The sequence below is a fragment of the Jannaschia rubra genome, assembly GCF_001403735.1.
Taxonomy (GTDB): Bacteria; Pseudomonadota; Alphaproteobacteria; order Rhodobacterales; family Rhodobacteraceae; genus Jannaschia; species Jannaschia rubra.
On sequence record NZ_CXPG01000021.1, the window covers coordinates 1 to 54,756 of the forward strand.

Sequence of the window (54,756 nt, forward strand, 5' to 3'; positions counted from 1 at the left end):
GGGGGGCCGCGCCCGCCGCACCCTGCCGCCCGTGCGGACCGGGTTCAAGACCGCCCCGAACGCCGGCGGTTCAGCGTGTCGTTTCGGTCAGCCTGCGGGCGACGTAATCGCGGACGCTCCCGATCATCGGATCCATGTAGGGGTCTTCGAAGAAGTGGCCCGCGCCCTCCATCTCCTCGTGGGTGATGGTGATGCCCTTCTGCTCGTGCAGCTTGCCGACCAGCGCGCGCGTGTCGGCAGGCGGGGCCACGCGATCGTTCGCGCCGTTGATGATGAGGCCCGAGGACGGACAGGGGGCGAGGAAGCTGAAATCATAGCGGTCAGCGGGCGGCGAGACCGAGATGAAGCCCGTGATCTCGGGACGGCGCATCAGAAGCTGCATCCCGATCCACGCGCCGAAGGAGAATCCGGCGACCCAGCAGTGCTTGGCGTTCGGGTTCAGCGCCTGAAGATAGTCCAGCGCCGATGCCGCGTCCGAAAGTTCACCGATGCCCTGGTCGTATTCGCCCTGACTGCGGCCCACGCCGCGGAAGTTGAAGCGCAGGACGGTGAACCCCAGCTCCAGAAAGACGTAGTGGAGGTTGTAGACGACCCGATTGTTCATCGTGCCGCCGAACTGCGGATGGGGATGCAGGACAATGGCGATCGGCGCATCCTTGTGCTTCTGCGGGTGATAGCGGCCTTCGAGGCGGCCTTCGGGGCCGGGGAAGATCACTTCGGGCATGGGCGTTCCTTACATTCGGGGCCGTCGCGTGTGCGGGCGCGGTCGGTGTTGACGCTGGCGGGGGGCAGGGGGATAACCCCCGGAGAGCCGCCGTTCCCGCACGTCTAGGCAGGTAAGCGCAACGGCCGTGGGCGTCAATCGGAGGGGCCATGAAGCTGAGCACCAAGGGACGTTACGCGATGGTCGCGCTCGCCGATTTGGCGCAGCAGGCCGATGGGGCGACGACCTCGCTCGCCGAAGTGTCGAAGCGACAGAGCATCTCTCTGCCCTATCTCGAACAGCTTTTTGTCAAGTTGCGCCGCGCGGGCCTGGTCGAGTCCGTACGCGGGCCGGGGGGCGGATACCGGCTGGCCCGTTCGGCCTCCGACATCCGCGTGTCGGACATCCTTGAGGCGGTGGACGAGACGGTATCGGCCATGCACACCGGCGCGGGCGCCTCGGGCGGGTCGTCGGGATCTCGCGCGCAGAGCATGACGAACCGCCTGTGGGAATCGCTGTCGGCGCATGTCTACGTCTTCCTGCACCAGACGCGGTTATCGGACGTGGTGGACAATGCGCTGGTGCCCTGTCCGGCCGTGCCCTCGCTGTTCGAGGTGGTGGACGAATAGGGCCGTTGCGGACACGGCGGGCCGAACTCTGACGAAGGAAACGCCATGACCGGCCGGGTCTATCTGGACTGGAACGCGACGGCGCCGCTGCGCCCGGAGGCGCGGGCGGCGATGGCCGCCGCGATGGATGTCGTGGGCAACCCGTCGTCGGTGCATGCCGAAGGCCGCGCGGCGAAGGCCCTGGTGGAGCGGGCACGGGCGCAGGTCGCCACGGCCTTCGGGGCGTCGTCCGCAGATGTGGTCTTCGTGTCAGGTGCGACCGAGGCGGCGGCGCTGGCGATGGCCAGGCGCACCCTCGCCACCGCGCCGGTGGAGCATGAGGCCGTCGCCGCCTGGGGAGACGGGACGCTGCCCGTCGACGAACGCGGCGGGGTCACCGTAATCGACCCTGCGGCGACAGCCCTGCAACTCGCGAATTCCGAGACCGGCATCCTGCAGGACCTGCCGCCCGGAATCGCGGTCAGCGACATGACGCAGGCCTTCGGCAAGGTGCCGCTGGCCTTCGACTGGACCGGGGCCGACATGGCCTTGATTTCCGCGCACAAGCTGGGCGGGCCGAAAGGCATCGGTGCCTTGGTCATCCGGCGCGGCCTGGACGTGGCCGCGCAGATCCGCGGAGGCGGGCAGGAGATGGGGCGCCGGTCGGGCACCGAGAACATCACCGGCATCGCCGGTTTCGGCGCCGCGGCGGAGGCAGCAGCCCGCGATCTGGAGCGCGGGGAATGGGACCGGGTTGCCGAACTTAGAACTTTTCTAGAAACAAGACTTGAGGACTCCGGCAATCTGACTATTTTAGTCGGGAAGGAATCGAAACGTCTGCCCAACACGACCTGTATCATCACGCCCGGATGGCGCGGCGAGACGCAGGTGATGGCGCTGGATCTGGCCGGCTTCGCGATATCCGCGGGATCGGCCTGCAGCAGCGGCAAGGTCCGCAGCAGCGCCGTCCTCGGCGCCATGGGATACGGCCCGGGCGAAGCGGACTGCGCGATCCGCGTGTCGCTGGGACCGGACGTGACGCAGGAACAGATGGCCCGGTTCGTCGAGACGTTCCGCCGGCTGCAGGACAGGAGACGGAGATGACCGCTTTGGACGATATTCGGGTGAAGGAGGGCGTGGACGCCGAAACCGTCGATGCGGTCAAGGCGCTGTCGGGCACCTACAAGCACGGCTGGAACACCGAGATCGAGATGGAATACGCCCCCAAGGGGCTGTCCGAGGATATCGTTCGCCTGATCTCCGCCAAGAACGAGGAGCCGGAGTGGATGACCGACTGGCGGCTGGAGGCCTATCGCCGCTGGCTGACCTTGAAGGAGCCCAAGTGGGCGATGGTCGAATACCCCGCGATCGACTTTCAGGACCAGTATTACTACGCTCGCCCCGCCAGCATGGCCGTCAAGCCCAAGTCGCTGGACGAGGTCGACCCGAAGCTTCTGGAAACCTACAAGAAGCTGGGCATTCCGCTCAAGGAGCAGGCGATTCTGGCCGGTGTGGAGCCGGGACCGGAAGACCGTAAGGTCGCCGTCGATGCGGTGTTCGATTCCGTCTCCGTCGGCACGACCTTCCGCAAGGAACTGGCGAAGGCCGGCGTGATCTTCTGCTCCATCTCGGAAGCTATCCGCGAGCATCCAGAACTGGTACGCAAGTATCTCGGCACGGTCGTGCCGCAGTCCGATAACTACTATGCGACTCTCAACTCCGCGGTCTTTTCCGACGGCAGCTTCGTCTACATCCCCAAGGGCGTCCGCTGCCCCATGGAGCTGTCGACCTATTTCCGCATCAACGCCGAGAACACCGGCCAGTTCGAGCGGACCCTCATCATCGCCGAGGAGGGCAGTCACGTCAGCTATCTCGAAGGCTGCACAGCGCCCCAGCGCGACATCGCGCAGCTTCACGCCGCCGTGGTCGAAATCGTCATTCTCGACGATGCAGAGGTGAAATATTCCACCGTCCAGAACTGGTATCCGGGCGACGAGAACGGCAAGGGCGGCATCTACAACTTCGTCACCAAGCGCGCCGACTGCCGGGGTGCGCGGTCCAAGGTGATGTGGACGCAGGTGGAAACCGGCTCCGCGGTGACGTGGAAATACCCGTCCTGCATCCTGCGCGGCGATGACAGCCAGGGCGAGTTCTATTCCATCGCAATCGCCAACAACATGCAGCAGGCCGACACCGGCACAAAGATGATCCACCTGGGCAAGAATACCCGAAGCCGGATCGTGTCCAAGGGCATCAGCGCCGGTCGTGCGCAGAACACCTATCGAGGACTGGTGTCGATGCATCCCAAGGCCAAGAACTCGCGCAACTACACCCAATGCGACAGCCTTCTGATCGGCTCGCACTGCGGCGCGCATACCGTTCCCTACATCGAGGTGCGCAACAACAGCAGCCGCGTAGAACACGAAGCGACGACGTCCAAGGTGGATGACGACCAGCTGTTCTACTGCCGCTCGCGCGGGATGGACGAGGAGGAGGCCGTGGCGCTGGTCGTCAACGGCTTCTGCAAGGAGGTCCTGCAAGCCCTGCCCATGGAATTCGCCATGGAGGCGCAGCAGCTTGTGGCCATCTCGCTGGAGGGGTCGGTCGGCTGAACGTCGCCTCGCAACCTGTTGAAACATTGAATCCCGAAGTGGGGGAACGCCGTCATGCTGAAAATCGAGAACCTGCACGTCAAGCTGGAGGAGGAGGACAAGCAGATCCTCAAGGGCGTCGACCTGACGGTCGAGGCGGGCAAGGTGCACGCCATCATGGGGCCGAATGGCTCCGGCAAGTCCACGCTGTCCTACGTCCTGTCGGGGCGCGGCGGTTATGAAGTCACCGAAGGCTCCGCCACGCTCGACGGTATCGACCTGCTGGGGATGGAGCCTGAGGAGCGCGCTGCCGCCGGCCTGTTCCTTGCCTTCCAGTATCCTGTCGAAATCCCCGGCGTCGGCAACATGACCTTTCTGCGGACTGCCGTGAACGCCCAGCGCAAGGCGCGGGGAGAGGAGGAGCTGTCGTCGACCGATTTCCTCAAGACCATCCGCGCCAAGGCCAAGGATCTGAACATCGACGCCGACATGCTCAAGCGTCCGGTCAACGTGGGCTTTTCGGGTGGTGAGAAGAAGCGCAACGAGATCCTGCAGATGGCCATGCTGGAGCCGCGCATGTGCATTCTGGACGAGACCGATTCCGGCCTCGACGTCGATGCGATGCGGCTCGTGTCCGATGGCGTCAACGCGCTGCGCGACGCCGGGCGCGGATTCCTTGTGATCACGCACTACCAGCGACTGCTGGACCACATCCGGCCGGACGTCGTTCACATCATGGCCGACGGCCGCATCGTCAAATCGGGTGGTCCCGAACTGGCGCTGGAAGTCGAACGCAACGGCTATGCCGACATCCTCGAAGGGGCGGCGTGATGGTAGCCGATCCCCGCACGACCGCCACCGACGAACGGCTCGACGCGCTGACCCTGCCGGCTGGCAACGGCTGGCTTCATGCCGCGCGCAAGGACGCTCTGGGCCGCCTGCGCGCCGTTGGCCTGCCGGTGCGGCGCGACGAATACTGGCGCTTCACCAATCCCGCCCCGCTGGTTCGTGTCGCGCCCGCGCCCGACGCGCCTACGCAGACCGACGATCCGTTCGACGGCGTCGACGCCTATGTGATCACGATCGACGGCGACCGGCTCGACCTGCCCGACGGCGCGCCGGACGGGCTTGAGATCACGACCCTGTCCAAGGTGGCGGAGGCCGACATTCACTGGGTCCGCGACCTCTATGGCAAGTTGGAGGCCGCGGGCTCCCGCCCCGTGTCGCGGCCCTTCGCAATGCTCAACACCGCCTTCGCAACTGGCGGACTGGCGATCCGCGTGATGGCGAAGGTGTCGCGGCCGATTCACATCCGCACCATCGGCGGCACCGACCCGATCCTGCACCATGTGGTGAAGGTGGATGCGGATGCCGCGGTCACGATCCTGGAATCCGGTACTGCCGGCGCGCGGTCCAACATCGTGACCGAGGTGGACGTGGCCGACCGCGCCGCCTTCGACCACATCCGCGTTCAGGGCCCTGACCACGCGCGCCACGTCAACACGCACCTTTTCGCCCGGCTGGGCACCGGAAGCGCGTTCAAGTCCTTCACCCTCTCGGCGAACGGCCAGTTTACCCGCAACGAAGCGGTGATCGAGTTGACCGGCGACGACGCCACAGCGCATGTCGCGGGCGCGGCCTTCGGGCGGGACGACCTGCATCATGACGACACGGTCTTCGTAATCCACGATGCCTGCGATTGCGAAAGTCGTCAGGTGTTCAAGAAGGTGCTGCGTGATGGAGCTACCGGCGTGTTCCAAGGCAAGATTCTTGTGAAGGAAGGCGCGCAAAAGACCGACGGCTATCAGATCAGCCAGGCACTTCTGCTAGACGACGACAGCGTCTTTCTCGCCAAGCCGGAGCTGGAGATCTACGCCGACGATGTCGCTTGCTCCCATGGCTCCACCACCGGCGCCATCGACGAGACGGCGCTGTTCTACCTGCGGTCGCGCGGGGTGTCGAAGCGAGTCGCAACCGACCTTCTGGTGCTCAGCTTCCTGACCGAAGCGGTGGATGAGATCGCGGACGACGGGCTGCGCGATCACGTCGGGGGGCTGATGGCCGACTGGCTGTCGCGCGACTGACGTGTCGGTCACGCGCGACATTCCGCGGGCGTGGGCGCGGCCCCGTCGCGTCATGGCGGAGCGACTGTCGCATGGCCCAGACGACAAGGTCGCCTTCGTCTATCTCGCGGCCGCGTCCCTTCTCGGGTTCGTCGCGCAACTGCCCGGCCTCGTCCAGCGTGCCCGAACGCCGGACCCCGTATTCGAGGGGCTGATCGTCTCGGAAAGCGCCCGCGTCGGCACCGAGGTGCCCGCCAACATCGTCGACGCGAAGTTCGAGGCTCTGTTTTCGGGCGCGCTGATGGCCTGGATCTTCATCGTTCCGCTCGTGCTCTACGTCTTCGCCGCGCTCTCGCATTTGATCGCGCGCGCAATGGGCGGACGGGGCAGCGGCCTGCGCGCCCGTGTCGCCTTGTTCTGGTCTTTCCTCTGCGTCACGCCTGCGCTGTTGCTGCTGGGTCTCACGACCGGCTTCGTCGGTCCCGGCCCGGCACAGGCGCTGGTCGGCGTGATCACGCTCTGCGCCTTCATCTGGATCTGGCTCAATTCCCTCTATGTCGCGGAGACACCTCATGTTTGACGTCGAAGAGATCCGCGCCCAGTTCCCGATCCTGCAGCGGAAGATCAACGGCAATCCGCTCGTCTATCTCGACAACGGCGCATCGGCGCAGAAGCCGCAGGTCGTACTCGACACGATCCAGCGGGCCTATGGTCAGGATTACGCGAACGTTCACCGGGGTTTACATACGCTTTCCACCATCTCGACCGACAATTTCGAGGCTGTGCGCGGCAAGATGGCCCGCTTCCTCGGCGCGCCGTCGGAGGATCATATCGTCTTCACCACCGGCACGACTGAGGCGATAAACCTGATCTCCTATGCTTGGGCCGCGCCCCGGATGCAGCCAGGGGATGAGATCGTCCTGTCGATCATGGAGCACCACGCCAACATCGTGCCTTGGCATTTCCTGCGCGAACGGCAAGGCGTCAAGCTGATCTGGGTCGACACCGACGCCGATGGCAACCTCGATCCGCAGGCGGTTCTGGATGCGATCACGGACAGGACGAAGCTGATCGCGATAACCCATGTTTCCAACGTCTTGGGAACCGTCGTTGATGTGAAATCCATATGCACCGGCGCCCGCGACCGAGGCGTTCCCGTCATGGTCGATGGCAGCCAGGCTGCGGTCCACATGGCGGTGGACGTGTCCGACATCGGCTGCGACTTCTATGCGGTTACGGGACATAAGCTATACGGACCAAGCGGTTCCGGGGCGATCTTCATCCACCCTGACCGAATGGCCGAGATGCGCCCCTTCATGGGCGGCGGCGACATGATCCGCGACGTCCATCGCGATAGCATCACCTGGAACGACGCCCCCATGAAGTTCGAGGCCGGCACCCCCGGCATCGTCCAGACCATCGGGATGGGCGCCGCAGTCGACTGGATGATGGACGTCGGAATGGACGCCATCGCCGCGCATGAGGCGGGTCTGCGGGATTATGCGCTGGACCGGCTGACGGGGCTCAACTGGCTGAACGTGCAGGGAAACCCGCGCGACCGGGCCGCGATCTTCAGCTTTACGCTGGACGGCCCGGCCCATGCGCACGACATCTCGACCGTCCTCGACAAGAAGGGCATCGCGGTCCGCGCAGGCCAGCATTGTGCGCAGCCACTCATGGAGCACATGGGCCTGACCGCAACCTGCCGCGCGAGTTTCGGCGTCTACAACACCCTGGCCGAGGTCGATGCCCTGGTCAACGCGCTGGAGCTTTGCCACGACCTGTTTGCCTGACCGCCTCAGCGCAGGGTAAAATCGGCCACTGTCGCGCCCGTAATCCGCAGAAGGTCGCCCGGCGCGACCGGGAAGACGTGGCGCGGCGTTCCGGCAGCGGCCCAGACGACGTCGAACGCCATCAGCCGGGCATCGAGCCACATCGGCACCGGTGTCAGGTGCCCCACGGGCGAGACGCCGCCGATAGCGAAGCCGGTGACGGCGCGTACCGTGTCGGCATCGGCCCGCGTCAGCCGACCCCCGGCCAGCGCGCTGGCCCTGACGCCATCGACTTGATTGCCGCCGGCCGCCAGGAACAGGGCGCAGCCTTCACTGCGGGTAAAGACGATGGATTTCGCGATCTGGTCCACCGTGCACCCCACCGCGTCGGCGGCCGCCTGCGCAGTGCGGCAATCGCCCAGTTCCACGGGCGCGCCGGTCAGGCCGGCAACGCGCAGGGCGGCGGTCACGCGGGTCAGGCTTCGGCTCATGCCCGCGTTCTGCCCGTTGACGCCGGCGACGCCAAGGGGCCTGATGCGGCCATGTTCCGAAACCTCATCACCCGCCATCCCGTCCCCTTCGACGCAGAGGCCGGTGCCCGTGCCGCGGCCGATGTGCCGGTCGATGCAGGCGACCTGGTTGCCGGCGCGGCGGGATGCAGCCCCTATCTCGCCACGCTGATCGCACGCGAACGCGATTGGCTGGCGGACCTGTGGGACAATGACCCCGAGGCGGCGTTGGACGATATCCTGACCATGCTGGCGCAGGCAGAGGGCGATGTATCCGTGGCGCTCAGGGTCGCCAAGCGGCGTGTGGCGCTTCTGGTCGGGCTGGCTGAACTGGGCGGGGTCTGGCCGGTCATGCGGGCAACGGCGGCGCTGACGCGGTTCGCGGACGCGGCGCTCGGCAAGGCGCTGTCGGTGTCGCTTACCAAGGCAGCCAAGGGGCCGGTGACGGGCGACGGCGGGCTGGTCGCCATCGCCATGGGCAAGATGGGCGCGGGAGAGCTGAATTATTCCAGCGACATCGACCTTGTCCTGCTGTTCGACGAAGGCCGCTACGACCCCGGCGACTATGCCGAGGCGCGGGCCATCCTGCTCCGGGTGGCGCGGCGGGCGATGGCGCTTCTCTCCGACATCACAGCCGAGGGCTATGTGTTCCGCACCGACCTGCGCCTGCGCCCCGATCCGGCCAGCACGCCCATCGTCCTGTCGATGGAAGCGGCGGAGCGGTATTACGAGGCGATGGGCCGGACGTGGGAGCGCGCTGCCTGGATCAAGGCGCGCGCCGCCGCCGGGGCCATCGCGGCTGGCGAGGGGTTCCTTGACCGCATGACCCCCTTCGTGTGGCGCCGCCATCTGGACTTCGCCGTCGTCGAGGAAGCCCACGACATGCGTCGCCGCATTCGCGATCACAAGGGCCTTGCGGGCGAGTGGCAGGTGCCGGGCCACGACGTCAAGCTGGGGCAGGGCGGCATCCGCGAGATCGAGTTCCTGACCCAGACGCAGCAGATCATCGCCGGCGGCCGCGACCCGTCGCTGCGCGTCCGTGGCACGCTGGAGGGGTTGGACCGTCTGGTGGATGCGGGCTGGGTTGCACCGGGCGACCGTGACGTGCTGACCGCGCAGTATCGCCACCTGCGCGCGGTCGAACATCGGGTGCAGATGGTGCAGGACGCGCAGACGCATCGCATCCCGAAGGACGCCGAGGGGTTGCGGCGTATGGCGTGTTTCATGGGGACGGACGATACCGACGCCTTTGTTGCCGACCTGCGCGACCGGATGCGCGCGGTCGAGGCGATCACCGACCCCAGCTTCGCCATCCCCGACCGTCACGAAGGCCCCACCGCGATCGAGGGGGCGGAGGCGATCACCGACCGCTGGACCACCTATCCCGCGCTCCGCTCCGGCCGCGCGCGCACCATCTTCGCCAGGCTCAGGCCGGGGCTTCTGGCCGCGCTGTCGGCAGCCGCCCGGCCGGAGGAGGCGCTGGCGGCCTTCGACGGCTTCCTGCGCGGCCTGCCGTCGGGGGTGCAGCTTTTCTCGCTGTTCGAAGCGAACCCGAGGCTCATCGCGCTGCTGGCCGACATCTGTGCCACCGCCCCCGATCTGGCGCGGCATCTGTCGCAGCATGCAGAGGTTCTGGACGCCGTCATCGACGGCTCGTTCCTCGCTCCCCTGCCGGAGGAGTGGGAGGCGCCCGCCCTCGACCCGGCGGAGTTCGAGGAGTCGATGACCGTCCTGCGGCGCTGGCATCGGGAGGAGCATTTCCGCATCGGCGTGCACCTGCTCCGGCGCCTCGTCGATCCGGGCACGGCCGGGACGGCCTATGCCGCGCTGGCGCAGGCCGTGCTGTCCGCTTCATGGGACGTGGCGCTGGCCGAGACGGCGCGGCGCTATGGCCGGGTGCCGGGCCTGCGGCTCGCCGCGCTCGGGATGGGGTCGCTGGGTGTCGGGCGGCTGACGGCACGGTCCGATCTGGACCTCGTGATCCTGCACGACGGGGCCGAGGCGGACGCTCTGTCCGACGGGTGGCGCCAGCTTGGGCCGGGTCAATGGGCGGCACGGTTCACCCAGGTTCTCATCACGGTGCTGACCGCGCCCATGGGCGAGGGACGGCTCTACGAGGTGGATATGCGGTTGAGGCCGTCCGGCAAACAGGGGCCGGTCGCCACGCCCCTTTCGGGTTTCGTGAGCTATCAGGCGACCGAGGCCTGGATGTGGGAGCACATGGCCCTGACCCGCGCTCGCGCCATCGCAGGCGACGACGAACTGCGCGCCGCCGCCGAGGATGCACGCCGCGCCGCCATCCGCGAAAGCCGCTTCTCCCATGACGAGGTGGTTTCAGGGCTGGCCGGGATGCGTGCCCGGCTTGCCGACGCGGGCCGCACCGGCGCTGGCCTGTCGGTCAAGTCGGGGCCGGGCCGGATGCAGGACATCGAACTCGCCGCGCAGGCCCATGCGCTGATCGCCGGGGCGGCGGAGCGGGGGGTGGCGGAACAGCTGTCGGTGGATGGCTGGCTGGACGCCGCGGCCCGCGCCGATCTCGTCGCAGCCCACCGCCTTCTGTCGCGGGTACAGCAGGTGCTTCGCCTGTTGACCGGCGACGATCCGCCGGGCGATCTGGGGGCGGGCGGCGATGCGTTCCTGGCGAAGGCCGTCGGAATGGACGATGCGGCTGCCGTCTCCGCAGCCTGCGACGTGGTGGCGGCGCAGGCGGCGGAACATGTCGACGCGGCGCTGGCCCGGGCGGGCGTCATGGCGGAACCTTTGGGGGAGGCGGGGGAATGACCCAAGGCGGAAAGGGTCCGGACGACCCCAAGGGGTTGATCCACGAAGCCTACCGGATCGACGGGATCACGACCGGGGAATGTCGTACCATCTTCCTCGACTGGGCGCTGTCGATGACGGGAGATCCGCGTCCGGCCATCGAGCGTCTCCTGCGCGACCGGCCCCCGCACCCCATGACCGACGTCCTGCGCGAGGGGCTGTCCACGCCCGCCCGGACCGGTCGTCGGGGCGGCTGGGCGGGGCGGCGCGTCTAGTCCTGCGTGCCCCGTTCGCGGTAAGGCGTCGTTCCGTAATGCGCGCGGTAGCATTTCGAGAAATGAGAAGGCGAGGTGAAGCCGCAGGCCAGCGCGACGTTGATGATCGACATGTCCGTCTGCATCAGCAGGTTGCGCGCCCGCCCGAGGCGAAGCTCCATGTAATACCGCTTGGGCGAGCGGTCGAGATACCTGCGGAACAGACGCTCCAGCTGCCGCGTGGACATGCCCACCCCGGCGGCGAGCGTGGCGGGACTGACCGGCTCCTCGATGGCCTGCTCCATCTCGCGGATGACCTGCGACAGGCGGGGATGACGGACGCCGATGCGCGTGGGGATCGACAGCCGCTGCGAATCCTGGTCCGTGCGGATCGAGGAATAGATCATCTGGTCGGCCACCAGCGCCGCCAGGTCCTTGCCCCAGTCGCGCGCGATCAGGTGCAGCATCAGGTCCACGGATGCTGTGCCGCCCGCCGTGGTGATGCGCTTGCCGTCGATGGTGAAGACGGATTTCGTCAGGTCGACTTCGGGGAACTCCTCGGCGAAGCCGTCCTGGTTCTCCCAGTGGATCGTGGCGCGCTTGCCGTCGAGCAGGCCGCTCGCCGCGAGCGACCAGGCGGCGGTGCAGAGGCCGGCGACGGTGCCCCCGCGCCGCGCCTCGCGCCGCAGCCAATTGCGCAGCCGCGTCGTGGTCGCCTGTGCGACGTCGATGCCGCCGATGACGACGATGGTATCGTCGCGCGACGTCTCGCCCAGGGGGCCGTCCAGGACGAAGGTCGTGCCCGCCGAGCAGGTCACCGTTTCGCCACCCTCGCCCTGGAGCGACCAGGTATAGAGCGTCATCCCCGACATCCGGTTCGCCAGCCGCAGCGCGTCGAGCGCACTGGCGAAGCAGAGAAGGGTGAACCGGTCGAGCAGGACGAAGGTGAAGTGCAGCGGCTTGTCCGGCGTCGGAATGGTTATGGATCGCGGTCGGCCATCGGGCTTGGCTGGTGTCTGGCCCGGCATCGGCGCGCTCTCCCCTGTCGCGGCGCATCCGTCAGCCGGGCCGCATTTCGATGCCTAATCGGAACGGTTCTACCGGATCAAGGGCATCCGACGTTTGCAGGTGCGGCAGGGATGGGATATCGCCATGATTTGAATGCGGGCCGGAGGAACGGGACATGGCACAGACAAGCACCTGGTCGAAATCGGACTGGCGGGCGAAGCCCCGCGTGCAGATGCCGGACTATCCCGATGCCGAGGCGCTGAACGCGGTGGAGGCTAAACTCGCGCGTAATCCGCTTCTGGTCTTCGCGGGCGAGGCACGGACGCTCAAGCAGGAGCTGGCCGCCGCGGGGCGCGGCGAGGCGTTTCTGCTGCAAGGCGGCGACTGCGCCGAAAGCTTCGCCGACTTCAACAGCGATGCGATCCGCGACACGTTCAAGGTGATGCTGCAGATGGCCATGGTCCTGACGTTCGGGGCCAAGGTTCCGGTCGTCAAGGTCGGCCGCATGGCGGGCCAGTTCGCCAAGCCCCGCAGTGCCCCGACCGAGACGAAGGAGGGGGTGGAGTTGCCAAGCTACCGCGGCGACATCATCAACGAACTGGTGTTCTCGCCGGAGGCGCGCATCCCCAACCCGCAGAAGATGCTGGAGGCCTATACCCAGTCGGCCGCCACGCTGAACCTGCTGCGCGCGTTCTCCAAGGGCGGGTTCGCCGACATCCACCGCATCCACAGCTGGACGCTGGGCTTCACCGACGGCGACAGTGCCAAGCAGTACCGCGACATGGCCGGACGCATTCAGGATGCGCTCGACTTCATGACGGCGGCGGGGCTCACGTCCGACAACAATGCCGAACTCGCGACGGTGGATTTCTATACCTCGCATGAGGCACTGCTGCTGGAATACGAGGAAGCCCTCTGCCGGCAGGACAGCCTGACGGGCGACTGGCTGGCCGGGTCGGGTCACATGATCTGGATCGGCGACCGCACCCGGCAGCCCGACGGCGCCCATGTCGAGTTCTGCCGCGGCGTGCTGAACCCCATCGGCCTGAAGTGCGGCCCGACGACGACCGAGGACGACCTGAAGGTCCTGATCGACAAGCTGAACCCCGACAACGAGATGGGCCGCCTGACGTTGATCGCGCGCTTCGGTGCAGGTCAGGTCGCCGACCATCTGCCGCGCCTGATCCGCGTCACGCAGCAGATGGGTGCAAACGTGGTCTGGACCTGCGACGCGATGCATGGAAACACGATCAAGTCCTCGACCGGCTACAAGACCCGGCCGTTCGACGCCGTCCTGCGTGAGGTGCGGGAGTTCTTCGCCATCCACCGCGCAGAAGGCACCGTTCCCGGCGGCGTCCATTTCGAAATGACGGGCCAGGACGTGACCGAATGCACCGGTGGCGTCCGCGCCGTGACCGACGAGGATCTGTCCGATCGTTATCACACCGCCTGCGACCCGCGCTTGAACGCCTCGCAGTCGCTGGAACTCGCGTTCCTGGTGGCCGAAGAACTGTCGGGCCTGCGGGCGGAGCGTCAGCGCGCCGCATCTTGACCTTTGGCTGCCGGTCTATTTGACGACCCGCAGCCACGGAACGGGCGACGGCTTCGTCTCGAACGGGGCAGGGTCCTCGGCCATGCCGGTTGCCATGACCTCGACCGGCAGGTCGTGGTCGGTCAGCCGGCGGCGCGGGTCGTCGCTCGTGATCGGCGCGGCCAGGGGAACCAGCGTTCCATTCGTTACCGCGAAACGCCGCGGCGCGTCGGTGACGACTTTGTCGGTCACGATGACCGCCATGGCCTTGGTCGTGCGCCCGGCGGTATCCAGCAGCGGCAGGATCAACATGCGCGCCGTCACGATCCCGTCCGCGCCTTCGGAGATGAGGTCGAGTTCCAGGGTCGCGGGCGTCTCGAACACCTGCTCGATCAGGTCGGTCACGCGGGTCCGGTCGACCACGTCGAAGAAGGCCCGTACCGGCAGGCCGCGTACGTCCATCCCCATCAGGTCGGTCATCACATGACCGCCGAGGCGGACGCGCACGGTACCTGGCCGCACCTGATCTAGGATCATGGAATGGCCCAGGATGTGCCGCATCGCCTTCGGGTCCATCGCCGTCCGACGCGGCAGTTCCGCACCCCGCCGCAACGAGGTCCAGTACTGCCAGGCTTCTTCCAGCAAGGGCGATTTGCGCATCATCCGCAGTCCCATGAAATCCGTGGGGGCGCGGCCCGTATCGCCGCGGGTTTCGTGAATCCGTGCCATGCCTCAATCCTGCCTTTCCCGTCGCGTCCCGGAATTGGGACCGGAATGCGGCCTGAACCGACCGCGTAAAGGCAGAAATAAGGCACTCTGCCGCAAATTGCCCGTAATTCCTTTACCATTGGTTAATACATGGCCGGCGACTTGCCGGGCCGCGGAGCAGAGGCTAGGGCCATGGCATGAGGTCGATGACGGGATATGCGGCACGCGCCCGCGACGGTCGGCGATCGGCTATCCGGCCGGCCGATTTCCGCAGGCTGGACCTCAGGACGATCATCGACCGCCTGCGCGAGCAGATGCAGACCATGGAATGACATGACGCAGAACGACGCGACCCGCCGGGGAATCGGCATCATCCTGTCCAGCCCCTCGGGCGCAGGCAAATCGACCATGGCGAAACGCCTCATGGCCTGGGATCCGTCGCTGTCGTTCTCGGTCTCGGCCACCACCCGCGCGCCCCGCCCAGGCGAGGTGGAGGGGTTGGATTACTTCTTCACCGACCGCGAAACCTTCGGGCAGTGGGTGCTCGATGGCGAGATGCTGGAACATGCCGAAGTCTTCGGCCACCACTACGGCAGTCCGCGCGCGCCGGTCGAATCAGCGCTCGGCGCGGGACAGGATGTGATCTTCGATATCGACTGGCAGGGCGGGCAGCAGATCCGCAATTCGGCGCTCGGCGGCGACATCGTCTCCATCTTCATCCTGCCGCCGTCCATCGCCGAACTGGAACGGCGCCTGCGGTCGCGCGGGCACGACAGCGATGAGGTGATCGGCAAGCGGATGGCCAAGTCCGAGTCGGAGATCAGCCACTGGGCGGAGTACGATTACGTTCTGGTGAACGCCGATCCCGACACCTGCGAGGCGGAGCTTCGCACCATCCTGACGGCCGAGCGCCTGCGGCGGGAACGGCAGCCCCGGCTCAGCGATTTCGTGCGCGGGCTCAACGAAGAATTCAGGAGGAGACAACCATGATCTATTCCCTCGACAGCCACGCCCCCGACATCCACGCCGACGCCTGGGTCGCGCACGATGCCAACGTGATCGGCCGGATCGTCCTGGCCGAAGGGACCGGCATCTGGTTCGGTGCGACGCTGCGTGGCGACAATGAGGCGATCACCGTGGGCGCCGGCACCAACATTCAGGAAAACTGCGTCCTGCACACCGACATGGGCTTTCCGCTTACCATCGGGACGGATTGCACTGTCGGGCACAAGGCGATGCTGCATGGCTGCACCATCGGGGACGGGACGCTGATCGGCATGGGGGCGACCGTCCTGAACGGGGCGGTCATCGGGAAGGGCTGCCTGATCGGGGCTGGGGCCCTCGTCACCGAGGGCAAGACCATTCCCGACGGCTCGCTCGTGATGGGCACGCCGGGCAAGGTCGTGCGGGATCTGGACGAGGCCGCCCGGCAGGCGCTGATCCAGTCGGCCCGTCACTACCGCGAGAACGCCGCGCGTTTCCGCGAGGGGCTCAAGCCCGTCTGACGGACCATCACGCCGGGGTTGACGTGCTGCGGAAGGCGCGCGCCTCGGCGAGCAGCGCCATCAGGATGTCCACATGGCGCGGAAAGCTGTAGTTCTTGTCGGCCGTCCGGCGGCGATGCTCCAGCGCGGCTTCCAGTGGCAGCAGCCGCTCCAGCGCGGCGCGGGGCGAGGGCGGGATCGCGGCGCGCAGCATCCGGCGCAGGTCGCGGCGGCGCTCATAGCCTGCGGTTCCGTGATTGGCCGCTTCCACCAGCAGGCCGGGGCGGCGAAGGGCGGCGAGTTCTTTCGTGATCTGGCACATGATCGGGCATCCGTCGTTGATTGGAACTGCGCCGATCCTGCCCCCGTTTCGCCCCGTGTTGCGGATCGGGCCGAAGCAGCGTGCGCTGCTTTCCCCGCGTTTACACTTTGGCAACATTTGTGTCAGGAACGTGGAGGGTTAACCTCTTGTAAACCAATCCGAGACAGGTCTGAGCGGGTTTTCCGCAGGACCAGTATCCGGAGTTTCTCGATGACCGCCCGCCCCTCCAGCCCGACCGCAGCAGCCCTGCCGGACTGGGTTCCCCTCTCGGCTCGCGCCTATGTCGCTCACGCCTTCGAAGGCCGTCCGCTGCGCGACGTGGCCGAGGCTACGGGCTGCTCCGCCTCGACCGTGTTGAGGCAGGTCAGGCGCATCGAACAGCGTCGGGACGATCCGCTGGTGGATGAAATGATCGAGCGGCTCGCCCGGGCCGCCACGAAGCCCAACGACCTTCCAGACGCAAAGGATGCTCCCCAGATGTCAGCCCTTCCCAGCCGCGCGACCTTGATCGACGACGATACCCTGAACCGCGAGGCGAAGCGTATCCTGCGCCGCCTGTGCGAAGGTGACGCTTTCCTCGCCGTGGGGCAGGGGATGCCGCAGGCGGTCGTCCTGCGCGAGAACGGCGATACGCCCACGCGCACCGCGACCGTCTCCAAGGCCGTAGCGCAGGCCTTCGTCCTCAAGGACTGGGTGAGTTGCTTCAAGGCCGGACGCATCACGCGCTACCGCATCACCGAGGCCGGACGCGCGGCGCTGCGACGGCTGCTGAGCGACACGCTCACCGCCCGGGTCGAGGCGCGCGGCATGGCCGAAGCGCCCAGCCCCTTCCTCACGCAGCACATGGAGATGGCGGAGCGCGTCTTTTCCGACCCGCGCGGCGACGAGACGCTGCGGATCAATCTGGCCGAATCCCCTTTGGGCGGCCTCGCCCGCAAGAAGGACCGCGACGGCAAGCCGTTTTTGTCAATGGATCTCGTCATCGCAGGGGAGCGCCTGCGCGAGGATTTCGAGCGTGCGCAGATGGGCCCCCGCGTTGGGCAGAACTGGGAGCGGTTCCTGACCGCAGGCGGACGTGGCCAGATGGGTCCGGGCACCAATTGCTCCGGCCCCGAGGACGCCCGCGAACGCGTCAGCATGGCGCTCCGCGCACTCGGGCCGGGGCTGGCCGATGTGGTGTTGCGCGTCTGCTGCTTTCTCGAAGGGATGGAGACGGCCGAAAAGCGCATGGGCTGGGCCGCGCGGTCGGGCAAGATCGTCCTCCGGATCGCGCTCCAGCGCCTTGCCGGCCATTACGACGGCCTTCACCGCTGACCGATCCACAGGCCCCGCACCCCGGGGCCTGCGTCTTACGCGCGGTCAGGCCGAGGGGTCGACCAGTATCTTGATCTGGGACTTCTCGGCCACCAGCGCCTCGAACCCCTTCTCAACGATGTCGTCCAGCGCGATCTTCCGTGTCACCAGCTTGTCGGCCGGAAAGAACCCGCGGGTCATGAGGTCGAGCGTGGCGGGATAGACGTCGCGGTAGCCGATGGTCCCCTTGATCGACCGCTCCTGCAGGACGACGGTGTTGGGCTGGAACGCGGCGTCCTTCTCCCAGATCGACACGATCACCGTTTCGCCTTCGTATTGTGTGGCCTCGATGCACTGCGGCAGGACGTCGGGCACGCCCGTCACCTCGAAGGCCACGTCGACGCCGCCGTCGGTCAGGCTGCGGATGGTCTCGACCGGGTCGTCCTGCGTGGGGTCAATTGCCCGCGTCGCGCCAAGATCGACGGCCTTGTCCGACCGCTCCTTCGACGGCTCGACCACCAGGATTTGCGAGGCCCCCGCCGCGCGCAGCGCCTCGACCACCAGCAGACCGATCGGCCCCGCGCCGAACACCGCCGCCGTATCGCCCGCCTTGATCTTGCTTACCCGCACGGCATGGAGCGCGACAGCCGCCGGCTCCACCAGTGCCCCTTGTTCCATCGACAGGCCGTCCGGCAGGCGGTGGACCCAGCGTTCGCCCACGACGGTATATGGGGCGAAACCGCCGCCGCCGCCCGACAGGCCGTGGAAACCCAGTGTTTCGCACAGATTGTATTTGCCATGGCGGCAGGCGTCGCATTCGCCGCAGGCAAGGATCGGCTCGACCGCCACCCTGTCGCCCACCTTCACGCGGGTGACGCCTTGGCCGATCTCGACCACCTCGCCTGCGAATTCGTGTCCCATGACGATGGGGGCCTTTTCGCCGCTGACCGGGTGTGGCGTATCCACGGGCACGAAGATCGGCCCGGCGACATATTCGTGAAGGTCGCTGCCGCAGATGCCTGTCCAGGCCACCTTGATTTTGACCTGGCCCTCGCCGGGCGTCGGCTCCTCGATGTCATCGATGCGAATGTCGCGCGCCTTGTGCCAACGTGCCGCTTTCATGGCGTCTCTCCTGACCTTGGAATTGGGATAGCCCCAGTATGAACGCAGACGGGGGCAGCGGCGTTAACCCAGGTCAACCCCGGTTGCGTTCGATCAGCCGGGTCTGCCATCACCCACCGCGACCCCACCGGCGGAGCTCCCGAGCCATGTCCAGATTGCCGTCCCCATGCATCGACGTCTGCAAGTTCCGTCGTCGGGGTCCGATGTCCACCGCGACCGATCCTGCGCCGCATTGCATCGGTTGTTCTATGACCAAGGGTCAGAAGCGCCTGTTCAAGACGCAGAAGGGCGCGAAGTCGCGGGCCGTGCTTGTGCGGATGATCGTAGCGCAGCAGGAGGCGATGGGGAAATACGCCCATTGGATGCCCGCCTATCTGAAACGGCTGCGGAAGAAGGGCGTCAAGCCGCCCTTCGACCCCGATCCTTGATCAGTTCAGATGCGCGCGCAGCATCCACGCGAATTTCTCGTGGACGCGCCCGCGCTCGACGGCCAGGTCCTCGGTCAGGATGTCGCCGTGGCTCGCCGCGATCTCTCCCGCGCCGGCCAGGGTGCCCGCAAGGATCTGCTGCGCGTTCATCAGGTCGCGGATCATCTCCTTCTCGGACTGCGTGCCGTCGCGCTCCTCGACCTTGGACCGCTCCAGCATGACCGACAGCCTACCTTCGGCGTGGACACCGAGGGCGCGCACCCGCTCCGAGAGGTCGTCCTGCGCGACGAAGTGATCCTCGTAGATGGTCTGGAACAGGTCGTGCAGCGGGCCGAAGGCCATGCCGGTCACGTTCCAGTGGAAGTTCTGCGCCAGCATCGTGGTCACAGCGGTCTCGGCGACGGCCTGCGTCAGCGCCTCGGCGATCGCCTCGGTGGCGGAGGGGGAGAGATCGTGGGCGGGTTGAGCCATGGGATCGGTCCTTTCGTAATGGAGGAACGGGCTGGCGGTGGCTTGCCCCGTGGTCCAGTCTACATCAGGCGACGGCCGCGTCCAGTTGCGCGGCCAGAACGCGCGCAGACGCGTCCAGCATCTCCCGCTCCGCCGTCCGTATCCGCGATCGCAGAAGGAAGGTCCGGCTGCTCCGGTCGCCGCGCCGGATCGCTGCCAGCAGCGCCAGCATCCAATGTTCATCAAAGGACACGGCCTCGGTTCCCGGCGCATAGACGCATGGGGGCCGGCCCAGGCCGCGTAGCGCCGTCGCCAGCATCGCGACTGCCGGATCGCCCGACGGCACGCGGCGCGCGCTCGCCCGGCAAGTCAGCGCGGCAAAACGAATCGTCGTCAGGTCCGAGATGGAAAGGTGAGGTCGCGATGCCATGAGCATAACCTGACAAGAAAACTTGGTCTTTGCAATGCCGAGCCTTCCTGTCAGGATATCTCGGACACAAAATCGTTCGATGAGGGGACGACCCCATGCCCTGTCCACACATGGAAACCGATGCCCCGGACCGCCGCGACTGGCGGCGTGTCGTTCTTCGTACCTACACCTCCTGTGATTGCGACGTCGATCCGGCCCTCGCCGAATCGCTTCTCGACCGGGCCTTTCGGGACGACGGGTTTCCCGCGAGCGGAGAGGTTCGATATATGCAGTCACTCGGACCGGGCTGACCCATCCCGCCGTTGCCTTTTTCGGCCATCCGCGTCTCCATCGCGGTTCCGCAAACCGCAAGGGCGATCCGATGGCCGACACCGACATGATCCCCGATGACGACGCGCAGCGCGCTTTCGACGCATTCACCCAGGCGGGGCAGGCCATCGACCGGGCCGTCTGGCTTGCCCGGATGCCGCGGGCGGACGGTATCGCCCGTCTCGTCGCGCTGCCCATGCCCGCCCGGGCCGAAGTCTTCGCCTACATGCCGCTCGACGCGCAGGCCGATTTCACGCGTCTCTTGCCGGAAGGCGACCTTGCGACCCTCGTCAACGGCCTCGATGCGGACGACCGGGCCGACCTCTACAACCATTTGCCGCCGGAGGAAGGCACCCGCCTCCTGCGCGGCCTGACGCCTGAAGATCGCGCCGACGTCCACCGCCTCGCGGCCTTCGGAGAGGCGACGGCCGGCGCGATCATGACGTCGGACTTCGCCACGCTCGACCCCGCGATGACGGCGGCGCAGGCCATCGACGCGCTGCGCCGTGCCGCGCCCGACAGCGAGACGATCTACCGCTCCTACGTCACGGATGCGGGCGGGCATCTGATCGGCGCGGTTCGCCTGCATCACCTGATCCTGGCGCCCGACGACGCGACTGTGGGCGCCCTGATGGACAAGGCTCCCGTTTCCGTCACGCTCGACACCGGGCGCGAGGAGGTCGCCCGCGTGATCGCCCGCTACGACGTGCTGGCCGTTCCGGTGGTGGACGCTGAGAACCGGCTGTCGGGCATCGTCACCCACGACGACGCGGCAGATGCGCTCCAGGCCGAGACGACCGAGGACTTCCAGAAGATCTCCACCGTCATGCCCTTCAGCCAGAGCCTGCGCGACGCGGGGTTCCGCGTGCTCTATTCCCGCCGCATCGTGTGGCTGGCGCTTCTGGTCTTCGGCAACCTGTTCTCCGGCGCCGGCATCGCCTTCTTCGAGGATACGATCCTCGCCCATGTGGCGCTCGTGTTCTTTCTTCCCCTCCTGATTGACAGCAGCGGCAACGCCGGCTCGCAGGCGGCCACACTGATGGTGCGCGCGCTGGCTACGGGCGACGTCGAGATGTCGGACTGGGGCCGTCTCATCCTGCGGGAGGTGGGCGTGGCCGCCGCGCTCGGGTTGACCATGGCGGCGGTCGTCCTGCCGCTGGGCGCCTGGCGCGGGGGACCGGACGTGGCGATGGCGGTCGGCCTGACCATGGTGGTGGTCGTGATGATCGGCAGCCTCGTAGGCATGTCGCTGCCGTTCCTCCTCAGTCGCCTGCGGCTCGACCCGGCGACGGCCAGCGGGCCGCTCGTCACCACGATTTCGGATGCCGTCGGAGTGCTGGTCTATTTCTCGATCGCCACCGCCGTGTTGGCGATCTGACGCTGCGCGGAACCGGGGGACGTCAAGAAGGTTGAGCCCGAGTGACGCGGTCCTCCCTTCGTGAAGGGGCCCCGCGCGAGGCGCCATTGAGGGAGAGCGTTCCATGACCGAACTGACACGCCGCAATCTTCTGGGAATGATCGGGACGGTCGCGGGCAGCACAGCGATGTATTACGCGATGACCTCGATGGGCCACGCGCAGCCGTCGAGCTATAAGGGCCCGATCAAGCTGGACGGCGACCCGAAGGGCGCAAAGGTCCTGATCCTGGGCGCCGGGCTGGCGGGCATGACCGCTGCACTGGAGATGCGGGCGGCGGGATATGAGGTGGAGATCCTCGAATACCGCGAGAAGGCCGGCGGCCGCTGCTGGACCCTGCGCGGTGGCGACACCTACACCGAGCTGGGCGGCGCGACGCAGAACGTGGATTTCGAGGAAGGCAACTACATCAACCCCGGCCCGTGGCGGATTCCGCATCATCACTACGCGCTGCTCGATTACTGCCGTCGCCTGAAGGTGCCGCTGGAGGTCTTCGTCCAGAAGAACTTCAACGCCTATGTCCACAACGAGGATTCCTTCGACGGCAAGCCGCAGCGCTTGCGCGACATCGAGATCGACTATCGCGGCCACACCAGCGAGCTGCTCGCCAAGGCGGTCGATCAGGGCAAGCTCGACGAGATGGTGAGCGAGGACGACCGCGAGATGCTGCTGGAGAGCCTTCGCGAACTCGGCGTCCTCAACGGCAAGTATGAGTACACCAAGAGCCTGGAGGTCAGCGACTACCGCGGCTATGAAAAGCCGCCGGGCGGCGGCATGAACGCCGCGCCCGTCGCGTCGACCCCGATCGACCTGGACAAGATCGTCCAATCCCGGCTGTGGGAGTATCTGTCCACCAACTATCTGCAGGAACACCAGAACACGATGTTCCAGCCCGTCGGTGGCATGGACGCCATCGCCAAGGGGTTCGAGCGCGAGGTGGGCGACCTCATCACCTACAACGCCAAGGTCACGTCGCTCCAGCAGGACGACAACGGCGTCACCGTCCAGTGGGAGGATGCCCGGGGCGGCGGCGAGACGCGGACCAGCACCGCCGACTGGTGTGTCTGCACCATCCCGTTCTCGGTCCTGAACCAGATCGACCACAACCTGTCTGGCGGGCTCGCGACCGCAATCGGGACGATGTTCTACAACAGCTCGGTCAAGTGGGGGCTGGAGTTCAAGCGTCGCTTCTGGGAGCAGGACGAAAACATCTACGGTGGCATAAGCTATACCGACCAGGCGATCGCTCAGATCAGCTATCCGTCCTACGGCTATCAGTCCGATGGGCCTGCCGTCCTGCTGGGCGGCTATACCTGGCGGGGGTCGAACTCCTACAAGTTCAACGCGATGTCGCCGGACGAGCGTATCGAATGGGCATTGAAGATGGGTGAGAAGATCCACCCGCAGTACCGCGAGGAGTTCAAGACCGGCGTCACGGTCAGCTGGCACAAGGTTCCCTGGACACTGGGCTGTTCGGGCGTCTGGGAAGGCCGGGAGGGCTATGACGAGGCGGTCAAGATCGACAACCGTGTCGTCTGCGCGGGCGAGCATCTGTCCTATCTGCCCGCCTGGCAGGAGGGGGCGATCCTGTCCTCGCTCGACGCGATTTCGCGGTTGCACGACAAGGTCATCAACGGGTGAACATCATGAAAAGCATACTTCTCACGACCGCGGCCGCCCTGGGTTTCTCGGCGCTGGCCGCGCAGGCACAGATGACCGACCCGGAGGAAACGACGCCCCGCCGGGCGGAGACGGCGATGTCGATGCGCGCCGACCGGGCGGACTTCGGCGGCGACGGGTATACCTCGACCGACGGCGAGGTGCTGTATGGCACCCTCTGCGCCGGATGCCACATGCCGGACGGCAGGGGTGCCGTGGGTGCCGGGTTCTACCCCGCGCTCGCAGGTAACGAGAACCTCGAGTATTCGGGCTATGCCATCTACATCATCGTGAACGGGCAGGGGGGTATGCCGTCTCTCGGCCACTTCCTCGACGACGAACAGGTTGTCGCGGTGACGTCCTACATCCAGTCCGAACTCGGCAACGGCTACGAACCCGATGCCACAGTTGAAGACGTGGAATATTCCCGGCCCGTCGATCCTGCTGACCAGAACACCAAGGAGCACGAATGACCCTCTCCCTCAAAGCCCTCAGCATCGTGGCGCTGGTATCCTCGGCCGGCCTGGCCTCCGCGCAGGGGTCCGACATCATCCGCCATCCGATCCCCGAGTCGGATTTTCCCATCCTTCAAGCGGTCGAGATTCCGGCGGACAAGACGCTCGTCTACCTCAGCGGCACCGTCCCCACGGTGATCGACCCGGAGGCCGCGCAGGGCTCGCCCGAGCAATTCGGAGACACCGCCGCGCAGACCGAAAGCACCCTCGCCTCGATCGAGCGCAAGCTGGCCGAACTGGACTTGACGATGGGCGACATCGTCAAGATGCAGGTCTATCTCGTCGCGCCCGAAGGCCAGGACGAGATGGATTTCGCAGGTTTCATGGACGGATACACCGAATACTTCGGCACCTCCGCCCAGCCCAACCTGCCCACGCGATCGGTGTTCGAGGTGGCGGGCCTCGCCAATCCCGCCTGGCTCGTCGAGATCGAGGCCGTGGCCGTCCGGCCCTGACGGTCGCTGTCAGAGAAGGGTCGTCGCATCCACGCGCCGCCAGTCGCTCATGCGGGCGCGGAACCAGGTGCGTTGACGCTTCGCATAGCGGCGGGTGGCGATGATGGCTCGCTCGCGCGCTGTGGGCAGGTCGATCTCGCCTCGCAGATGCGCCACCAGATCGGGCGCGCCGATCGCCTGCGCCGCGTTCAGCCGGATGTCCCACTTCGGCAGCACGGCGCGGACTTCGTCGAGCGCGCCCTGGGCAAGCATGGCGTCGAAGCGGCGTTCAATGCGCGGAATCAGCCAGTCCTTCGGCGCGTCGACGACCAACGCGGTGCAATCCGCCAGCGTCAGCGGCGGAGGCGGGGTATCGGCCTGCCAGTCGCGGATCGACCGGCCCGTGGCCCGCGCCACTTCCCATGCGCGCAGGACGCGCATGGGGTTCCGCAAATCCATGTCGGCGCGCACTTCCGGAGCCAGTTCGGCGGCCATCGCGAGCAGGCCGACCCGGTCGAGCCGGTCCTGCGCCTCGATGCGGACGGTAGCGGGCGTGGGCGGAATGGCCGCCAGTCCTTCGGTCAGCGCGCGGAAGTAGAGGCCCGTTCCCCCGACGACGATGGGGCGCGGGCCGCTGCGCAGCAGGGGCGTCATTTCCCGCAGCCAGTCGCCCACCGAATAGGCGCGCGTCCAGCCGACGTGACCGTAAAGCGCGTGAGGCGCCTGGGATTCCTCCTCCGCCGAGGGGCGCGCGCTGAGGATGCGCCAGTCCGCGAAGACCTGGAGCGCATCGGCATTCACGATCCGCCCGCCCGCCGTCCGGGCAATGGCAAGCGCCAGCGCCGACTTGCCCGAGGCAGTCGGTCCGGCAATCAGGACAGGCCGGTCGGGCGGTATGGTATCGAGCAAATCCAGCATCTTGCAGGTCGTCGTTCATCCAATGCGCGGGTGCGGGCGGGGCGGTTGCCCCAGCCGGGTTAATCCGCCATACGTCCTCTCGCAACAGCGACTTGGGGGACGACGCATGCAGCACCAGGACGGTGGGACCGCGGGCGACCCGACTCTGCGACGGGTCATGCTCAAGATTTCGGGCGAGGCGCTGATGGGCGATCAGGGTTACGGCCTGCACCCGCCCACGGTCGAGCGCATCGCCCGCGAAGTTCAGTCTGTCCACGAGATGGGCGTCGAGATCTGCATGGTCATCGGGGGCGGCAACATCTTCCGCGGATTGCAGGGCTCCGCGCAGGGGATGGAGCGGACGACGGCCGACTACATGGGGATGCTGGCGACGGTGATGAACGCGCTGGCCATGCAAGGCGCGATGGAATCCCTGGGCATCCACACCCGCGTCATCAGCGCCATTCCCATGGATCAGGTCTGCGAGCCCTACATTCGCCGGCGCGCTGTACGGCACCTGGAGAAGAAACGCGTCGTGATCTTCGCGGCCGGCACGGGCAACCCCTATTTCACCACCGACACGGCTGCCACCCTGCGCGCGTCCGAGATGTCCTGCGAGGCGATCTTCAAGGGCACCAAGGTCGACGGCGTCTATGACCGCGATCCGATGAAATACCCCGACGCGCGCCGTTACGACCGGATCACCTATGACGAGGTGCTCCAGAAGCACCTGAAGGTCATGGACGCATCTGCCATCGCGCTGGCACGAGAGAACGGCCTGCCGATCATCGTCTTCTCGCTCGACGCGCCCGGCGGGTTCCGGTCGATCCTGGCGGGCGAGGGGACGTATACGCGGGTCGAGGACTAAGGGCGGCTTTACCGATCTGGAGGTGGCGCGACCCGAATGTCGTGTCTCCGCATGGGCTCGAAAAAGACCTAGTGTCAGATGAGGGTCAAAACCGACCTTTGTGACAGATCGCTGCTCAGATTGCATGTAGGATCAGGCTAAGCAGCCCTTCGTGCCGGGTGCAGCGAAGGCGTAGAAAGAGCCCATTATACCAAATGCTGCGCGTCGCACGAATGTCCGGTATCACGAGATCGCCAGAAACCTTCAACAACGGCTTCGGTTTTGAATGTCGTTTTTTTGGCGGCGTAAATCGCGGTGGTTTGGGTATGTGCCAGAAATAAGCTTTCTGGCACATCAGTTCTGACTGGGGGATTGTGTCCACCCTATTGCGACGACGCGAAACTAAACTTCGGCTTCGGCCTTTGATGCGAACCAATCGAATGCGGCTTGAGTGGGCGACCCGCGCTTGGGATTGCGCTCTGCCAGCAGATAGAAATCCTGTTCCCCCCAAAGGGCCTCAGGGTGGATCTGAACAAGGCGCTTTTCAGCCATGTCGCGGCGCACGAGAAATCTGCTGACGAGGGCCGCGCCTTGGCCCGAAAGGGCGGCGTCCATCGCCAGGGCGGTCTGGCTCAACCGCAGGCCGTGTCCGCTACGATTTTCGATGTTGAGCCGCTTGAGAAATGCGGGCCACAGATCATGTGCATCGTGCAGTTTCGGCAGGTGGGACAAGCTCTCAACGTCAAGCGGCAAGCGATACCCAGCCACGAGCGCGGGGGCCGCGACCGCGATGATTTCCTGCCGGAAAAGTCGAATGACCTCCAACGCCGCGCCGAAAGGCGGCTTTCCCTGACGAACGGCAAGGTCGATCCCGTCCCCGTGAAAACTGGACACTCGTTCAGTGGCGAGGATACGCAGGTCGGCCTTCGGGCATGCGGCCGAGAAATCCGGCAGGTTCGGGATTAGCCACTTCGCGGCAAACGTTGGGGTTACACTGACGAGCACCTTGTCCGGTTCGGGACGCAGGGTTTCGGTGGCGGCGCGCAGGTCCGCGAAAGCGGTTGCGACACGGGCATGATAGCTGCGCCCTGTCGATGTGAACGCCAGCCCTTTCGGCAACCTGTCGAACAGGGGCAGTCCCAGTTGCGCTTCGAGTTGGCGCACCTGCTGCGCTACAGCCCCCTGTGTCACCCCCATTTCGTCCGCAGCCGCCCGGAAGTTGAGGTGACGACCGGCCGCATCGAAGGCACGCAATCCATTGAGGGGCGGAAGATGGGTCATGGTGGGATAGTAATGCTACTGTCACGCGACATCAATTCTGGCGCGAAATCCCATCACTTTTGGTTTAAATTCAGGGCAGAACAGTGATGGAGCATATGATGTCAGTAGAAAAGGTAGCACTTATCACGGCTGGTGGCAGTGGCATGGGGGCCGATGCGGCCCGCCGATTGGCGGCGGACGGATTCCGCGTTGGTATCTTGTCGTCGTCCGGCAAAGGTAAGGAGCTCGGCAAAGAACTGGGCGGTTTCGGCATCACCGGGTCGAACCAAGAGTTGGACGACCTTGCCGCATTGGTGGAAGGAGCGACGGATCGCTGGGGCCGGGTGGATGTCCTGGTCAATTCCGCCGGGCATGGCCCGAAAGGCCCCGTGCTGGAAATCTCGGACGACGACTGGCATACGGGGCTGGACGTCTATCTTCTGAACGTCATCCGGCCCACACGGCTAGTCACGCCACTGATGCAGGCGCAAGGCGGCGGTGCGATCATCAACATCTCGACCTTCGCGGCCTTCGAACCCGATCCGCTCTTTCCAACCTCCGGCGTGTTCCGTGCGGGCCTGGCTGCGTTCACCAAGCTCTATGCGGACAAGTATGCGGCCGAGAATATCCGCGTGAACAATGTCCTTCCGGGGTTCATCGACAGCCTGCCGGAAACCGAGGATCGCCGCGCGCGCATCCCGATGGGGCGCTACGGATACGCGGAGGAAGTGTCATCCCTGATCTCGTGGCTAGCGTCCGAAGGGGCCGCCTACATGACTGGCCAGAACTTGCGGATCGATGGAGGGCTAACCCGTGCCGTCTGATGTCACAATGACTGCGCCGGAGGCAGGGCGTATCGCCTTCACCCTCAAATGGGCCGCGTCGATCATCCAGATCAAGGGCTACACGGCAACGGCCTTCGGCTGGACGCCTTGGAACCTCTATTTGTTCCTCGTAGGCGTCCTCGGCTGGTTCGCCGTCGGTGTGCTCTGGAACGACCGCGCGATTATGCTGATCCACCTCGTCGCCCTCGGGGCCATGCTCGCCGGAATGAGCAGCGGTTGATCTTAGTAGAACCAGCAAGGATTGCCAAAACTCAGGCGTTTGTGTCACCGGCGGGCTCAATCCTTTGTCGAACTGTTCACTGAACAGGACACTGGTGCGCGTGCACCGAACGTCAACAAAGTCCGCTCTCCGAACCTTTGTGCGTCCTGCGTCATAGGTCCGATCTGGGTCCGAAATGCTTGTCAGTTGCGTCGGGTTTGCCTGGCATGGCCCGGCGATAAAATTCCGAGAACCGAACGCAATGGGTCACCTTTGCACGACGTTCGACACATAGGACGCGACCTGCACCCTTCCCCCGCAACCTTCTTTTGCCCTCGCTCCGCGAACGCCATCATTGTGTCGTCTGCGCCTTTGGCGAGTTTCATCAGGACGCCCTCAATGGAACAAGGGCCCCCATTTACCCACGTCAAGGCGCTTCCGAGCGCCGAGATGCTGGCAGGATCGGGATGTCCCGTGATGTCGATGTCGAAAGGAATGGGATTACTCACCACCCGGGTCGGTATGACGACCATTGGTTCGGATAGACGGCGGGATCGCTACGTCGCGAGAGTTTCCACGCGGGCTTATCGGGCAGGCGAGATCAGGCATCGCAATACGGCATCCATGCTAATCAGCCCATTGTCGCGGGCCGCGTGAACATGGCCAAGTCTCCTGCGGCGCTGCGGCGCTGCGGCGCTGCGGCCGGAAGCCGTATGATCGAGCGACCGAAAACACGGTGAGCGACCGTTAGGGACCCTCTCCGCAAACTGGCCGGGGTGCCGTCAGCATCGTCTTCCGACAAGGGAGGCACGCGCTGGAGTTCGACGATCTGCAAGTCGGGTGCCCTTCCTGAAGCATCCGTCGCGTCGAGAATTGCAGCGAGCGCCCGATCTTCGTAGTCGCGAACCTGATCGAATTGTCATTGCCGGCAGCACGGAACAGGGCCTTGTGACCCCGTTGCCATTCCGGCACGCGATGGGGGAGCAACCGCCTTCCCCTGACGCCCCACGCCCGATATACCCCGCCGAAAGCCTGCGGGAGACATGACAATGGCCGACGATTTCGAGCTGGACACCGACGACATGAAACGCCGCATGGACGGCACGCTAGCCAATCTGCGGACGGAGTTCGGCAGCTTGCGCACCGGGCGTGCCAGCGCGTCGATGCTGGAGCCGGTGATGGTGGATGCCTACGGCAGCCCGACGCCCATCAACCAGGTCGGCACCGTCAACGTGCCCGAGCCGCGGATGGTCACGATCAACGTCTGGGACAAGGGGCTTGTCGGCAAGGTGGAAAAGGCCATCCGCGAAAGCGGGCTGGGCATCAATCCGCAGCTCAACGGCACGATCATCATGCTGCCCATTCCCGAGTTGAACGAGGAGCGGCGCCGCGACCTGACCAAGGTCGCCGGGCAGTACGCGGAAGGCGCGCGCGTCGCCGTTCGCAACATCCGCCGCGACGGGATGGATCGCATCAAGAAGGCCGAAGGCCTGGCCGAGGACGAGGCCAAGATGTGGGAGGGCGAGGTTCAGGAGATGACCGACACCTACATCAAGAAGATCGACCAGGCGCTGGAAGACAAGCAGGCCGAGATCATGCAGGTCTGAGACCTGCGGCCCGGATCGTCGCCCTGCGGGCGTGTCCGGCAACCCGAGGGGCGACGGCCCGGTGACAGCGAGGACAGGCACGATGCCCATTCCACCCAACGGACCGCGCCATGTGGCCTTTATCATGGACGGCAACGGCCGCTGGGCGCAGCAACGCGGGAGGCCGCGCCTGCTGGGGCACCGCGCAGGCGCGAGACGGGTGCGCGAGATCGTGGCTGCCTGCCCGGACCTGGGGGTGGAATACGCGACCATCTTCGCCTTCTCGACCGAGAACTGGAAGCGGACGCAGAGCGAGGTGTCGGGCCTCATGTCGCTGTTCCGCCGGTATATCGAGAGCGAGGCCAACACCCTTCTGACACAGGGAACGCGGGTGAGGTTCATCGGCGACCGGCACCGGCTGGACGCCAAGCTGCGCGGCCTGATGGACATGATCGAGGCACTGACGGCGCACAACACCCGCTGTCACCTGACAATCGCCCTGAACTACGGCGGGCGGGACGAGGTTGCGCGGGCGACCAAGCGGCTGGCGCGCGACGTGGCGGCCGGGCGGCTCGACCCGGAGACGATCAACGACCAGACGCTGCCGCGCTATCTGGACACCCACGTCCTGCCCGACCCCGACCTGGTGATCCGCACCTCGGGCGAGGCGCGGATTTCGAACTTCCTGCTGTGGCAGTCGGCCTATGCAGAATACGAGTTCGTCGACACGCTCTGGCCCGATTTCACGCGCGAGAAGTTCGTCGAGGTCCTGTCGCGTTACGGCACCCGCGACCGCCGGTTCGGAGCGGTGCGCGCATGACCGACCGGCCAGACCCCCCAAGGCAGGACGAAGAACCGCCGCTGTTCGAGTTCGAGCTTGACCCCCCACTGGAGCCGCAGATCGCGGGTCGGTTCCAGGACCTTGCCCCCCGGTTGATCACGGCAATCTTCCTGTTTGCGATCGGCGGCGTCGCGATCCTGCTGGGCGGGATCTGGTTTTCGGCCCTGATTTCGGTCTGCGTGGGGCTGATGTTGTGGGAGCTGGCCACCATGGTCCAGACGGGGCCCAAGCGCGCGCGGCTTATGGCCGTCGTGGGCGGCGGCCTTCTGTTCGCGGCGAACCTGATTCCCGTGGGCTTCGCCTTGCCGGTCCTGATGCTGGTGCCGATGACGGCCATCGCCTTCATCCGAAACCATCGGCGCATTATGGTCGCGTTTTCCATGGCGATGGTGCTGGCCGGCCTCTCGCTTACGCAGCATCTGACGCAGTTCGGGCTGGTCTGGATGATCTGGCTGATTTCGGTCGTCGTCATGTCCGACGTAGCGGGGTATTTTGCGGGGCGGATGCTGGGCGGGCCGAAGTTCTGGCCGCGCATCAGCCCCAAGAAAACATGGTCGGGCACCATCGCCGGATGGGTCGGCGCGGGGCTGGTCGGCCTGATCTGGACGATCTGGCAGGATTCCGGGTGGGAGACGATCGGCATTTCGGTCGCGCTCGCGATGATGGCGCAGATGGGCGATATCGCGGAATCGGCGGTCAAGCGGCGCGTCGGCGTCAAGGACAGCTCCAACCTCCTGCCGGGGCACGGCGGGCTGTTCGACCGGTTCGACGCGCTGCTCGGGGCCGCGCTGATGCTGCTGGTGATCGAGTCGGTGTCCGAGTTTCCGCCGATACCGGGCGTCGGATGAGGCGGGTTTCGGTCTTCGGTTCGACCGGGTCCATCGGGCAGAGCACGCTCGACCTGATCGGGCGGGGGGACTTCGACGTGGTCGCCCTGACCGGTGGGGCGAATGTCGCGCAACTGGCAGCGGATGCGATCCGCCTGCGGGCGGAGGTCGCGGTGACGGCCTTCGACGACCGGCTGGAGGAGTTGCGCGACGCATTGGGCGGGTCGGGGGTGGAGGCAGCGGCGGGAACGGCGGCGTTGGAGGAGGCGGCCGACCGGGCCGCCGACTGGACCATGTCGGCCATCGTGGGCGCGGCTGGCCTGATCCCGTCGCTGCGCGCGCTGCGCCACGGCGGCACGCTGGCGCTGGCCAACAAGGAGAGCCTCGTCTGCGCCGGCCCCCTGCTTCTGTCGGAGGCGGCCCGGCGGGGTGCAACGGTCCTGCCGGTGGATAGCGAGCATTCGGCGGTGTTCCAGGCCCTCGTGGGCGAGGACGTGGCCGCGGTCGAAAAGGTCGTCATCACGGCATCGGGCGGCGGCCTGCGCGACCTGCCGCTGGAGTCGCTCCGCAACGCGACACCGGAACAGGCGGGGACGCATCCCAACTGGGACATGGGGCAGCGGATCACCATCGATTCCGCCTCGATGTTCAACAAGGCGATGGAACTGATCGAGACGAAGGAGTTCTTCGGCCTGCCGCCCGCGAAGATCGACACGATCATTCACCCGCAGAGCCTGATCCACGCGCTGGTTCAGTTCGCGGACGGTGCCATGATGGCGCATCTGGGCACGGCGGACATGCGGCATGCCATCGGCTATGCGCTCAACTGGCCCGACCGGCGGCACCTTCCGGTGGAGCGGCTGGACCTGGCGCAGGTTGCCCGGCTGGAGTTCCATGCCCCCGATCCCGCGCGCTATCCCGCGCTTGCCATCGCGCGTGGCGTGATGGACCGGGGCGGCCTGTCCGGCGCCGCCTTCAACGCGGCGAAGGAGGTCGCGCTCGATCTGTTCATCGCACGGCAGATGCGGTTCACCGACATGGCGCCATTGGTGGAGCGCGTCCTTGAACGGCTGGAGGCACGGGGATGCCTTGAAGGCGACACGATGACCCTCGATATGGTGCTGGAGACCGACCGCATCGCGCGGGAAACGGCGACCGCCGTCGCGTCCGGCGACCACGCCGCCTGAGGAAGAAGGACCACAGATGATCGCAGACTTCCTTCCGCAGTTCGGCGGCTTGATCTGGACCGTCCTCGCCTTCGTCGTGGCCCTGTCGGTGATCGTGGCGATCCACGAATACGGCCACTACATCGTCGGGCGCTGGTGCGGCATCAAGGCGGACGTCTTCTCCATCGGCTTCGGTCCGGTGGTCTGGAAGCGGATGGACAAGCACGGCACCCAGTGGCAGGTCGCCGCGCTGCCCTTGGGCGGCTACGTCAAGTTCCGGGGCGACGCCAATGCGGCCTCGGTCGGCGGCGACGGCACCGTGACCGCCATGTCGCAGGCGGAGCGGGCGACGACGATGACCGGCGCGGCGCTGTGGCGGCGCGCGGCGACGGTGGCGGCGGGGCCGGTCTTCAACTTCATCCTGTCGATCCTGATCTTCGGGGCCTTCGTGATCGTCGCCGGCCGCCCGGCGGAGGCGCCGGTGGTGGGCGATCTGAAATCGCTGCCTGCTTCGGTCGTCACCTTGCAGCCGGGCGACGAGATCGTCGCAGTGGGCGGCAGCCCGGTCGCACGCCTTGCCGATCTGGTCGAGGCTGCGCAATCGGTTCCGCCTGCGGAAACGCTGCCCTATGACGTGCGGCGGGACGGGCAGGTCGTGACGGTTGACGCAGCCTTTCCCATGCCCGCCCGGGTCGAGGCCGTGCAACCCCGGTCCGCAGCCTGGGACATCGGCATCCGGCCGGGCGACGTGGTGACGGCCATCGATGGCACGCCCATCGCGTCGTTCCAGGACCTTCAGGCGGTGGTCAAGGCGGGCGACGGCGCGCCTCTGGGTCTGGCGGTGTGGCGCCCGACCGACGCCGGCAGCGAGACGCTGGAGTTCACGCTGGCCCCGCGCCGCATGGACCTGCCCACCTCGGACGGCGGGTTCGAGACGCGGTGGCTCATCGGGATCACCGGCGGGTTGTTCTTCGATCCCGTGACCGAGCGGGCGAACCCGCTGGAGGCAGTGGCCTACGGTGCCGAGCAGACTTGGTTCATCGTGCGATCCTCGCTGTCGGCGCTGTCGCATATCGCCACGGGCGCGATCAGCACCTGCAACCTGTCGGGCCCCATCGGTATCGCCGAAACCTCGGGCGCGGTGGCAAGCCAGGGGGCCGAGAACTTCATCTGGTTCATCGCGGTGCTGTCTGCGGCGGTGGGTCTGCTCAACCTGTTTCCCATCCCCATCCTGGACGGCGGGCACCTGGTCTTTCACGCCTACGAGGCGATCCGCGGCAAGCCACCGTCGGACGGCGCGGTCCGCGTGCTGATGACGGTGGGCGTGGCGCTGATGGGTCTTCTGATGGTCTTCGCGCTGTTCAACGACCTTACCTGCCCTTGACGCGGGCGGGGCGCACGAAACGCCCACCGGGCGCCCGAGTCATGCCCGATTTCCGCCCCAATCATGCGGCATCCGGGGAGCGGACAATTCGGAGGGTTTCGTCATGCGTCACATGCAGAACGGATATCGCGGCCTGTCGATCTTCATGGGCCTGAACATCGACCGTTTCCTGTCGGCCTTTGCCATCGTCGGCGCGATGTTCCTGGCCGCCTGGATCCAGTCCTTCTGACCGGGTGCAACACTTGGCGACGCAAGGCCCCTGCGGGGGCTTTGCTGCTTTGACATGGTCACGCCCCTCCGATAGGGATTTTTGCAAAGAAGATCGAAGCGGGGGCAGTTAGGACATGGACGATCACGGCAGGGTCCGCATTGCGGCCGGTCGGGGGGCGGTCGCCCTTCTGGTTTCAGGATTGCAGGGAACGCGGAAGGCGGGGATGGGCCTGGTTGGCGCGGCCCTGATCGCCGGTGCGGCCCAGGCGCAGACCTATCGGTTCGACACCTTCGAGGTTCAGGGCAACACCCGTATCGACACGGCCTCGGTCCTGTCCACGCTGGGCGTGACGCCCGGCCAGCCTGTCAGCGCGGGCGCGCTGAACGACGGGTTCCAACGGCTTCAGGCATCCGGCCTGTTTCAGAACGTCGAAATCGTGCCCCAGGGCGGCAAGCTGTTGATCGTCGTGGACGAATATCCGACGGTCAACCGCATCTCGATCGAGGGGAACCAGCGGCTGAAGGACGAGGTGCTGCTGTCCGTCGTGGGCAGCCAGGTGCGCCGCGTCTATGACCCCGTTCAGGCCGAACGCGACGCAGCCGCGATCACCGACGCCTACCGGCAGGCCGGCCGCATCTCGGCCACGGTGCAGCCCAAGATCATCCGGCGCGACGACAACCGCGTGGACCTCGTGTTCGAGATCGCGGAGGGCCGCGTGTCCGAGGTGGAGCGGCTGAGTTTCGTGGGCAACCGCGCGTTCTCGGACCGCAGGCTGCGCCGCGTGCTCGAGACCAAGCAGGCGGGTCTGTTCCGCGTTTTGGTCGGATCGGACACCTTCGTGTCCGAACGGGTCGCGCTGGACCGGCAGCTTCTGCAGGATTTCTACCTGTCGCGCGGCTATGCAGACATGCAGGTCCTGTCGGCGGTGCCCGAATTGTCGCCCGAGCGTGACGCCTACTTCCTGACCTTCCGCATCCAGGAAGGGCAGCAGTTCCGCTATGGCCGGGTGGGCGCGACGTCGGCCCTGCCCGAGATCGACACCTCGCTCTACCAGGCCGAGGTGCAGGTGCAGCCCGGCGACATCTTCACCCCGCAGAGCATCGAACGGACCGTCCAGCGGCTGGAGCTTCTGGCCACGCGGCAGGGTCTGACCTTCGTGCGGGCCACGCCGCAGATCACGCGCAATCCGGCGTCCCAGACGGTCGACGTGAACTTCGTGATCGAGAAGGGCGAGCGGCTGTTCGTGGAACGCATCGACATCGAGGGCAACGCCACGACACTGGACCGGGTGATCCGGCGCGAGTTCAACACGGTGGAAGGCGACCCCTACAACCCGCGTGAGATCCGCGCCGCCGCCGAACGCATTCGCGCGCTCGGTTATTTCTCCCAAGCCGAGGTGACGGCCCGCGAGGGGACGACGCCCGAAACCGTCATCGTCGACGTGGACGTCGAGGAACAACCGACCGGATCGCTGGGCTTCGGCCTGAATTACGCCGTGGAAAGCGGCGTGGGCGTGTCCCTGAACTTCGCCGAGACAAATTTCCTGGGCCGGGGGCAGGTCTTGAACGTCGGCGTCAACACCGCATCGGAGCGGTCGTCCGCGAGCCTGACGTTCATCGAGCCTTATTTCCTGAACCGCGACCTGGCATTGTCGTTTTCGACCTCCTACTCCGAGAACAGCGACGACGTGTTCACCTTCGACACCCGAAGCGTCGGCTTCCGCACGGGGCTGGAGTTCCCGGTTGGGGAATTCTCGCGACTGGGTGTGTTCTACGGCATCAGCAAGGACAAGCTGGAGGCGCGGGACGACACGGAGCTTTCGCCGATCCTGCTGGAGGATGTGGGCGACGAGATCACCTCCTATGTGGGCTACGCCTGGAGCTACAGCACCATCGGCCGGGGGCTGGACCCGACGCGCGGCGTTCGCCTACGGTTCGGACAACAGTTCGCGGGCGTGGGCGGAGACGAGGAGTTCGTCAAGACGACCTTCCTGGCCGCCGCGCAACGTACCGTCCGCAACGAGGAAATCACTCTGAACGCCACGTTCGAGGGCGGATTGCTGAACATGCTGGGCGACGAGAATTCGCGCCAGCCCAATCGCTTCGTCAACAGCTCCTCCATCATCCGGGGGTTCGAGTCGGGCGGCATCGGGCCGCGCGACCTCAACTTCGACGACGCGAGCCTGGGCGGAAACTACTTCGTTGCCGCCCGGTTCGAGGCGCAGTTCGAGCTGGGATTCATACCCGAGGAATACGGTATTGCCGGTGCGACCTTCCTCGACATGGGGTCGGTCTGGGGTCTGGACGACACGGACGCGACGGGCCCGATTCCGGTCGACGACGACTTTTATCTGAACTCGGCCGTGGGCGTCGGTTTCCTGTGGGATACCGCCATTGGGCCGCTGCGGTTCAACTTTACCACGCCCGTGCGCAAGCGGGATTTCGACCGCGAGCAGAACTTCGACCTGACGATCCAGACAAGGTTCTGATGCGTCTGCGCCCGGCGATCGCCGCGCTGTTCATCTGCGCCGGTCCCGTCGCGGCGCAGGAGGCGGGTGAGGGACCGGGGGTGCCGCAGTCGGCGGTCGTCGTGCTGGACCGCGACGCCCTGTTCGCCACCAGCCTGTTCGGTCAGCGCGTTACCCGCGACATCGAGGCGGAGACCTCCGCGCTTGCAGCCGAGAACCGCCGCATCGAGGCCGAGCTGGAGGCCGAGGAGCGGGAGTTGACGCAACGGCGCAAGACGATGGAGCCGGGCGAGTTCCGCGAACTTGCGGCCGAGTTCGACACCCGCGTCAACGGCATCCGCGAGGCGCAGGATGCCAAGGCCCGCGCCATCGCGCAGCAGGGGGAACGGGCGCAGCAGCTGTTCTTCGACCGGGCGAACCCCGTGCTGGTCGATCTGGCGCGCGAGACGGGGGCCCTGGTGATCCTGGACCGGCGCATCGTCATCGCTTCGGCCGATCAGGTGGACATCACCGCGCTCGCGCAGTCCCGCATCGACGCTGCCCTGGGCGAAGGCGTCGCGACCGACGGCACGCAGCCGCGCCCCCGGCCCACGCCGCCGGAAGCGGAGACCGGCACGGACTAGCGCCGCTTGCCCCCCACCCCCGCCGCGCGCTAAGCCCGTGGGGGACAAGAAGGGGGCACCATGACGACGACCGAAGCCGACATCCACCTGATCCAGCGGATCATCCCGCATCGCTATCCCTTCCTGCTGGTGGACAAGGTGCGCGACATCGAGACGAACACCTCGGCCACGGGCGTCAAGAACGTCACCTTCAACGAACCGCATTTCCAGGGCCATTTCCCCGGCGCGCCGATCATGCCCGGCGTGACCATCATCGAGGGGATGGCGCAGACGGCCGCGGTGCTGGTCGGCGTCAGCAACGACCTGGCCGACAGCGGCTTCCTCGTCTACTTCATGTCGATCGACGGCGCGAAGTTCCGGCGCAAGGTCGTGCCCGGCGACGTGCTGGAGATGCGCGTGACCGTCACGCGCGGCAAGCCCGGCGCGAAGGTCTGGCGCTTCCACGGCGAGGCGACCGTGGATGGCGAAATGGCCGCCGAGGCCGATTTCACCGCGATGATGGACCTCCCGAAGTGACCATCGACCGTGCGGCCACGATCCATCCTTCGGCCGTGGTGGAGGAGGGCGCGACCATCGGCGCGGGTGCCTCGGTCGGCCCCTTCTCCCTGATCGGGGCGGAGGTGACGCTGGCCCCCGGCGTCGATGTCCGCAGCCATGTCGTCGTCACCGGCTTGACCGAGGTGGGCGAGGGGACGACGATCTTTCCCTTCGCCTCCATCGGCGAGGTGCCGCAGGACCTGAAGTTCGCGGGCGAGAAGACCCGCCTGCGGATCGGCGCGCGCAACCGCATCCGAGAGCATGTGACGATGAACACCGGGACCGCCGGTGGGGGCGGTGAGACCGTGGTCGGCGACGACGGGTTGTTCATGGCCGGCTGCCATGTCGCGCACGATTGCCGGCTGGGCGACCGGGTGATCGTGGTCAACCATTCGGCCATCGCGGGCCATTGCGTCATCGAGGACGACGTGATCGTGGGCGGCCTCTCCGGGGTGCATCAATGGGTCCGCATCGGACGCGGCGCGATCATCGGCGCGCTGTCGATGGTGACGAACGACGTGGTGCCATATGGCCTCGTATCGGGGCCGCGGGCGGAGCTGGACGGGCTGAACCTTGTGGGATTGAAGCGCAAGGGTGTCGCGCGCTCCGACATCCAGGCACTGCGCGCCGCGCTGCTGACGCTCAAGCAGGGGGAGGGGACGTTCCAGGAACGCGCCTGCCGTCTGGGTGAGGAGACGGACAGCGACTATGTCCGCCGGATGGTCGAATTCATCACCGGCGCCTCGGACCGAAGTTTCCTGGTCCCCAAGTGACCCGTCTGGCGCTGATCGCCGGACAGGACCGTCTGCCCGCGACGCTGGCGCACGCGCTTGGGGGACGCGACTGGACATGCCATCACCCCGAGGGCTTCGCGCCAAAGGGGATCGCGTCGTCGCCATTCCGCGTCGAGCAGTTGGGCAGCTTCATCGCCGGGCTGAAGGCCGATGGCGTGGAGGAGGTCTGTTTCGCGGGGCGCATCGGACGGCCGACGCTCGACCCGTCGCTCGTCGATGCGGCGACGATGCCGCTGCTGCCGCGCATGATGCAGGCGTTGCAGGCAGGCGACGACGCCGCGCTGCGGACCGTGATCGCGTTCTTCGAGCAGGCGGGCCTGTGTGTCGTGGCCGCCCACGATCTGATGCCCGCGCTGCTCGACGTGCCCGTCGAGGGAACGCCAAACGACCGCGCCTGCGCCGACATTGCCCGCGCCGCCGCTGTGCACCGCGCGCTGTCACCGCTGGACGTGGGGCAGGGGTGCGTCGTGGCGGGCGGGCTGGTTCTTGCGGTCGAGGCGATGCCCGGAACGGATTGGATGCTGGAGAGCCTGACTCGCTTCGATGGTCCATCGGGGGGTGTCCTGTTCAAGGGTGCCAAGGCGGGGCAGGACCGGCGTATCGACATGGCGACCATCGGGCCCCACACCGTAACGGCGGCGGCTGTGGCCGGCCTCTCGGGCATCGCGGTCATTGCAGGCGACGTGCTGGTGCTGGACGCGGAGGCGATGCGCGAGCGGCTTGCCGCGACCGGCCTGTTCCTGACGGTCTGGAGCGAATGACGCGCCTTTTCCTGATCGCGGGGGAGCCGTCGGGCGACCGGCTCGGCGCGGCGCTGATGGCGGGGCTGCGGGAACTCGAACCGGACGTCGAGATGGCGGGCATCGGCGGCCCGGCCATGGCGGCGGAGGGTTTGCACAGCCTGTTCCCGATGGAGGATCTATCGGTGATGGGCGTGACCGAGGTTCTGCCCCGCCTGCCGCATCTGCTGCGCCGGCGCGATGAGGCCGCCGCGGCGGTTCTGGCGACGGCGCCGGACGCGCTGGTCACGATCGACAGCCCGGACTTCTGCCTGCGCGTCGCCGCGCGCGCCCGGCGGACGCGGCCGGACCTGCTCGTCATTCACTATGTCGCGCCCTCGGTCTGGGCCTGGCGACCCGGGCGCGCGACGCGGATGGCACGGCATGTGGATCACGTGCTGGCCCTTCTGCCGTTCGAGCCGCCGTTGATGGAGGCCGCCGGGATGACATGCGACTTCGTGGGTCATCCCGTCGTCGCGGAACCGCAAGCCACCGAGCAGGAGATCGGTGCCCTGACCGACACCACCGGGCCTGACATCGCGCTCGTCCTGCCGGGGTCGCGGCGGGGCGAGGTCGCGCGGCTGGCACCGGTGTTCGGCGCGGCGCTCGGTCAATTGCCAGCCGGGTTCCGCGTGGTGGTGCCCACGGTGCCGCATCTGGTCGATACAGTGCGGCAGGCCGTGCGCGACTGGCCAGGCGATCCGCTTGTCGTCACCGACCCCGCCCAGAAGCGCGCGACCTTTACCGCCGCGCGCGCCGCGCTGGCGGCATCGGGCACCGTAAGCCTGGAACTGGCGGCAGCCGGAACGCCCATGGTCATCGCCTACGACATGAGCTGGCTGACTTGGCAGATCGTCAGCCGGATGATGCGGGTCGATACCGCGACGCTGGTGAACCTGATCGCGGGCGACAACGTCGTGCCGGAGTTCCTTGGCCCCGCCTGTCACCCCGGCCCGGTGGGCGAGGCCTTCGCCCGGTTGCTGACCGATGCCGACGCCCGCGAAGCACAGGCGCAGGCGCTGTCGCAGGCGATGGACCTGCTTGGCCGGGGAGGGGAGCCACCCGGCCTGCGCGCCGCACGATCGGTCCTGACGCAGGTGCGGAAGTGACTTGCGGGCCGTCATGATCGCGGCTATCCCCGCGGGCAGGCACCCATAGCTCAGCTGGATAGAGCGCTGCCCTCCGAAGGCAGAGGTCTCAGGTTCGAATCCTGATGGGTGCGCCATCTTCCTTATCATCGCCCCGCAGGTCGCGCAGATAGTCGCGGTGGAACGTGGCGTAGCCGCGCGTCGTCTGCGTCAGATACGGCCGCGCCAGATCATGCAGCACGGGAAGCCTGTGGAACGGGACGGTCGGCCAGGCGTGGTGTTCGGCGTGAAAGGGCATGTTCCAGGCGATGAACCGCACCGCGCGGTTCGTCAGTGTCGTCCGCGAGTTCGACAGCATGTCCGCCACCTGCGGACAGCGGCCGTGTTCGGCCAGCAGATAGAGCCGGAGGAACGGTTGCCCCAGAAGCAAGGGAATGACCCAGAGCCAGAGGAGCATCGCGCTGCCCGTCCAGAGGCTTGCACCGGCAAGTGCAGCGTAGAGGGCCAGCATTGCCTGCGCTTCGTGCTGGATGGCGGCGCGCCTGCGCGGCGGCACGAAGGCATCCGTGTTGCGTCCGGCCGCATTCCGAAGAAGTGTGCGGATCTGCCCGTGCCACACCGGTATACCGGTCAGGTGCCAGGCATGGGCCGAAGGGGTCTCGGGCTTGGGTGTCGCAAGCTCCGGGTCGTGATGGGGGTCTTGCGTATGCCGGTGATGGGCCAGATGGAACAGACGGAACCAGGTGGGCGGCAGCAGAAGGATCACCCCGCAAATTGCGCCCACCCATTGATTGAGCCATTCCCAACGGAAAGGCGTCAGATGCGTCGTCTCATGTTGCAGGGTAAACAGGAACACGAGGGCCACACCGAGCGGCAGCGTCAGGAAGGGCCAGCCCGGCACGCCAAGGGCGACCCCCGTGCCGCAGATCCCGATCAGCGCCCAATGTCCCGCCAGATGACGCAGGCCCCGCCAGTTCGACCGCTCCGTCAGCCGCAGACGGTCGGAGAGTGCGAGGGAGGAGACGAATTGCCGATGATCCATGGCGGACATGGTGGCAGACCGGATCGATGGAGGGAAGTGCGACCGGTCGGACGTCGACCCGTCGCCGGGTGGCTCTGGCGGGCGGATCGATAAACCTGTGGCGCAAGCTCCGGCCCGACCTTCAACCGGCGGCTGGGCGTGCCTTCGGTCCGTCGTGTCGAAGGGGTGCGCCCAGCAGGCGCAGGCCATTGAGCACCACGAGAACCGTCCCCCCTTCGTGTCCGACCACCGCCAGCGGCAACGGCAGATCGAAGAACAGCCCCCCAGTGACGAGCACCGCCATGGCCCCCATGGCAAAGATCAGGTTCTGCCGGATGATCGTTGCGGTCCGGCGGGCCAACCGATGTGCCTCCGCCAACTGCTTCATGTCTTCCGACAGAAGCGCGACGTCGGCGGCCTGAAGCGCGACCTCCGATCCGGCAGCCCCCATCGCGATCCCCACATCGGCGCGCGCCAGCGCCGCCGCGTCGTTGACGCCGTCCCCGACGAAGGCGATCCTGCCTTTGGCGGCCAGCGCGCCGATCATCTCCAGCTTGTCCTCGGGAAGCATGTCCGCGTGGATCTCGTCCGGGCGGAACCCGAGGTCGGCGCCGATCCGCAGCGCGACAGGCCGACGGTCGCCGGTCATCATGAGGATCGTCGTGACGCCGCTCCGGCGAAGCGCGGCGAGTGCTGGCCCGGAACTCGCGCGGGTCTGATCCGCGATGCTCACGGCGCCGAGCAGTCTGGCGTCCTGCCCGAAATAGATGACCGTCTGCGTGTCTTCGGCCAGCGCCATGAGGTCGGGATGGTCGATCGCCGCCCCCATCCGCGCCGCCATCCGCGGGTTCCCCGCCCATAGCGTTCCATCCTTGATCTCGCCGACAATTCCCTCGCTGGGGTGGCTGATCACATTCGCCACCTGGGCAGGCTGGATGCCGCGGTCGGCCGCTTCCTGCCGGATCGCGGCGCCGCTATGATGCTCCGACTGGGCCTCGAGCCCGGCCAGCAGCGACAGGAACTCCCGTTCGTCGCCGGCAAGGGCGACCACTCCGGTGACGGATGCCTTGCCGGTGGTCAGGGTCCCCGTCTTGTCGAACGCGAAGGTATCGACCGCCGCGAGCGTTTCGAGAGCCGCGCCGCCCTTGAAGAGAACCCCTCCCCGCGCGGCAGCCGAAAGCGCCGAGAGGATGGCAGCCGGGACCGAGATCACGATGGCGCAGGGGCTTGCCGCCACGAGGAGGACCGCGGCGCGATAGAGAGCGTCCTGCCAGTCATGCTCAAGCCAGCTGAAGACCGCAAAGGCCAGGATGGCGCCCACGAGGACGGCGATGGTGTACCGCTGGCCGAACCATTCGCTGAACCGTTCGGACGGTGCCTTCGCGGCTTGCGCTTCGGTCACGAGCGCGATCATCCGCGCGATGGTGCTTTCCTCGACCGTCTGGCCGACGGCCACTTCCAGCACCGCATCGAGGTTGACGGTCGCTTCGAAGACCGGCCCACCCCGCTGTTTCGTGACGGGCATGGATTCACCCGTGATGTTCGCCTCGTCGAGCGCGCCCCGGCCGCTGACGATCACCCCGTCGGTGGGCACGCGCGCGCCTGGCCGCAGCACAAAAATGTCGCCGACCTTCAGGTCCGCGACCGCAATCTCCGTCACGGTCCCGTCGGGGGCCTTTCGTAACGCCGTCTCGGGGCGCAGCGCCATCAGGGCCTCGACAGCACGCCGCGCGCGTCCGAGCGCGCGTTCCTCCAGCGTCGTGGAGACACTGAACAGCGTCAGCAGCACGGCGCCCTCGAAAGGGGCACCCACGGCGGCGGCGGCGACGGCCGCGACGACCATCAGAAGGTCGATATCGAGGATGTGATCGTTCCACAGGGCGCCCAACGCCCGCCACGTCGCGGGCAGACCCCCGGCCAGATAGACGAGCAGCAGACCGACGAGAGAGGACCATTCGGCGACCGTGCCCTGCAATGGCCAGAGGGCAAGGGTGGCAGCCAGCATCCCGAGAACCGTCAGGGCCGTCAGCATCGTCGGAAGATCTGCGGCGAACAGTCTTTTCAAGTCATCCACCCGGGTTCCTGAACGGGAGCGTCTGGGAGGGCTACCACGCTCCCGTCTTCGGTGGCCAGCATTCGCAGGCTCGAATGTGTGTCGCGCGGTCCTGGCCGAACCCGTCTCACTCCAACAGGCCGGTCATATGTTCCGCTCGCGCAGGCCATGCCTGCCGTTTCGCGTCCGGGGAACTCGCCTCGGGAAGCGGGGCGAACACGTCCCCCACTCCCACGGCGCGACAGTCTCCCCCCTTCGAGCGAAGCAGGAACAGGGCGTCGAGCCCGCGTGTCCGCGCAAGGGCAGCGCCCTCGTCGGGACCGAGCACCATGAGGGCCGTCGCCCAGGCATCGGCCTCGGCACAGGTGCGCGCGAGGACGGTGACGGAAGCGGGCGACGCGGCGAGGGGCGCGCCGCGGTTCGGGTCCATGGTATGCGACAGGCGGCGGCGGCCCACCTCGACCCGGTGCCTATAGTCGCCGGAGGTCGCCACGGCGGCGTTCTCCAGCGCGACGACGGAACGGAGCGTCCGGCGTTCGGCGTCCGGCGCTTCAATCGCTATGGTCCAGGCCTGGCCGTCCGGCCGCAGGCCGAGCGCGCGCATCTCGCCGTCGATCCCGACGAGCCCGTCGCCGATCCCGTGGTCGCGGATCGTTTCCGCCAGCCGGTCGACACCGTAACCCTTGGCGATGCCGTTCAGATCGAGGGCGACGGGCGCGATCTTGCGGACACGATCCCCGTCGATCTCCAGCGCCGCATGAGCGGGCAGGCGGGTCCGGGCCATCGCGGCGCGGATACGATCGGGCGCCGCCGTCGCAGGCCCGAAACCCCAGGCCGTCACCGCGTCACCCATGCCGATGTCGAAAGCTCCGCCGGAGGCGCGCCCGATTTCAAGGCCAAGGCGCAGGACCTGCCCGAGGCGCGCGGGAACGGCCGTCCATTCCCCCAAAGGCGCCGCGTCGAGGCGCATCAGGTCACTGTCTGGCTTCCAGGTCGACATCTGTGCATCCACCTCGTCCACTGCCGCCTGCAATGCGGCGCGGATCGGGTCGGGATCGACGGTGGCAGGCGCGAAGAACAGGGCCGACCAGCGCGCACCCATGGTCGGGCCATGCAGAGCGTTGCGCACCCGTTCAGTATACATCTTCGACATATCGCCCCTCCACCTTCAGCGCCTCGAGCGTGAGCCCGGTCGACGCAAGGATCTCGGTCAGCACGTCCGCGACGCCTGCGGCCATCTCGCGCCCTCCGCAGACCATAACGCGGGCCCCGTTTCCGATCAGCCGGGCCACCTCGCCGGCGTCGTCGCGCAACGCATCCTGGACGTAGCGGGGCCGCGTCCCCCGAGAGACGGCCGTGACCAGACGTGTCAGCCGGCCCTGCAGCTGCCATGCCGGTATCTCGTCGCCATAAAGGAAGTCGCTGGACGGTCGACGCATTCCGAAGAAGAGGTGAATGGGTCGCCGCCCGGCGTTGCCGCGCACGAAGCCTGCGAGCGGTCCGATCCCGGTCCCCGCGCCGATCAGGATCAGCGGCCCATGCCCGGACCCCGTCCGGAAGCCCGGGTTGCGGCGGAGGAAGGCGGTCACGGTGTCTCCGGGTTCCAGCGCCGTCAGTCGAGAGGAGGCGAGGCCGCCGGGATGTTTCCTCACCACGATCTCGATGAACCCGTCGCGCCGCCCGGAAGCGAGCGAATAGAGCCGAGGCACGGGGCTGCCTTCGGGCAGGATGCCGATCAGGTCGCCGGCAGTGAAGCGGCCGAACCCGCCGCCGGTCAGCCGCTGCCAGAGTGGGACAGGCGGCAGGGCGAAGCGCAGGATCGCGGTCGGAGCATCGACCTCCGCGCCGTAGTCCCGCCGCGAGAGGAGGGTCAGCGTCCGCGTCATCGGCAGGACGGGCCGGTGCGACAGTTCCAGATCGCATCCGAGCGTCCGACCGAGTGACCGGACCCAGCGAGCGAATTCCTGCAACGACTGGCGGTCTATGGTATGGAAGGGCAGGAGTTCCGGCCAGTGCTTGGCCTGCGCAGACGACGCCACCGCTTCGGCGAAGGCGCAATAGGCCGGAAAGCTGCGATCGCCGAAGCCCAGCACCGCGAGCGGGGCGTGCGGCATCACCTCGGCGGCGTTCAACCGATCGAGGAACCCCCTGGCGGAGGTCGGCGCGGCACCGTCGCCATAGGTCGCGGCCAGGACAACGATCCGGCGGGCGGCTTCGTATCGATGGGGCGCGAAGGCGGACATGGGCCCGACGTGGACGCGCAGTCCGGCCTTGGTCAGCGCCGCATGGAGCGTCGCGGCGAAACCCCACGTGCTGCCGCCCTCGCTGCCCACGAGCAGGACCGTGTCGGCACGCGACGCCGGCTGGTTGCGGCGGATGCGGGGTCGACCCCGCCCCCCGGCGAGCCAGATCGCCACGCCGGTCGCCCCCATTGCGGGCACACCGAGCGCCAGAACCCCCAGGAGAAGCCCGAGGACCGCCGCGCCCTGTCCGGTATGCAGCATGTAAATGATTTTCGACATGCGTTCCCACCCGGTGAGGTCGGCCCACCCCAGCAAGGCGCCCGTGCCCTGGTCGAGATACCCCGTTCCCCGGTCGGTCCTTAGGGTGAAGACGTCCGTCGCGTCGCCGGAGTAGGGGAAGCTGACCTCGCGCAACTCGGACACGGGTGTCTGTCGCAAGGTCGGCATCCCGTCGAGCGCGCTGCCTGTTTCACCGCTGACCTCGGCGGGCAAGGCGGGCGTGGCGCCGCCGTCGGGGAGGAGATCGAAGGTGGAAGCCGTCATCCACAAGGCCGTCGTTGACGACAGGATGAGCCCGGCCACGGCGATGCGGGCGATCTCGGTATGCAGCCGTCCGGCCAGCGGCCCGTTCAGGCGGATGAACCAGCGCCGCCAGCCGCCGACGTGCCGCGCGACCAGCGCGATGCCGGACAGCGAGAGGACCAGCATCGCCAGAGCGCCCGCCGCCATGGCGATGCGACCCCCATCCCCCAGAAACAGCGAACGATGCAGGCTGGTGAGCCAGCGAAGCGTCCGGTTCGGGCCGGCCGAGGCTACGCGTTCCCCCGTCGCCGGGTCTATCACGGCTGCGCCGGGCACCCCCTGGTCGAACCAGTAGGCCGTGATGCGGCCCGACGGAGCCCTGCGGATCTGCTCCACGCCCGGATGGACGGCCCGGATACGCTCGGCCAGAGTGGCGACGGTCAGCCCGGCCGCCGCCTGCGGAGCGGCGAGCCGTTCGGCCGCGGGAAAGACCGACAAGGCCGCGCCGGAGAGGGCCAGAACCCCGATGAGCACGAGGGCCAGTAAACCCGCCCAGCGGTGCAATGCGCGGATCATCGCTTCCTCCGCCTCAGAGGTCGTAGGCGAAGCTGGCGACGTAGCGGCGACCCTGCACCGGGGTACCGGCCCCTTCGGTCGTGAGCGGCACCGCAACCTCGTTTGGACTGTCGCGCATGTCCTCGACCGCCGCGTCTATGTTGAGCGTATAGCCGGCATCCAGCAGCGCATCGGCCAGGTCGAGCGTGATCTCGAGCGTCCGGCCCGCTCCGACGCTGGCACCTGTGATGCCGTCGACCTGGCGCGTATCGCCGGCAGTGGCGCGGTGCCAGTCGCCGAGGTGTTCGTAGTACTTGGACTTGCCCCCGGCCATCCAGAGGCTGCCGACATAGGCGCCGGACGGGTTAGTCACATAGAGGGCGAGATAGGCGCCATCGCCGCCGTAATCGGCAAGGGTGGTCGTGAACGTGACGGGCCGTGCCGATACGACGCCGGGAAGCGTCAGCGCCGTAGTGACCGCAAGCGTTGCAAGAAGCGATTTCATCCGATTGATCCTTGTTCGGGAGGGGGGACGGCGGAGGGACTCAATTCACCTGAACCTGCGGAGGCGCGCCGTTTCCGAAGAGACCGTTCTGCGGCGGCGCAACGGTGCCCGCGGGCGCGGAACCGCGCGCAGCGGGTCGGTCATCGTCATCGTCGTCGTAGTCCAGCTCGATAACCCGGAGCGTCGCCGGATCGAGTTTGACCTCGATCTGACGGCCGTTGCTGTCGCGACCCTCGATCTCGTAGCAACCGTCGTCGGTCTCGACGTCCCGGACGGTCCAGCCGTTCTGTTCGGCCAGCTGCATCACGGCCGCGCGCGGTTGCCACCGGTCGCGGGGAGCCGAGCATTCATCGTCGTCGGCAAGCGCCGCGCCGGCAGGCAGGAAGGCAATGGCGGCAAGGGCAGTCAGGGTGATCTTCATGGCAGGGTCTCCTTTGGTCTGCTGGGACCAATCTGGAGAGCCGACCTGAGGTTTTCCTGACGCCGAAGCGCTTTCTGCTTCAGCTTGCCGTCAGGAAGACGAAGATCCCGCTGGTGGGGCCGTCGGCCTCGGGCGTTCGGGGCGATAAGGGGATATTCACGCCGGAAGCGCGCCTGTCGTTTGCGAAGACGGCATTGGCGAGCATCTCGCGACCTCATGCTTCCGTTGCAACACTATCGACGGTGAGCCGGATCGTCCCCATGTTCGTCCTCGAGGCGTGACGGACGGTCGCGTCGATCGTCGTCGCTTCGGCCACGATGATCCTCGTCCTCGTCCTCGTCCTCGTCCTCGTATTCGAACTCGATCACCTCAAGCGTGGCCGGATGGACCGTCACCTCGATCGGACGCCCCCCGGCATCCCGACCGTCGATCTCGTAGCAGCCATCGTCGATCTTGATCCGGCGAACCGTCCATCCGTTCCGCTCGGCCAACCGGGCCACGGACTCGCGCGGCTGCCAATCGGCCATCGGCACGAAGCAGTCGTCGTCCGCCAGCGCGATGCCGGCCGGAAAGACCGCGAGAAAGCCGAGAATTGGCAATGTCTTCGTCATGGACCACACTCCCGCGGGCACGCCTGTCAGCACCAGCCATGCGCGGCGAAGCTGACGGGAACCTGAAGGGGCAGGCTTGCCGGCTTCAGCTTCGCGTCAGCCGGAGGGGTCATGACGTGTCATCGGGCAAGGGACGGGAACCGCCATGCGCATCCTGCTGATCGAGGACGACACGGTTCTGGGCGCCGCCGTGCGCGACCAGATCACCGCCGATGGCCATACGGCGGACTGGGCCACGCGCCTCGATTCGGCCGGCGAAGCGGTGCGGAGCGCGTCGTTCGATCTCATCCTGCTCGACCTGATGCTGCCGGACGGGCGCGGCGTCGGGTTCCTGAAGGCCCTGCGGGCAAGGGGTGACGTGTCGCCGGTCATCATCCTGACGGCTCTCGACCAGATCTCGGACCGGATCGACGGACTGAACGCGGGCGCGGACGACTATCTCGTCAAGCCCTTCGACCTTGCGGAGCTGTCCGCCCGGATCGGAGCGGTCGCCCGGCGCTACAGCGGCAATCCGAATCCCATCCTGACCCACGGGCCGCTCGACATCGACCTGGCGGCCCGCAGCATTCACCGCGACGGAAAACCCATCCAGCTGACGGCGCGCGAATGGGCGCTGTTCGAAGCCCTCCTTGCGCGACCGGGTCAACTGTTGTCCAAGGCGCAACTTGAGGAAAAGCTCTATGCTTTCGACGCCGAGGTCGGGAGCAACACCATCGAGTTGCACGTCAGCCGCCTTCGCAAGAAACTCGGAAGCGCGATCATCGAGACGGAGCGCGGCATGGGCTACAGGCTCGGCAAGCCATGAGGTCGGCGCGCAGCCTTCAGGCGATGCTCGGCCTATCGCTGCGCATCGTGCTGACGGTTCTCTGGCTGCTGGCCGCCGCGGTGACTGCGGTGATCGTGCGCGGCGAGATGGACGAGGTCTTCGACAGCGCCCTGCGCGAGACGGCCGAGCGCATCCTGCCGCTTGCCGTGACCGAGATCGTCGGGCGAGAAGACGAAGGAGTGACGCAGAGGCTCGCCCCGATCCGGGAGCATGACGAGTTCTTCACCTATCTCGTGCGCGATGCGGAGGGGCGCATCCTGCTGCAATCGCATGCAGCGGTCCCGGCCCTGTTCCCGCCCTACAGCCGTCCGGGTTTCGCCGAGACAGCGACGCACCGGCTCTACAGCGACGCGGTGCTCGGGGGGACGATCCGGATCACCGTGGCCGAACCGCTGGCCCACCGCACGTCGGTCGCGCGCGAGATCCAGGTGGGCCTTGGCCTGCCGCTGCTGATCGTGCTGCTCGTGGCGCTGGCCGCGATCGTCCTGGCCGTCCGCATCAGTCTCGCTCCCTTGCGCCGGTTCCGGACGCGGCTCGGAAATGCGGGGCGTCCGGGATCTGTCCGAGGTTCCCGCGGACAACCTCCCCACGGAGATCGTCCCGCTGGCGGCGACCTTGAACGGCCTTCTGGTCAGGTTGCGCGCGGCCTTCGCGGCCGAGCGCAGCTTCGCGGCCAATGCCGCGCATGAATTGCGGACACCCCTCGCCGGTGCGGTCGCGCAGGCGCAGCGGCTTCGGGCGGAGACGCGCGACGCGGCCGCCGAAGCGCGGGCGGCCGAGATCGAGGCGACGCTGAAGCGGCTGACGCGCCTTTCCGAACGCCTGATGCAGCTTGCGCGGGCGGAAGGAGGGCGACTGCGCATGGACCAAAGCGCGGATCTGAGGACGGTCGCGCGGATCGTCGTGGACGATCTTGGGCGCACGGACGCGCCGGGCCGCATCGCGCTGACATTGCCGGGCAGGGCCGTCATGTCGGACATCGACCCCGACGCCATCGGAATCCTGTGCCGGAACCTCGTGGAAAACGCGGTCCGCCACGGCACACAGACCGCCCCGGTCGGACGTGACCCTGACGCAGGAGGGGCGGCTGATCGTGGCGAACGACGGACTTGTCCTGCCGCGTGAAACCTTCGATCGTCTGACGGCCCGCTTTGAGCGCGCGGGCGCGCGTACCGACGGCAGCGGACTCGGCCTCGCCATCGTCGCCGCGATCGCGGAAAGGATCGGAAGCCACCTCGTTCTGGACTCGCCGCGCCCCGGCGCATCATCCGGTTTTCAAGCGTCCATCTGGTTGCCGACAGAGGTTCCGCTGACCTCCGAGAAGGGCGCGGTGTCCGACGCGTGATGCACTGCGGCGCAGCGCTTGCCCATGTCCTTCCCCCAAACACATACACGACGATACCGGCGCATGGCGCGCCCATTCTCATCGCCAGTTCGGGACGGCACCCCCGTCGGGTATGGCAGAAGCGGTGGGATTCGAACCCACGAGACGGTTGCCCGCCTGCCGGATTTCAAATCCGGTGCCTTCGACCACTCGGCCACGCTTCCGACGCCGCATGGCTACACCGGGGGCGCGGCCTTGGAAAGTGGGCGGAACGACCCCGATGCGCTTGCCGCGTCACGGGTTCGTGGGTTGCCCGAGGGGCAGGGGTAAGGCAGTCAGTGGCGCAGCCCGTTGTCTCAGCCGAGGTCCAATGCTCGACCGCCACATCCGCCGCCTGATCGACCCGACGCTGGACCGCGCCGGACGCGGGCTGGCGGCGTGGGGGGCGACGGCCGACGCCGTGACGCTGACGGGGCTCGGCGTCGGGCTGGTTGCCGCGGTGCTGATCGTCCTGGGCTGGCCGGGGTGGGCGCTGCTGCCGCTTCTACTGTCGCGCCTGTTCGACGGGCTCGACGGTGCGGTGGCGCGGGCACGGGGGCGCACGGACTTCGGCGGCTACCTCGACATCTGGTGCGACTTCGTCTTCTACGGCGCGATCCCCTTCGCCTTCGCACTGGCCGATCCGGCGAACGCCCTGCCGGCGGCCTTCCTGATCCTTTCGTTCTACATCAACGGCAGCAGCTTCCTCGGTCTTGCCGTGCAGGCCGAAAAGCGCGGCCTTTCGACCGAGGCGCAGGGCCGGAAATCGCTCTACTACTCCGCCGGACTGCTGGAGGGGACCGAGACCATCGCATTCTTCGTCGTTCTCTGCCTGCTGCCCGCGCAGTTCGCGCCGCTGGCCTGGGCGTTCGGAGCGCTCTGCCTGCTGACGGCCGGGGCGCGCGTCGCCCATGCCCGCAACCTGCTTGCTTGAAGGACCCGCCATGCGTCTCGCCCTTGCCCTGACCGCTCTCCTCGCCTTCCCCGCGCTGGCCGACACGGATCCGGCCGACTGGCCCGCCGTCGAAGCGGCGGCCGAGGGGCAGACGGTCTATTGGCATGCCTGGGGCGGATCGACGGCGACCAACGACTTCATCGGCTGGATCGGGGACCGCGCGGCGCAAAAGGGCGTGACACTGAAGCACGTCAAGCTGGCCGACACCGCAGACGCGGTGGGTGCCGTCCTCGCGGAGCGGCAGACCGGATGGGACACGGACGGGTCGGTGGACCTCATCTGGATCAACGGGGCCAACTTCGCCTCGATGAAGGAGGCGGGGCTTCTGTTCGGCCCCTTCGCCGAAAGCCTGCCCAACTGGCGCTTCGTCGATACGGAGGGCAAGACCGTCACAACCGATTTCACCGTCCCGACCGAAGGATACGAGAGCCCCTGGGCCATGGCGCAGGTCGTGTTCGTGCATGACGCCGCGCGTCTGTCCGACCCGCCGCGATCGGCCGAGGCGCTGCTCGATTGGGCGCGGGCCAATCCCGGCCGGTTCACCTATCCCCAGCCGCCCGATTTCCTGGGGACGACATTCCTCAAGCAGACGCTGATCGAGCTCGTGCCCGATCCGGCGGTTCTGGCCGACCCGGCGGCGGGCGACTACGATGAGGTGACGGCGCCGCTCTGGGAGTACCTCGACGAGTTGACGCCGCTCCTGTGGCGCGACGGACGCGCCTATCCCGACAGCGGGCCGCGGCAGTTCCAGTTGATGAACGACGGCGAAGTCGATCTGGCCATCAGCTTCTCGCCGGGCGAGGCGACGGCCGCCATCGCCAATTTTGAGCTCCCTCAAACGGTGCGGACCTACGTCCTCGATGGCGGAACCCTGGGCAACGCGAGCTTCGTGGCGATCCCCTACAATTCCTCGGCGAAGGAAGGCGCGATGGTCGTGGCCGATATCCTGCTGTCGCCCGCGGCACAGCTTCGCGCGCAGATGCCCGACGTTCTGGGCTACGGCACGGTTCTCGACATGGAGAGGCTGCCCCGAGAAGACCGCGCCGCGTTCGAGGCGTTGGACCTGGGTATCGCCACCCTCTCGCCCGACGACCTCGGCCCCACCTTGCCCGAGCCGCACCCGAGCTGGGCCGTCCGTCTGGCCGACGACTGGATCCGCCGCTACGGCGTCGCGCAATAGGTTGCTGCGACCGCTTCCCCTGCTGACCGCGCTGGTGCTGACCGGGCCGGTGGCCTTCGGCCTGCTGGGCACGGTGCTTCCGGCCTTCGGCCTTCTGGTGCCGGGAGCGGATGCGCCGATGGCGGAGGCGCTGGCCTGGCCCGGGCTGCCACGCGCGCTGGCCGTCTCGGTCCTGTCGGGCGTGCTGTCCACGCTGGGCGCGCTGACGGTCGCGGCGCTGATCCTGGCGGGCTGGCACGGCACGCGCGCCTTCCGCTGGCTGGAGCGGGCCTTGTCGCCGCTGCTGGCCGTGCCCCACGCCGCGGCGGCCCTCGGGCTGGCTTTCCTCATCGCGCCCTCGGGCTGGATCGGCCGGATACCGGCGACCCTGTTCGGGTGGGAGCGGGCGGCGGACCTGCTGATCCTGAACGACCCATGGGGCCTGTCGTTGACGGCGGGGCTGATCGCGAAGGAGCTTCCGTTTCTGCTCCTGATGATGCTCGCAGCCCTGCCGCAGACCGATGCGACCGCACGCGTCGCCGTCGCGCGGTCGCTGGGTCAGGGACGGGTCGCGGGATGGCTCAAGGCGGTGTTTCCGGGCGTCTATGCGCAGGTGCGGCTGCCGGTCCTCGTGGTGCTGGTCTTCGGAATGACGAATGTGGACGTGGCGATCATCCTCGGGCCGTCCCTGCCGCCCACGCTGGCGGTCCAGGTGACCCAGTGGATGACCGACCCCGACCTGACAGAGCGGGCCGTGGCGGCGGCCGGGGGGCTGATCCTGTTCGGCGCGACGTTGGTGGTATTGACGGTTTGGCTCGGGGCCGAACGCCTGGTCGCCCGCATCGGCCGCGTCTGGGTCTGGTCCGGCCGCGGCGCGCCGGAGCGCGTGTCGCGCGGGCTGGGCCTGACCCTTGCCGGGGGATCGGCCGTCATGGTGCTGGCTGGCCTCGCGTCGCTTGCGGTCTGGTCCGTGGCGGCGCGCTGGTCCTTCCCCGACCTTCTGCCCGAGGCGCTGACCCTTCGCAGTTGGGACCGCTTCGGCCCCGACATGGCGGTGACCGCGGGGGCGACGCTGGCGCTGGCGGGGGCCGCGACCCTCCTGTCGCTCGTCCTCGCCATCGGCTGCCTCGAAGCGGAGCATCGGTTCGGCCTGACGCTCGGCCAGCGCGCGCTCTGGCTGCTCTACCTGCCGCTCCTGATCCCGCAGGTCGCCTTCCTACCGGGGTTGCAGCTTCTTCCGCTGTCGCTCGGCATCGGTCCCTCGGTCTGGCTCGTGCTGGCGGGGCATGTGGTCTTCGTCCTGCCTTATGTCTTCCTGTCGCTCTCCGGCCCCTTTCGTGCATGGGACACGCGGTTGGCGCGGGTGTCGGGCGGGCTGGGCGCGTCGCGCAACCGGACGCTGTGGCTCCTGCGCCTTCCCATGCTGACCGGCGCGCTTCTGACGGCGGCGGCGGTCGGGGTCGCGGTGTCGGTGGGGCAATACCTGCCCACGCTGCTTCTGGGCGGGGGGCGGGTCTCGACCCTCGCGACCGAGGCGGTGGCCTTGTCTTCCGGTGGCGATCGCCGCGCGATCGGGGTCTTGGGGCTGGGCCAGTCACTTGCCGCGCTGCTGCCTTTTGCGCTGGCGCTCATCGTGCCGGCCGTCCTGTTTCGCAACCGCCGGGGGATGCGCCATGGGTGATGGCCTGCGGATCGAGGGCGCGACGCTGGCGCAGGGGGGGCGGCGGCTGCTGTCGCTCGACGCCCATGTCGCGCCGGGGGATGTGCTGACGCTGATGGGGCCGTCGGGGTCGGGCAAGTCGA

Annotated in this window: 56 protein-coding genes, 2 tRNA genes and 1 pseudogene (1 of these 59 only partly in view); 41 read left to right on the forward strand and 18 right to left on the reverse strand. The window is 67.2% G+C overall.

Annotated elements, in window-relative coordinates; translation table 11 throughout:
• Positions 1 to 70 precede the first annotated feature (70 nt).
• On the reverse strand, positions 71 to 724 hold the full coding sequence (locus JAN5088_RS13515; protein ID WP_055683373.1) for an alpha/beta hydrolase: 654 nt from the start codon (positions 722 to 724) through the stop codon (positions 71 to 73).
• A gap of 149 nt (positions 725 to 873) precedes the next feature.
• Here JAN5088_RS13515 and iscR point away from each other — a divergent pair, with 149 nt between their 5' ends.
• From iscR to JAN5088_RS13550, 7 genes are read left to right on the forward strand one after another with little or no spacing between them, the layout of a single operon-like run.
• A complete protein-coding gene (gene iscR / locus JAN5088_RS13520) occupies positions 874 to 1,332 on the forward strand; it encodes a Fe-S cluster assembly transcriptional regulator IscR (protein ID WP_055683374.1) in 459 nt (152 codons plus the stop codon).
• A 45-nt stretch (positions 1,333 to 1,377) separates the two neighbouring features.
• Complete coding sequence (locus JAN5088_RS13525; protein ID WP_055683375.1) at positions 1,378 to 2,415, forward strand: cysteine desulfurase family protein; 1,038 nt, start codon at positions 1,378 to 1,380, stop codon at positions 2,413 to 2,415.
• Positions 2,412 to 3,923 (forward strand): Fe-S cluster assembly protein SufB, encoded by a 1,512-nt coding sequence (sufB, locus tag JAN5088_RS13530; RefSeq protein ID WP_055683376.1) that lies wholly within the window; start codon positions 2,412 to 2,414, stop codon positions 3,921 to 3,923. Before JAN5088_RS13525 ends, sufB begins: the two co-directional genes overlap by 4 nt.
• A gap of 54 nt (positions 3,924 to 3,977) precedes the next feature.
• Positions 3,978 to 4,733 (forward strand): Fe-S cluster assembly ATPase SufC, encoded by a 756-nt coding sequence (gene sufC / locus JAN5088_RS13535; RefSeq protein ID WP_055683377.1) that lies wholly within the window; start codon positions 3,978 to 3,980, stop codon positions 4,731 to 4,733.
• Positions 4,730 to 5,986 (forward strand): SufB/SufD family protein, encoded by a 1,257-nt coding sequence (locus JAN5088_RS13540; RefSeq protein WP_055683378.1) that lies wholly within the window; start codon positions 4,730 to 4,732, stop codon positions 5,984 to 5,986. The genes sufC and JAN5088_RS13540 overlap by 4 nt, the downstream gene beginning before the upstream one ends.
• A 1-nt stretch (position 5,987) precedes the next feature.
• A complete protein-coding gene (locus JAN5088_RS13545; protein ID WP_055683379.1) occupies positions 5,988 to 6,545 on the forward strand; it encodes a YIP1 family protein in 558 nt (185 codons plus the stop codon).
• Entirely contained in the window at positions 6,538 to 7,758 is a 1,221-nt protein-coding gene (locus tag JAN5088_RS13550) for a cysteine desulfurase (RefSeq protein ID WP_055683380.1), read from the forward strand. Before JAN5088_RS13545 ends, JAN5088_RS13550 begins: the two co-directional genes overlap by 8 nt.
• 5 nt (positions 7,759 to 7,763) lie before the next feature.
• Here JAN5088_RS13550 and JAN5088_RS13555 read toward each other — a convergent pair whose 3' ends face one another.
• Positions 7,764 to 8,228, reverse strand: a complete 465-nt coding sequence (locus JAN5088_RS13555; protein ID WP_055683776.1) for a YbaK/EbsC family protein — start codon at positions 8,226 to 8,228, stop codon at positions 7,764 to 7,766.
• A 51-nt stretch (positions 8,229 to 8,279) separates the two neighbouring features.
• On the opposite strand from JAN5088_RS13555, the gene JAN5088_RS13560 reads away from it, so the two are divergent.
• Both JAN5088_RS13560 and JAN5088_RS13565 read left to right on the forward strand, forming a co-directional pair.
• The gene (locus JAN5088_RS13560) at positions 8,280 to 11,027 is read left to right on the forward strand and encodes a [protein-PII] uridylyltransferase family protein (protein ID WP_055683381.1); all 2,748 of its coding nucleotides are present in this window, start codon (positions 8,280 to 8,282) and stop codon (positions 11,025 to 11,027) included.
• Entirely contained in the window at positions 11,024 to 11,281 is a 258-nt protein-coding gene (locus tag JAN5088_RS13565) for a hypothetical protein (RefSeq protein ID WP_055683382.1), read from the forward strand. The genes JAN5088_RS13560 and JAN5088_RS13565 overlap by 4 nt, the downstream gene beginning before the upstream one ends.
• On the opposite strand, the gene JAN5088_RS13570 is transcribed toward JAN5088_RS13565, so the two are convergent.
• On the reverse strand, positions 11,278 to 12,288 hold the full coding sequence (locus tag JAN5088_RS13570) for a GlxA family transcriptional regulator (protein ID WP_082430018.1): 1,011 nt from the start codon (positions 12,286 to 12,288) through the stop codon (positions 11,278 to 11,280). The two genes, JAN5088_RS13565 and JAN5088_RS13570, sit on opposite strands and share 4 nt — an antisense overlap.
• A gap of 155 nt (positions 12,289 to 12,443) precedes the next feature.
• Here JAN5088_RS13570 and JAN5088_RS13575 point away from each other — a divergent pair, with 155 nt between their 5' ends.
• Positions 12,444 to 13,820, forward strand: a complete 1,377-nt coding sequence (locus JAN5088_RS13575; protein ID WP_055683383.1) for a class II 3-deoxy-7-phosphoheptulonate synthase — start codon at positions 12,444 to 12,446, stop codon at positions 13,818 to 13,820.
• A gap of 15 nt (positions 13,821 to 13,835) precedes the next feature.
• Here JAN5088_RS13575 and JAN5088_RS13580 read toward each other — a convergent pair whose 3' ends face one another.
• Entirely contained in the window at positions 13,836 to 14,528 is a 693-nt protein-coding gene (locus JAN5088_RS13580; RefSeq protein ID WP_055683384.1) for a PAS domain-containing protein, read from the reverse strand.
• A gap of 176 nt (positions 14,529 to 14,704) precedes the next feature.
• On the opposite strand from JAN5088_RS13580, the gene JAN5088_RS19455 reads away from it, so the two are divergent.
• The 3 genes from JAN5088_RS19455 to JAN5088_RS13590 are packed head-to-tail and all read left to right on the forward strand — an operon-like array spanning position 14,705 to position 16,012.
• On the forward strand, positions 14,705 to 14,839 hold the full coding sequence (locus JAN5088_RS19455; protein ID WP_267885379.1) for a hypothetical protein: 135 nt from the start codon (positions 14,705 to 14,707) through the stop codon (positions 14,837 to 14,839).
• A gap of 1 nt (position 14,840) precedes the next feature.
• Positions 14,841 to 15,497, forward strand: coding sequence for a guanylate kinase (gene gmk, locus JAN5088_RS13585; RefSeq protein ID WP_055683385.1), 657 nt, complete (start codon positions 14,841 to 14,843; stop codon positions 15,495 to 15,497).
• Complete coding sequence (locus tag JAN5088_RS13590) at positions 15,494 to 16,012, forward strand: gamma carbonic anhydrase family protein (RefSeq protein WP_055683386.1); 519 nt, start codon at positions 15,494 to 15,496, stop codon at positions 16,010 to 16,012. Before gmk ends, JAN5088_RS13590 begins: the two co-directional genes overlap by 4 nt.
• 7 nt (positions 16,013 to 16,019) lie before the next feature.
• On the opposite strand, the gene JAN5088_RS13595 is transcribed toward JAN5088_RS13590, so the two are convergent.
• On the reverse strand, positions 16,020 to 16,313 hold the full coding sequence (locus JAN5088_RS13595; RefSeq protein ID WP_055683387.1) for a DUF6477 family protein: 294 nt from the start codon (positions 16,311 to 16,313) through the stop codon (positions 16,020 to 16,022).
• Positions 16,314 to 16,523: 210 nt separating this feature from the next.
• On the opposite strand from JAN5088_RS13595, the gene JAN5088_RS13600 reads away from it, so the two are divergent.
• Positions 16,524 to 17,627, forward strand: coding sequence for a DUF6456 domain-containing protein (locus JAN5088_RS13600; RefSeq protein WP_055683388.1), 1,104 nt, complete (start codon positions 16,524 to 16,526; stop codon positions 17,625 to 17,627).
• A 45-nt stretch (positions 17,628 to 17,672) separates the two neighbouring features.
• Here JAN5088_RS13600 and JAN5088_RS13605 read toward each other — a convergent pair whose 3' ends face one another.
• Positions 17,673 to 18,728, reverse strand: coding sequence for a 2,3-butanediol dehydrogenase (locus tag JAN5088_RS13605; RefSeq protein ID WP_055683389.1), 1,056 nt, complete (start codon positions 18,726 to 18,728; stop codon positions 17,673 to 17,675).
• Positions 18,729 to 18,976: 248 nt separating this feature from the next.
• Between JAN5088_RS13605 and JAN5088_RS19555 the strand changes: the two genes are divergently transcribed.
• Positions 18,977 to 19,156 carry a hypothetical protein gene (locus JAN5088_RS19555; RefSeq protein WP_306455498.1) on the forward strand — a complete coding sequence of 60 codons (180 nt, stop codon included), beginning with the start codon at positions 18,977 to 18,979 and terminating at the stop codon, positions 19,154 to 19,156.
• Here JAN5088_RS19555 and JAN5088_RS13615 read toward each other — a convergent pair whose 3' ends face one another.
• Entirely contained in the window at positions 19,157 to 19,627 is a 471-nt protein-coding gene (locus tag JAN5088_RS13615) for a Dps family protein (RefSeq protein ID WP_055683391.1), read from the reverse strand.
• Between the two features lie 64 nt (positions 19,628 to 19,691).
• Complete coding sequence (locus JAN5088_RS13620; protein WP_143114718.1) at positions 19,692 to 20,036, reverse strand: hypothetical protein; 345 nt, start codon at positions 20,034 to 20,036, stop codon at positions 19,692 to 19,694.
• Between the two features lie 361 nt (positions 20,037 to 20,397).
• On the opposite strand from JAN5088_RS13620, the gene mgtE reads away from it, so the two are divergent.
• The 4 genes from mgtE (at position 20,398) to JAN5088_RS13640 (ending at position 24,389) form a co-directional block, all read left to right on the forward strand.
• Positions 20,398 to 21,723: a magnesium transporter gene (gene mgtE / locus JAN5088_RS13625; protein WP_082430019.1), complete on the forward strand. Its 1,326-nt coding sequence runs from the start codon at positions 20,398 to 20,400 to the stop codon at positions 21,721 to 21,723.
• Positions 21,724 to 21,826: 103 nt separating this feature from the next.
• The gene (locus JAN5088_RS13630; RefSeq protein WP_055683393.1) at positions 21,827 to 23,401 is read left to right on the forward strand and encodes a flavin monoamine oxidase family protein; all 1,575 of its coding nucleotides are present in this window, start codon (positions 21,827 to 21,829) and stop codon (positions 23,399 to 23,401) included.
• Between the two features lie 5 nt (positions 23,402 to 23,406).
• On the forward strand, positions 23,407 to 23,892 hold the full coding sequence (locus JAN5088_RS13635; RefSeq protein WP_143114715.1) for a c-type cytochrome: 486 nt from the start codon (positions 23,407 to 23,409) through the stop codon (positions 23,890 to 23,892).
• Positions 23,889 to 24,389: a RidA family protein gene (locus JAN5088_RS13640; protein WP_055683395.1), complete on the forward strand. Its 501-nt coding sequence runs from the start codon at positions 23,889 to 23,891 to the stop codon at positions 24,387 to 24,389. The genes JAN5088_RS13635 and JAN5088_RS13640 overlap by 4 nt, the downstream gene beginning before the upstream one ends.
• A 9-nt stretch (positions 24,390 to 24,398) precedes the next feature.
• Here the strand turns inward: JAN5088_RS13640 and miaA are convergent, their stop codons facing one another.
• Positions 24,399 to 25,286, reverse strand: a complete 888-nt coding sequence (miaA, locus tag JAN5088_RS13645) for a tRNA (adenosine(37)-N6)-dimethylallyltransferase MiaA (RefSeq protein ID WP_055683396.1) — start codon at positions 25,284 to 25,286, stop codon at positions 24,399 to 24,401.
• A 106-nt stretch (positions 25,287 to 25,392) separates the two neighbouring features.
• Here miaA and pyrH point away from each other — a divergent pair, with 106 nt between their 5' ends.
• Positions 25,393 to 26,133, forward strand: a complete 741-nt coding sequence (pyrH, locus tag JAN5088_RS13650; protein WP_055683397.1) for a UMP kinase — start codon at positions 25,393 to 25,395, stop codon at positions 26,131 to 26,133.
• Between the two features lie 381 nt (positions 26,134 to 26,514).
• Here the strand turns inward: pyrH and JAN5088_RS13655 are convergent, their stop codons facing one another.
• Entirely contained in the window at positions 26,515 to 27,393 is an 879-nt protein-coding gene (locus JAN5088_RS13655; RefSeq protein ID WP_055683398.1) for a LysR substrate-binding domain-containing protein, read from the reverse strand.
• Between the two features lie 98 nt (positions 27,394 to 27,491).
• On the opposite strand from JAN5088_RS13655, the gene JAN5088_RS13660 reads away from it, so the two are divergent.
• The 15 genes from JAN5088_RS13660 to JAN5088_RS13725 all read left to right on the forward strand — a co-directional run bounded on the left by JAN5088_RS13660 (position 27,492) and on the right by JAN5088_RS13725 (position 40,856).
• The gene (locus JAN5088_RS13660; protein ID WP_055683779.1) at positions 27,492 to 28,196 is read left to right on the forward strand and encodes an SDR family oxidoreductase; all 705 of its coding nucleotides are present in this window, start codon (positions 27,492 to 27,494) and stop codon (positions 28,194 to 28,196) included.
• 7 nt (positions 28,197 to 28,203) lie between these two features.
• Positions 28,204 to 28,437 (forward strand): DUF6552 family protein, encoded by a 234-nt coding sequence (locus JAN5088_RS13665; protein ID WP_177220061.1) that lies wholly within the window; start codon positions 28,204 to 28,206, stop codon positions 28,435 to 28,437.
• A gap of 1,028 nt (positions 28,438 to 29,465) precedes the next feature.
• The gene (gene frr, locus JAN5088_RS13670; protein WP_055683400.1) at positions 29,466 to 30,023 is read left to right on the forward strand and encodes a ribosome recycling factor; all 558 of its coding nucleotides are present in this window, start codon (positions 29,466 to 29,468) and stop codon (positions 30,021 to 30,023) included.
• An 82-nt stretch (positions 30,024 to 30,105) separates the two neighbouring features.
• The gene (uppS, locus tag JAN5088_RS13675; RefSeq protein ID WP_055683401.1) at positions 30,106 to 30,822 is read left to right on the forward strand and encodes a polyprenyl diphosphate synthase; all 717 of its coding nucleotides are present in this window, start codon (positions 30,106 to 30,108) and stop codon (positions 30,820 to 30,822) included.
• The gene (locus tag JAN5088_RS13680) at positions 30,819 to 31,691 is read left to right on the forward strand and encodes a phosphatidate cytidylyltransferase (RefSeq protein WP_143114712.1); all 873 of its coding nucleotides are present in this window, start codon (positions 30,819 to 30,821) and stop codon (positions 31,689 to 31,691) included. The genes uppS and JAN5088_RS13680 overlap by 4 nt, the downstream gene beginning before the upstream one ends.
• Positions 31,688 to 32,857, forward strand: coding sequence for a 1-deoxy-D-xylulose-5-phosphate reductoisomerase (dxr, locus tag JAN5088_RS13685; RefSeq protein ID WP_055683402.1), 1,170 nt, complete (start codon positions 31,688 to 31,690; stop codon positions 32,855 to 32,857). The genes JAN5088_RS13680 and dxr overlap by 4 nt, the downstream gene beginning before the upstream one ends.
• A 16-nt stretch (positions 32,858 to 32,873) precedes the next feature.
• Positions 32,874 to 34,220 (forward strand): RIP metalloprotease RseP, encoded by a 1,347-nt coding sequence (gene rseP, locus JAN5088_RS13690; protein WP_055683403.1) that lies wholly within the window; start codon positions 32,874 to 32,876, stop codon positions 34,218 to 34,220.
• Positions 34,221 to 34,323: 103 nt separating this feature from the next.
• A complete protein-coding gene (locus JAN5088_RS19460; protein WP_267885382.1) occupies positions 34,324 to 34,449 on the forward strand; it encodes a hypothetical protein in 126 nt (41 codons plus the stop codon).
• Positions 34,450 to 34,654: 205 nt separating this feature from the next.
• A complete protein-coding gene (bamA, locus tag JAN5088_RS13695; protein WP_233489793.1) occupies positions 34,655 to 36,919 on the forward strand; it encodes an outer membrane protein assembly factor BamA in 2,265 nt (754 codons plus the stop codon).
• A complete protein-coding gene (locus tag JAN5088_RS13700) occupies positions 36,919 to 37,521 on the forward strand; it encodes an OmpH/Skp family outer membrane protein (RefSeq protein ID WP_055683405.1) in 603 nt (200 codons plus the stop codon). The genes bamA and JAN5088_RS13700 overlap by 1 nt, the downstream gene beginning before the upstream one ends.
• Positions 37,522 to 37,581: 60 nt before the next feature.
• The gene (gene fabZ, locus JAN5088_RS13705) at positions 37,582 to 38,037 is read left to right on the forward strand and encodes a 3-hydroxyacyl-ACP dehydratase FabZ (RefSeq protein ID WP_055683406.1); all 456 of its coding nucleotides are present in this window, start codon (positions 37,582 to 37,584) and stop codon (positions 38,035 to 38,037) included.
• Positions 38,034 to 38,831 (forward strand): acyl-ACP--UDP-N-acetylglucosamine O-acyltransferase, encoded by a 798-nt coding sequence (lpxA, locus tag JAN5088_RS13710; RefSeq protein ID WP_233489794.1) that lies wholly within the window; start codon positions 38,034 to 38,036, stop codon positions 38,829 to 38,831. Before fabZ ends, lpxA begins: the two co-directional genes overlap by 4 nt.
• Positions 38,828 to 39,613 carry an LpxI family protein gene (locus JAN5088_RS13715; RefSeq protein WP_233489795.1) on the forward strand — a complete coding sequence of 262 codons (786 nt, stop codon included), beginning with the start codon at positions 38,828 to 38,830 and terminating at the stop codon, positions 39,611 to 39,613. Before lpxA ends, JAN5088_RS13715 begins: the two co-directional genes overlap by 4 nt.
• Positions 39,610 to 40,740, forward strand: a complete 1,131-nt coding sequence (gene lpxB / locus JAN5088_RS13720) for a lipid-A-disaccharide synthase (RefSeq protein WP_055683407.1) — start codon at positions 39,610 to 39,612, stop codon at positions 40,738 to 40,740. The genes JAN5088_RS13715 and lpxB overlap by 4 nt, the downstream gene beginning before the upstream one ends.
• 39 nt (positions 40,741 to 40,779) lie before the next feature.
• Positions 40,780 to 40,856 (forward strand) — tRNA-Arg (locus tag JAN5088_RS13725).
• On the opposite strand, the gene JAN5088_RS13730 is transcribed toward JAN5088_RS13725, so the two are convergent.
• The 7 genes from JAN5088_RS13730 to JAN5088_RS13760 form a co-directional block, all read right to left on the reverse strand.
• Entirely contained in the window at positions 40,829 to 41,761 is a 933-nt protein-coding gene (locus JAN5088_RS13730; RefSeq protein ID WP_055683783.1) for a fatty acid desaturase, read from the reverse strand. The genes JAN5088_RS13725 and JAN5088_RS13730 overlap by 28 nt on opposite strands.
• Before the next feature lie 121 nt (positions 41,762 to 41,882).
• Positions 41,883 to 43,772: a heavy metal translocating P-type ATPase gene (locus JAN5088_RS13735; RefSeq protein WP_143114749.1), complete on the reverse strand. Its 1,890-nt coding sequence runs from the start codon at positions 43,770 to 43,772 to the stop codon at positions 41,883 to 41,885.
• A 148-nt stretch (positions 43,773 to 43,920) separates the two neighbouring features.
• Positions 43,921 to 44,946: an FAD:protein FMN transferase gene (locus tag JAN5088_RS13740; protein ID WP_055683408.1), complete on the reverse strand. Its 1,026-nt coding sequence runs from the start codon at positions 44,944 to 44,946 to the stop codon at positions 43,921 to 43,923.
• Entirely contained in the window at positions 44,927 to 47,134 is a 2,208-nt protein-coding gene (locus tag JAN5088_RS13745; protein ID WP_055683409.1) for a PepSY domain-containing protein, read from the reverse strand. The genes JAN5088_RS13740 and JAN5088_RS13745 overlap by 20 nt, the downstream gene beginning before the upstream one ends.
• Before the next feature lie 13 nt (positions 47,135 to 47,147).
• Positions 47,148 to 47,618, reverse strand: coding sequence for a DUF2271 domain-containing protein (locus JAN5088_RS13750; RefSeq protein WP_055683410.1), 471 nt, complete (start codon positions 47,616 to 47,618; stop codon positions 47,148 to 47,150).
• Positions 47,619 to 47,658: 40 nt separating this feature from the next.
• The gene (locus tag JAN5088_RS13755) at positions 47,659 to 48,039 is read right to left on the reverse strand and encodes a PepSY domain-containing protein (protein ID WP_055683411.1); all 381 of its coding nucleotides are present in this window, start codon (positions 48,037 to 48,039) and stop codon (positions 47,659 to 47,661) included.
• Between the two features lie 233 nt (positions 48,040 to 48,272).
• Complete coding sequence (locus tag JAN5088_RS13760; protein WP_055683412.1) at positions 48,273 to 48,650, reverse strand: PepSY domain-containing protein; 378 nt, start codon at positions 48,648 to 48,650, stop codon at positions 48,273 to 48,275.
• Between the two features lie 145 nt (positions 48,651 to 48,795).
• Here JAN5088_RS13760 and JAN5088_RS13765 point away from each other — a divergent pair, with 145 nt between their 5' ends.
• Together JAN5088_RS13765 and JAN5088_RS13770 are read left to right on the forward strand one after the other, a co-directional pair.
• Positions 48,796 to 49,455, forward strand: coding sequence for a response regulator transcription factor (locus tag JAN5088_RS13765; protein ID WP_055683413.1), 660 nt, complete (start codon positions 48,796 to 48,798; stop codon positions 49,453 to 49,455).
• Positions 49,452 to 50,821, forward strand: a pseudogene (locus tag JAN5088_RS13770) (sensor histidine kinase). The gene JAN5088_RS13765 and the pseudogene JAN5088_RS13770 overlap by 4 nt, the downstream one beginning before the upstream one ends.
• A gap of 113 nt (positions 50,822 to 50,934) precedes the next feature.
• Here the strand turns inward: JAN5088_RS13770 and JAN5088_RS13775 are convergent.
• Positions 50,935 to 51,024, reverse strand: a tRNA-Ser gene (locus JAN5088_RS13775).
• Positions 51,025 to 51,170: 146 nt separating this feature from the next.
• Between JAN5088_RS13775 and JAN5088_RS13780 the strand changes: the two genes are divergently transcribed.
• The 4 genes in view from JAN5088_RS13780 to JAN5088_RS13795 are tightly spaced (at most 10 nt apart) and all read left to right on the forward strand, a layout consistent with a single transcriptional unit that may run on beyond the window.
• Complete coding sequence (locus tag JAN5088_RS13780) at positions 51,171 to 51,773, forward strand: CDP-alcohol phosphatidyltransferase family protein (RefSeq protein ID WP_055683414.1); 603 nt, start codon at positions 51,171 to 51,173, stop codon at positions 51,771 to 51,773.
• A gap of 10 nt (positions 51,774 to 51,783) precedes the next feature.
• Complete coding sequence (locus JAN5088_RS13785) at positions 51,784 to 52,974, forward strand: ABC transporter substrate-binding protein (protein WP_055683415.1); 1,191 nt, start codon at positions 51,784 to 51,786, stop codon at positions 52,972 to 52,974.
• Between the two features lies 1 nt (position 52,975).
• Positions 52,976 to 54,634, forward strand: a complete 1,659-nt coding sequence (locus tag JAN5088_RS13790; RefSeq protein ID WP_055683416.1) for an ABC transporter permease — start codon at positions 52,976 to 52,978, stop codon at positions 54,632 to 54,634.
• On the forward strand, positions 54,627 to 54,756 hold the beginning of the coding sequence (locus JAN5088_RS13795; RefSeq protein ID WP_055683417.1) for an ATP-binding cassette domain-containing protein. It continues 500 nt past the right edge of the window; the window shows 130 of its 630 coding nt (coding positions 1-130); the start codon lies at positions 54,627 to 54,629; its stop codon lies beyond the right edge, outside the window. Before JAN5088_RS13790 ends, JAN5088_RS13795 begins: the two co-directional genes overlap by 8 nt.

Coding starts and splice junctions, on each gene's coding strand:
- JAN5088_RS13745 (WP_055683409.1), bottom strand. CDS start 47,134: ATGATCCGCGCATTGCACCGCTGGGCGGGTTTACTGGCCCTCGTGCTC.
- iscR (WP_055683374.1), top strand. CDS start 874: ATGAAGCTGAGCACCAAGGGACGTTACGCGATGGTCGCGCTCGCCGAT.
- mgtE (WP_082430019.1), top strand. CDS start 20,398: ATGGCCGACACCGACATGATCCCCGATGACGACGCGCAGCGCGCTTTC.
- JAN5088_RS13575 (WP_055683383.1), top strand. CDS start 12,444: ATGGCACAGACAAGCACCTGGTCGAAATCGGACTGGCGGGCGAAGCCC.
- JAN5088_RS13555 (WP_055683776.1), bottom strand. CDS start 8,228: ATGAGCCGAAGCCTGACCCGCGTGACCGCCGCCCTGCGCGTTGCCGGC.
- fabZ (WP_055683406.1), top strand. CDS start 37,582: ATGACGACGACCGAAGCCGACATCCACCTGATCCAGCGGATCATCCCG.
- JAN5088_RS13550 (WP_055683380.1), top strand. CDS start 6,538: ATGTTTGACGTCGAAGAGATCCGCGCCCAGTTCCCGATCCTGCAGCGG.
- JAN5088_RS13665 (WP_177220061.1), top strand. CDS start 28,204: ATGACTGCGCCGGAGGCAGGGCGTATCGCCTTCACCCTCAAATGGGCC.
- pyrH (WP_055683397.1), top strand. CDS start 25,393: ATGCAGCACCAGGACGGTGGGACCGCGGGCGACCCGACTCTGCGACGG.
- JAN5088_RS13615 (WP_055683391.1), bottom strand. CDS start 19,627: ATGGCTCAACCCGCCCACGATCTCTCCCCCTCCGCCACCGAGGCGATC.
- lpxB (WP_055683407.1), top strand. CDS start 39,610: ATGACGCGCCTTTTCCTGATCGCGGGGGAGCCGTCGGGCGACCGGCTC.
- JAN5088_RS13605 (WP_055683389.1), bottom strand. CDS start 18,728: ATGAAAGCGGCACGTTGGCACAAGGCGCGCGACATTCGCATCGATGAC.
- JAN5088_RS13560 (WP_055683381.1), top strand. CDS start 8,280: ATGTTCCGAAACCTCATCACCCGCCATCCCGTCCCCTTCGACGCAGAG.
- JAN5088_RS13630 (WP_055683393.1), top strand. CDS start 21,827: ATGACCGAACTGACACGCCGCAATCTTCTGGGAATGATCGGGACGGTC.
- dxr (WP_055683402.1), top strand. CDS start 31,688: ATGAGGCGGGTTTCGGTCTTCGGTTCGACCGGGTCCATCGGGCAGAGC.
- JAN5088_RS13655 (WP_055683398.1), bottom strand. CDS start 27,393: ATGACCCATCTTCCGCCCCTCAATGGATTGCGTGCCTTCGATGCGGCC.
- JAN5088_RS13600 (WP_055683388.1), top strand. CDS start 16,524: ATGACCGCCCGCCCCTCCAGCCCGACCGCAGCAGCCCTGCCGGACTGG.
- JAN5088_RS13620 (WP_143114718.1), bottom strand. CDS start 20,036: ATGGCATCGCGACCTCACCTTTCCATCTCGGACCTGACGACGATTCGT.
- uppS (WP_055683401.1), top strand. CDS start 30,106: ATGCCCATTCCACCCAACGGACCGCGCCATGTGGCCTTTATCATGGAC.
- JAN5088_RS13640 (WP_055683395.1), top strand. CDS start 23,889: ATGACCCTCTCCCTCAAAGCCCTCAGCATCGTGGCGCTGGTATCCTCG.
- JAN5088_RS13735 (WP_143114749.1), bottom strand. CDS start 43,772: ATGCTGACGGCCCTGACGGTTCTCGGGATGCTGGCTGCCACCCTTGCC.
- JAN5088_RS13700 (WP_055683405.1), top strand. CDS start 36,919: ATGCGTCTGCGCCCGGCGATCGCCGCGCTGTTCATCTGCGCCGGTCCC.
- sufC (WP_055683377.1), top strand. CDS start 3,978: ATGCTGAAAATCGAGAACCTGCACGTCAAGCTGGAGGAGGAGGACAAG.
- JAN5088_RS13680 (WP_143114712.1), top strand. CDS start 30,819: ATGACCGACCGGCCAGACCCCCCAAGGCAGGACGAAGAACCGCCGCTG.
- JAN5088_RS19460 (WP_267885382.1), top strand. CDS start 34,324: ATGCGTCACATGCAGAACGGATATCGCGGCCTGTCGATCTTCATGGGC.
- frr (WP_055683400.1), top strand. CDS start 29,466: ATGGCCGACGATTTCGAGCTGGACACCGACGACATGAAACGCCGCATG.
- JAN5088_RS13780 (WP_055683414.1), top strand. CDS start 51,171: ATGCTCGACCGCCACATCCGCCGCCTGATCGACCCGACGCTGGACCGC.
- JAN5088_RS13785 (WP_055683415.1), top strand. CDS start 51,784: ATGCGTCTCGCCCTTGCCCTGACCGCTCTCCTCGCCTTCCCCGCGCTG.
- JAN5088_RS13730 (WP_055683783.1), bottom strand. CDS start 41,761: ATGGATCATCGGCAATTCGTCTCCTCCCTCGCACTCTCCGACCGTCTG.
- JAN5088_RS13635 (WP_143114715.1), top strand. CDS start 23,407: ATGAAAAGCATACTTCTCACGACCGCGGCCGCCCTGGGTTTCTCGGCG.
- JAN5088_RS19555 (WP_306455498.1), top strand. CDS start 18,977: ATGACCAAGGGTCAGAAGCGCCTGTTCAAGACGCAGAAGGGCGCGAAG.
- JAN5088_RS13755 (WP_055683411.1), bottom strand. CDS start 48,039: ATGAAGATCACCCTGACTGCCCTTGCCGCCATTGCCTTCCTGCCTGCC.
- JAN5088_RS13525 (WP_055683375.1), top strand. CDS start 1,378: ATGACCGGCCGGGTCTATCTGGACTGGAACGCGACGGCGCCGCTGCGC.
- JAN5088_RS13740 (WP_055683408.1), bottom strand. CDS start 44,946: ATGTCGAAGATGTATACTGAACGGGTGCGCAACGCTCTGCATGGCCCG.
- JAN5088_RS13580 (WP_055683384.1), bottom strand. CDS start 14,528: ATGGCACGGATTCACGAAACCCGCGGCGATACGGGCCGCGCCCCCACG.
- JAN5088_RS13660 (WP_055683779.1), top strand. CDS start 27,492: ATGTCAGTAGAAAAGGTAGCACTTATCACGGCTGGTGGCAGTGGCATG.
- JAN5088_RS13515 (WP_055683373.1), bottom strand. CDS start 724: ATGCCCGAAGTGATCTTCCCCGGCCCCGAAGGCCGCCTCGAAGGCCGC.
- JAN5088_RS13565 (WP_055683382.1), top strand. CDS start 11,024: ATGACCCAAGGCGGAAAGGGTCCGGACGACCCCAAGGGGTTGATCCAC.
- bamA (WP_233489793.1), top strand. CDS start 34,655: ATGGGCCTGGTTGGCGCGGCCCTGATCGCCGGTGCGGCCCAGGCGCAG.
- JAN5088_RS19455 (WP_267885379.1), top strand. CDS start 14,705: ATGAGGTCGATGACGGGATATGCGGCACGCGCCCGCGACGGTCGGCGA.
- JAN5088_RS13590 (WP_055683386.1), top strand. CDS start 15,494: ATGATCTATTCCCTCGACAGCCACGCCCCCGACATCCACGCCGACGCC.
- rseP (WP_055683403.1), top strand. CDS start 32,874: ATGATCGCAGACTTCCTTCCGCAGTTCGGCGGCTTGATCTGGACCGTC.
- JAN5088_RS13570 (WP_082430018.1), bottom strand. CDS start 12,288: ATGCCGGGCCAGACACCAGCCAAGCCCGATGGCCGACCGCGATCCATA.
- JAN5088_RS13750 (WP_055683410.1), bottom strand. CDS start 47,618: ATGAAATCGCTTCTTGCAACGCTTGCGGTCACTACGGCGCTGACGCTT.
- gmk (WP_055683385.1), top strand. CDS start 14,841: ATGACGCAGAACGACGCGACCCGCCGGGGAATCGGCATCATCCTGTCC.
- JAN5088_RS13765 (WP_055683413.1), top strand. CDS start 48,796: ATGCGCATCCTGCTGATCGAGGACGACACGGTTCTGGGCGCCGCCGTG.
- miaA (WP_055683396.1), bottom strand. CDS start 25,286: ATGCTGGATTTGCTCGATACCATACCGCCCGACCGGCCTGTCCTGATT.
- JAN5088_RS13760 (WP_055683412.1), bottom strand. CDS start 48,650: ATGACGAAGACATTGCCAATTCTCGGCTTTCTCGCGGTCTTTCCGGCC.
- sufB (WP_055683376.1), top strand. CDS start 2,412: ATGACCGCTTTGGACGATATTCGGGTGAAGGAGGGCGTGGACGCCGAA.
- JAN5088_RS13595 (WP_055683387.1), bottom strand. CDS start 16,313: ATGTGCCAGATCACGAAAGAACTCGCCGCCCTTCGCCGCCCCGGCCTG.